This window comes from Bacillus sp. SIMBA_074 (assembly GCF_046534555.1).
Classification (GTDB): Bacteria; Bacillota; Bacilli; order Bacillales; family Bacillaceae_G; genus Bacillus_A; species Bacillus_A mycoides.
On record NZ_JAWRYM010000028.1, the window covers coordinates 1 to 57,671 of the forward strand.

The window sequence follows — 57,671 nt, forward strand, 5'->3', positions numbered from 1 at the left end:
CATTAGCTCAGTTGGTAGAGCATCTGACTTTTAATCAGAGGGTCGAAGGTTCGAATCCTTCATGGCTCACCATTTTCGCGGAAGTAGTTCAGTGGTAGAATACAACCTTGCCAAGGTTGGGGTCGCGGGTTCGAATCCCGTCTTCCGCTTAATTACTAAGGGGCCTTAGCTCAGCTGGGAGAGCGCCTGCCTTGCACGCAGGAGGTCAGCGGTTCGATCCCGCTAGGCTCCATATAAATAGGAAAAGCTTACATCAAATGATGTAAGCTTTTTTTGTGTTTAAATTCCACTCAAAAAGGAAACTTTTCCGTATATCGTTTAAAATGAAAAAAAGGGATTGAATAAGGGGGGATAATTATGAAAGTTGTCATTGCATCGGATTCATATAAAGAAAGCCTGAAAGCTATAGAGGTATGTGAAGCTATTGAAAGGGGCTTTGCAGCAGTTTTTCCTAAAGCAGAGTACGTTAAAGTACCAATTGGAGATGGAGGTGAAGGAACGGTCGAATCTCTTGTTGGTGCTACAATGGGGGGAATTATATCACTTAATGTGACAGGGCCGCTTGGGGAGAGTGTGCAAGCCTATTATGGTATGTCTAAGGATAAGGAGACAGCATTTATTGAAATGGCGGCAGCATCAGGATTACAACACGTTCCAATTGAAAAGAGAAACCCACTTATTACAACGACAAAAGGGACAGGTGAACTGATATTACATGCATTAGATCAAGGAGCTAAACACATTATTTTAGGGCTTGGAGGAAGTGCTACAAATGATGGTGGGGCAGGTATGTTGTCTGCTTTAGGCGTAGAGTTTATTAATAGGAAAGGTGAAGTAATTGAGCCCTCTGGAGGAACATTACATTTGATTACTGCTCTTAACCTTTCTCGTATGGATACACGTTTGAAGGATATAAAGCTAGAAGCAGCATGTGATGTCGACAATCCATTAGTTGGACCAAAGGGAGCGTCTTTTGTATTTGGGAGACAAAAGGGTGCGAATGTAGAGATGATGAAAGAGCTAGACGGGAATTTAAAACATTATGCTAATATACTTAAACAGTACGTATCTTTTGATGTGTCCCTAATACCTGGTGCAGGGGCAGCTGGAGGAATGGGAGCCGCTGTCGTTGCAGTACTAAAGGGACAGCTAAGAAAAGGGATTGAAATTGTATTAGATTATACAAATTTTGATAAGTGTATAGAGGGTGCCGATCTTATTGTAACTGGTGAGGGAAGGATAGATGAACAAACAGCTTATGGAAAAGCTCCTGTTGGTGTCGCGAAGCGGGCGAAATGCCGTCATATTCCTGTAATTGCTATTGGTGGATCTGTATCTCCGAACTATACAATTGTTTATGAAAAGGGAATTGATGCAGTATTTAGTATTACAGCAAGTCCAATGACATTAGAAGAGGCATATAAAAGGGCAGAAGAGAATATAGAAATGACAGCGAGAAATATTGCAGCAGTGTGGAAACTAGCATCAGAAAAACGCTTCTAAGTGTAGAAGTGTTTTTTAAATTCAGTTATTTGAGGATATTTTGTGTAATTCTAGGTATTGATGGAGAAAGGCACGGATAAAAATATTAGCTGATAGAAAAGTTAGTTGGTTCATTAAGTTAACTTTATACATAGAATAGTTTAAAAATCGGGAGTCCAACGTAAATATAAGTGAATAAAATGTATAACCATGCAGAAAAATGTCGAGTTGAGTCAGACTATATAAAAGATTTAAAATATTTAGTGAAGGCATAAAAGGGGGATACTATCTATGAAAAAAGAAATCTCAGTTATTGGAGTTCCAATGGATTTAGGACAGATGCGTCGCGGGGTTGATATGGGACCAAGCGCGATCCGTTATGCAGGGGTAGTTGAAAGAATTGAACAAATTGGATATGACGTAAAAGATATGGGAGATATATGTATAGAGAGAGAAAAAGAAGTAGATGAAAATACAAAGTTACGAAACCTTACTCAAGTTGCAACTGTATGTAATGAACTAGCGACTAAGGTTGATCATATTATAGAAGAGGGTCGTTTTCCACTTGTATTAGGCGGTGATCATAGTATTGCTATCGGTACGCTAGCTGGTGTGGCGAAACATTATAAAAATTTAGGTGTTATTTGGTATGATGCACACGGTGATTTAAATACAGAAGAAACATCACCATCTGGAAATATTCACGGTATGTCACTTGCTGCAAGTTTAGGTTATGGACATTCTTCACTTGTAGATTTATACGGGGCATACCCGAAAGTAAAAAAAGAGAACGTTGTAATTATAGGTGCACGTGCATTAGATGAAGGAGAAAAGGACTTTATTCGTGAAGAAGGCATTAAAGTATTCTCAATGCATGAAATTGATCGTATGGGTATGACGGCTGTTATGGAAGAAACAATTGCGTATTTATCTCATACTGACGGTGTTCATTTATCATTAGATTTAGATGGTCTTGATCCTCATGACGCACCAGGAGTTGGAACACCTGTAATTGGTGGTTTATCGTATCGTGAAAGCCACTTAGCGATGGAGATGTTAGCAGAAGCTGATATTGTTACATCTGCTGAATTTGTTGAAGTAAATACAATTTTAGATGAGAGAAACAGAACAGCAACAACAGCGGTTGCTTTAATGGGTTCTTTGTTCGGTGAAAAACTAAAATAAATGTAAGAAAAGCAACTGAGAAGTTGCTTTTTTTATTTGAAAATAGGCGTATAATAATGACTTATATTATACTGTAGGATAAGAAAGTTTGACATCTTACCAATTTAAGCTAAAGGGGGGCGTTTGTAATTGTCGTTTGGTTCATGTATGGTATAATTAACTAGTTGTTGGAAATACATACAGATAGAGCATAAAATAATATTTCAATATATGGATAGAATTGCTCGTAAGTAGGAGGAAGGGTTAGCATGCCTTTTGAAGATACGACCATTTTGAAATATCTTAGTACGGCATTAGATATTGCTGTTGTATGGTTTATTATATATAAGCTAATTCTTATAATTCGGGGCACGAAGGCTGTGCAACTTTTAAAAGGTATTACAGTTATTATTGTCGTCCGGATGATTAGTATTTTACTTGAATTGCATACGCTATATTGGCTAACGGAACAAGTATTAACGTGGGGATTTTTAGCCGTTATTATTATCTTCCAGCCAGAATTGAGAAGAGCACTTGAGCAGCTAGGACGCGGTAGCTTATTTTCGCGTGTGGGAAATCAGGGGGAAGATGAACCTGAAATTGTTGCAACAGCGATAGCTAAAGCAACGGAATATATGGGAAAACGTAGAATTGGTGCACTAATTACTTTGTCAAAAGAGACTGGGATGGATGATTATGTAGAAACGGGTATTCCGCTAAATGCAAATGTATCATCGGAATTACTCATTAATATTTTTATCCCTAATACCCCTCTTCATGATGGAGCAGTAATTATGCAGGGAAGTACAATTAAAGCAGCAGCATGTTACCTTCCGTTATCAGAAAGCCCATTTATTTCTAAGGAGTTAGGAACTAGGCATCGCGCTGCAATGGGAGTTAGTGAAGTCACTGATAGTATTACAGTAGTTGTGTCGGAAGAAACAGGCCAAATTTCTTTAACGAAAAACGGTAAGTTACATCGTGATTTGAAGACAGAACAGCTGAAGGACATGTTGTTAGCAGAATTTAGTGGGAACGAAAAAACGACTTCTTCGTCTTTATGGAATTGGAGGAGAAAGCGTCATGGATAAGTTAATGGAGAATCATTGGTTTTTAAAAGGAATCTCATTACTATTGGCGTGTATGCTTTTCATGTCAGCAACTTTAACTGAAAAAAATACGACATCGAGTATATTACCTTTCGTAAATGAAACGAAAGAAACATTAACTGATTATCCTATTACCCTGAAGTATGATGAAGAGAAATATATTGTAAGTGGTATTCCATCAGGTGGAGTTAAGGTGAAGTTGGAAGGTCCAAAATCAGCAGTTGCTACAGCAAAAGCAAAAAAACAATTTGATATATCAGTTGATTTGCGAGATAGTCAAAAAGGAACTTATGAAGTTTCTTTAAAAGCGAATGGGCTTCCAGATGATGTGAAAGGAACAGTCCAACCAGCAACAATCAAAGTTACTCTTCATGAAAAAGCGAGAAAATATGTTCATGTAGACTTAAAATTATCAAATGAGGATCAGATGCCAGCGGGTGCTACTCTCGAAAAATCAAACATTAAACCTGATACTGTTGAGGTAGTTGGGACGAAAGAAGAAATCGAAAGTATTTCATCTGCTAAGGCGTATATTGATTTAAAAGGTGTTAATAAAACTGTTACAAAAACAGCCGAAGTTACATTATACAATAAAGAAGGAAAACGTTTAAATGTAAGAACGAGTCCATCTAAAATTAGTGTAACATTGAATGTGGCGACGCAAGCTACGGCCAATAATACTGAAAAAACTGTTCCTGTGACGTATACGAAAAAGGGGAATTTGCCAGAAGGATTGACTGTTACAAATATTAGCGTTGAGCCGAGAGAAGTAACGATAGCAGGTCCAAAAGACATTTTGGATAATATACAATCTATAGAGGGGGTCGAGGTAGATCTTAGTCAATTGACGGATTCTACAACATTCGATGCCTCTGTTTTATTGCCAAAAGGTGTAACAAGTGCAAAACCAAATCAAGTGAAGGTTTCCGTAGGGGTACAAAAGGTAAAACAAACGAAAAGTAAAACTATTGACGGTATCCCGATTCAAAAAAATGGAATTCCGAATGATGTTACTGCTCAGCTACTTTCGCCACAAGATGGAAAGATAAGCGTTGATATTTCAGGAGAAGCAAGTATAGTAGATAAAATAACAGCTGCTCAAATAACAGCTTCGATTAATCTGCAAAATGTATCTCCGGGGACGAATGATGTTTCTATTCAAGTGAGCGGTCCTGGTAATATTTCGATAGAAGCAAAACAAAAAAGTGCTAAAGTCACAATTGTGAAGAAAGAAAAGCCGGATAAAGAAGTACAAGGTAATATTGAACAACCAGATTCAAAAAACAATCAAGAAAATCAAACTGAAAAACCAAAAAATCCTGAACCAGATCCAGAAAAGGATCAGGAAAAAGATAAAGACAAAGAAAAAGAAAAAGAAAAAGAGAAAGAAAAAGAAAATGGCCAAGAAACGAGCCAAGAACCAACAGTAGATAATCAAAAAGAGCACGAAAAAGGAGCGAATAATAATGGGTAAATATTTTGGTACAGACGGAGTACGTGGGGTTGCAAATAAGGAATTAACACCTGAATTAGCTTTTAAAATAGGACGTTTTGGCGGCTATGTATTAACAAAAGATACAGATCGTCCAAAAGTAATTATTGGCCGTGATACACGTGTATCTGGACATATGCTAGAAGGAGCTTTAGTAGCAGGCCTATTATCAACTGGAGCGGAAGTAATGCGCCTTGGTGTTATTTCTACACCAGGTGTGGCTTATTTAACAAAAGCTTTAGGGGCGCAAGCAGGTGTTATGATCTCTGCATCTCATAACCCAGTACAAGATAATGGAATTAAGTTCTTCGGTTCAGATGGATTTAAATTAACAGATGAGCAAGAAGCAGAAATTGAAGCGTTATTAGACAAAGAAGTTGATGAGCTACCACGTCCAACAGGTACTAACCTTGGACAAGTGAGTGATTACTTTGAAGGTGGACAAAAATATTTACAATACATTAAACAAACTGTAGAGGAAGATTTCTCTGGTTTACATATTGCTTTAGATTGTGCACATGGTGCTACATCTTCTTTAGCTCCATATTTATTTGCAGATTTAGAAGCTGATATTTCAACAATGGGAACTTCACCGAACGGTATGAATATTAACGCTGGAGTAGGTTCTACGCATCCAGAAGTGTTAGCTGAATTAGTAAAAGAAAAAGGTGCTGACATTGGTCTTGCTTTTGATGGTGATGGAGACCGTTTAATCGCAGTAGACGAAAAAGGAAGCATCGTTGATGGCGATCAAATTATGTTTATTTGCGCGAAGTATATGAAAGAAACTGGTCAATTGAAACATAATACAGTTGTTTCAACAGTTATGAGTAACTTAGGTTTCTACAAAGCGCTTGAAGCAAACGGTATTACAAGTGATAAAACAGCAGTTGGTGATCGCTACGTAATGGAAGAGATGAAACGTGGTGGATATAACCTGGGCGGAGAACAATCAGGTCATATTATCTTACTTGATTACATTACAACTGGTGATGGAATGTTAAGTGCACTTCAACTTGTAAATATCATGAAAATGACGAAAAAACCATTATCTGAGCTTGCAGGCGAGATGACAAAATTCCCACAATTACTAGTAAATGTTCGTGTAACAGATAAGAAACTAGCACTAGAAAATGAGAAAATTAAAGAAATTATTCGTGTTGTAGAGGAAGAAATGAACGGAGACGGTCGTATTCTTGTTCGTCCATCTGGAACAGAACCACTTATTCGTGTAATGGCAGAAGCACCGACACAAGAAATTTGTGATGGGTATGTACATCGTATTGTAGAAGTTGTGAAAGCTGAAGTTGGCGTTGAATAATTAGCCGATTTTATTTAAAAGGAGCACAAAAAGTGCTCCTTTTTCATATGTTTTATAGACAATGAAAAAAATTTCATTGACGATTTATATTGTTTGTTATACGATGGTCTTGTTCTTTTTCTCAAAGGAAATATTGTAAATTATAAAAGCGCCAGAACTACAAGTAGTGTAGTTGACGAGGTGGAGTTTATCGAGATTTCGGCGGATGACTCCCGGTTGTTCATCACAACCGCAATCTTTTACTTAAAACATTAAGGTGACTTAGTGGACAAAGGTGAAAGTGTGATGAGAGAAAAGGAACGGATGAATACTAGCTGTATAAGTATATACGGACTTTAACCCAATCGAGAGGAAGGTGAAAGCCGTTACAAGCTTACAGGGCTAGCAATATGTAATCCGTTTTTTAGTATAAATAAAAATGGTATCGGACTATGTCGTTACATGTTCGCAGAGCAGTGTAAGCATTTGTAACGGCGACTAAACATGTGTGGAATCGTAGGATTTATTGGAGAGCAAGATGCAAAGGAAATTTTATTAAAAGGTTTAGAAAAGCTAGAATATCGCGGATATGATTCAGCAGGTATTGCAGTACAAGCAGAGAACGGTGTTATTGTATACAAAGAAAAAGGCCGTATTGCAAAACTTCGCGAAGTCGTAGAAGAGAATGTGGCAGCAAGCGTGGGAATCGGTCACACACGCTGGGCTACACACGGTGTTCCAAGCAAACTAAACGCGCATCCGCATCAAAGTACATCAAAACGCTTTACACTAGTTCATAACGGTGTAATTGAAAACTATGAGTTAGTGAAAAAGGAATATTTACAAGATGTAACGTTCGTAAGTGAAACAGATACAGAAATTATCGTGCAACTTATGGAACAACAAGTAAGTACAGGACTAAGTGTAGAAGACGCGTTCCGTCAAACGTTATCTCTTTTACATGGTTCTTACGCAATCGGACTACTTGATGCTGAAAATCCAAACATGATTTATGTTGCTAAAAACAAAAGCCCGCTATTAGTAGGTGCTGGTGATAACTTTAATGTTATTGCAAGCGACGCTATGGCGATGTTACAAGTTACAGATCAATTTATCGAGTTAATGGATAAAGAAATGGTAATCGTAACAAAAGAAAGCATTACAATTAAAAACTTACAAGGTGAAACGATTGAACGTGCACCGTTTACAGCGGAATTAGACGCAAGTGATATTGAAAAAGGAACGTATCCTCATTTCATGCTAAAAGAAATCGACGAGCAACCACTTGTAATCCGTAATATTATTCAAAAGTACCAAGATGAAAATGGCGAAATTGAATTAGATCAAGATATCCGTAACGCAATTTTAGATAGCGATCGCATTTACATCATTGCATGTGGAACAAGTTATCATGCAGGTCTTGTTGGAAAGCAATTCATTGAGAAATTTGCGAAAGTACCAGTTGAAGTACATGTAGCAAGTGAATTCTCTTACAACATGCCATTATTAACAGAAAGACCATTCTTCATTTACATTTCACAAAGTGGTGAAACAGCTGATAGCCGTGCAGTACTTGTGCAAACAAATGAAATGGGTCATAAAGCATTAACAATTACAAACGTACCTGGTTCTACGCTTTCTCGTGAAGCTGATTATACACTTCCTTTATATGCAGGACCAGAAATCGCAGTTGCATCGACGAAAGCATACACAGCACAGCTTGCAGTACTTTCAATCTTAGCGGCTGACATTGCAAAAGCGAAAGGTGAGGTTCTTGATTTTGATTTAACACATGAATTAGGACTTGTAGCAAATGCAATGGTAGTACTTTGTGATCAAAAAGAAGAGATGGATGCATTAGCAAAACAATTTTTAGCAACAACGCGTAACTGCTTCTTCATCGGACGTAGCGTAGACTTCTTCGTAGGTTTAGAAGGTGCGTTAAAACTAAAAGAAATCTCTTACATCCAAGCAGAAGGATTTGCTGGAGGAGAATTAAAACACGGTACAATTGCCTTAATCGAAAACGGTACACCAGTTATCGCACTTGCTACACAAGAGCACGTAAACCTTGGAATTCGTGGTAACGTGAAAGAAGTAGTAGCACGCGGAGCTAACCCATGTATCATCTCAATGAAAGGCTTAGAAATGGAAGGTGACAGCTTCGTATTACCAGCTGTACACGAAGCACTAGCACCGCTAGTAGCAGTTATTCCATTCCAACTTATCTCATACTACGCAGCGCTTCACCGCGAATGTGACGTTGATAAGCCACGTAACTTAGCTAAATCTGTTACTGTTGAGTAGGAGATTGGTAGAGTAACTAGATTATTATAAATTTAAAATAAAGTCACGACGTTTATAAAAAAGTTGTGAAGCTTTGCCCCTTTGGATATGATTATCTAAAGGGGCATTTTTGTGTCGAAAAAAAAGAACATCTAAAATCGATAAGTGGATTAAAGAGGGGCAAGGAACTGGCAGTGGGAGAGATTATCAGCCTTGTCTTGAAATTCAAGATGATCCCTCATTAGATCGGTCAGTGGGATTTAAAAAGTATAAAAACCGGCAGACAACATGAGGTTTTATCGGATTTGGGACGGAACTACTTTTATTTAACTGAATTTTCTGTTGTTATTCCGGATATTCGTTGATGGAAAAAAACACTGATTAAAGTTTCACTTTATTGAACAAATTAGATTACTAGACATTACGAGGGGGTTTATTAATGAAGGTGAAAGAAAAAACATATTTAAGTATAGAAGAGATTATTTCATTACCAACCTTATCAAGTACAAACATAAGTGACGATGGCAAAAATGTAGCATTTGTAAAAAAGACAGCTAACTGGGAAGACAATACGTATAGAAATTATGTATGGATATATGAAAAGGATAAAGAGCAGAGTTACCCACTAACAGATGGGGATATAGATAGTACACATCCATTATGGTCTCCAGATTCTAAGACTATTGCATACCTTAGTCCAGGCGGTGACGGAGCTAATACAAATCAGATCTTTGTTAAGTCAATAGATGGTGGTAGTAAGGTTCAAATTACGGATGAGAAGGAAGGAGTTAATACATTCAAAAGGGAACCTGCTGGTAAAGGTTTTTATTATGTTGCGCAGTCAAAAGAATGCGAGGAGATAAAGAAACGTAAGGAACTATATGGAGATTTTCAACATATAGGTAAGGAACACCAGAATAATTGTTTATACTACATTGAAATAGAAAAAGTGATACAAAATGATAAAGGGGAACGAGAAATTAGCGGTGTTTATCAATTAACGGAGGGTAAGGATTTTTATATACATAACTTTGATATTTCAAATGATGGGACAAAGGTTGTATTTATGGCTACACCAAGCCTAAACGATCATATGAATGGTGATCTATACATATTAGATGTTGAAGCTGAGGAACTACAAAAGATGAATGTAGATAAGTTGTTGGGCGGGAGCGTTTGCTTTTCTCCTGAGGGCAGCAAAATATGTTACTCAGCAAGCATAAGGGAGAAAGATTACTATAGAAACCATATACAAGAAAGTACATTAGAGATATATGATATGAATACTGGAGAGGTAATTCAGCCTCTAACAAACTTTGATAGTACGGTTATGCCATTACAGTGGACAGATAAGGGGATTTTAATTAGATGGCAGGATAAAACTAACTATCGTATTGGATTGCTATGTGAGGATGGCACAGTGGAAATGTTAAGTGACAAAGTAGATGGCTTTATAATGGATGCTTCTATAACAAGGGATGGACGTCATATATCCTATAGTAAGGCTATAACAAATGAAACCTTTGAAATCTATTTAGACGATAAAAAAATAACGGATGAAAATAGCTTTTTTAAAGGGAAGCTGAAAAGTAACAGGGAAATAATCTCATGGCAAAGTAGTGATGGTCTTGAAATAGAGGGTGTTTTATCAACCCCAGTAGAGTTTAACGCAAATAAAAAATATCCCTTATTAGTAGTAATCCATGGTGGTCCGGCTTGGGCATCCTTTCCGATATTTTCAGACTGTTTTAATAAGAAATATCCTATTGAACAGTTTATCGAAAAAGGCTTTATAGTTTTAGAGCCAAACTACAGAGGAAGTTCTGGTTACGGTAATGAGTTCTTAAAAGCCAACTATAGAAAACAGGGAATTGCTGACTACGATGATGTTATATCTGGAGTGGATAAACTAGTTGAAGAAGGGATTGCAGATAAAGATAGAGTAGGAGTTATGGGATGGAGCAACGGGGGATATATATCAGCTTTCTGTTCTACATTTAGTAATAGATTTAAAGCTATTTCAGTTGGAGGTGGAATTACTAACTGGAGTACCCATTATGTGAATACAGATATCCCTTACTTTATTAGAATGTATTTAGGAAATAATCCATGGAATGATCCAGATATATATACAAAAACATCGCCAATGACATATATTAAATCAGCCTGTACTCCCACCTTAATCCAACATGGCGAAAAGGATGCAAGAATTCCAACTTTAAACGCATATGAGCTATATCAAGGATTAAGGGATATGGAAGTTGATACAGAATTAATTATATTTAAAGGAATGGCATATAGTCCTGACCAGCCAGGAATTAATGTGGCTATTATGAAGCAGAATTTGATGTGGTTTTCACACTATATTCTTGGGGAAAGTATGAAAAATTTTAGGGTTTTATAATGGATATTCTCACAGGATATATAAGGATGAAACAGTCGTCATAAGGAAGGCTGTTTTCATATTTAGCTTGTGATTGTAGCGCTTGCTTCTGATTCATCTGCAAGTATACGTATTATTAGGTTTTCAGATAGCCCAACGTTATAAGGTAAATTATAACGTTTATATAAATATAAATTACATCTATAGATAAATTTGTATTATATCCAATTGTGAATAGTTTAGGTAATCTATTGTATATCAAAAAACCGAAATCTGATTGTAGATTTCGGTTTCGTTTTATCCCGCTATTTGCGAGCAGTAAAGCTCCCACCTCAAAATTCGGCTGAAGCAAAGAAGTTAGGTGGGAGTCGGGCTGCCCGTAAAAGCCCGATTGGTGCGGGCCGATTAAAGTTTCACTTTATGTGAGAAAATGATCGTGTATCTTATTAGCTTATATTTAAAAGATGAACTATTCTTATGCAGTTTTACTTAATTTATATGCTTCACGGTTATTTTTTTTGAAAAGTTTTGGGAAAACATAACCATCTAATCCAATACGTCCAGCATTATGTCCTGCAACTAAAATGAACATAGTTAAAATAAGTAGGTTTGGGTTTACACTAACAGTTCCGCTTAATAAAAATGAAAGGTTCATTATGATGCCGAAAAATGCAGCTGTTTTTGTTAATCCACCTAAAATCAAACCTAGCCCTACTAAAATTTCTCCCCATTGAACTAAAAAGCTAAATAGGTCTGCGTTTGGAAGAACAAAATGTTGAAGAAAATCTGCCCACCAACCTTGTACTGCAGGGTGATCACCTGATGCCTGAGCGATAGCTCCTTTTAGAAAACCACTTGCATCAAAAGACTGTCCAAAAACTTTTCCTATTCCAGCAGTGAGCCATGCATATCCTATGTAAAGTCGTAAAAATAATAATATGAAAGTAGCGCGTTTATCAGTTCTTAAAAAATTGATAACCATTGAAATCCCTCCAATGTATTGTATTTACATGTTTATTATATATTCATTGTGAATAAATTCACAATGGAGGAAATGTGAACAAAAATAGGTTAGGAGTAATTGTTTTATTTTTTGTAACATTTCATCTATTTTGGTAGACTAATAATAGAGATATATCAAAAGGAGGCAAAGAGTAGATATGTGGATGAACTTGTAATGATTAGAAATTAGATAGATGAATTTTTCTCTCGTAAGTGAGGGTTTATTTAGCTATCTGTAAATCATTCAAGGACTGTATATTTAGCTTGTACATCCCCTTTGTAAGGGTAGATGCCTATGTGGGGAAATTTATATCTCTTATATAAAATATGCGTCCTTTAAACTTGGAGGAGTATATGATGAATCAATTGAAAAATAAAGTAGCTGTTGTTACAGGTGTTAGTCGTCTAGACGGTATAGGAGCAGCTATTTGCACGGAGTTAGCAGAGGCTGGATACGATATATTTTTTACGTATTGGACAGAATACGATAAAGAGATGCCTTGGGGCGTTGATAAAAATGAACAAATACAATTAAAAGAAAAGTTGATACAAAACGGTGTCAAAGTATCGAGCATGGAGTTAGATCTAACTCAGAATGATGCATCAAATCAGCTTATAAATAAAGTTACTGAACAATTAGGGTACCCTCATATATTAATTAATAATGCAGCATATTCTACAAATAATGATTTCTCTAATTTGACTGCTGAAGAACTAGATAAGCACTACATGGTAAATGTTCGTGCGACTACATTGTTAAGTAGTCAATTTGCCCAAGGTTTTGATAAGAAATCTGGTGGTAGAATTGTGAATATGACGTCGGGACAATTTAAAGGACCTATGGCAGGAGAATTAGCGTATGCAACAACGAAGGGAGCAATTGACGCTCTTACTAGTACGTTGTCAGCGGAAGTGGCCCATTTAGGGATAACAGTGAATGCAATTAATCCAGGTCCAACTAGTACAGGATGGATGACTGAGGAGATAAAGCAAGGATTAAGACCGATGTTTCCTTTCGGCAGAATTGGTGAGCCAAAGGATGCAGCAAGACTTATTAAGTTTTTAGTGAGCGAAGAAGCCGAATGGATTACAGGGCAAGTTATTCATTCAGAAGGTGGATTTAAGAGATAATTTTATAATTAAAAAGAAGGTATCTCATTTCAATGAGATACCTTCTTTTTAATCTTTCTTCAATCTTCGTGCTATACCATTCCCTAATGACTGTAATCCTTGAACGAGGATAATCAAAATAAAGACTGTTGCATACATTACTTCAGGTTCGTAGCGTAAATGTCCGAATCGATATGCTAAATCACCAAGGCCGCCAGCACCTACAAGTCCAGCCATTGCTGTTGCACCGATTAAGCCGATCGTTGCGATTGTTAATCCAAGTACGAGAGACGGGCGAGCTTCTTTAACCATAACGTGCCAAATGATTTTTAAAGTAGAGACTCCCATTGCTTGATATGCTTCAATGACACCGCGATCCACTTCTAATAAAGCAGTTTCCATTAAACGGGCAATGTAAGGGGCTGTGAAGACAACAAGTGGTACGATAACACCTTGCACGCCAATGGACGTTCCCATTAGAAACTTTGTAAAAGGTAAAATGAAGAATAATAGAATGATAAACGGAAGAGAACGAATGATATTAATAACTGTATTAAGAATAGGATAGATAATTTTATTTTCTCGCTGTCCACCAGGTCTCGTTAAAACAAGTGTGACACCGAGTGGTAATGCAATAAGAATAGAGATAAGTAGTGAAATAGATGTCATTTGAAATGTTTGAATTGTTGCTTCCCATATTACGTTACCCCACTCATCCAAAAAGGACTTGTTTCCCATAATCTGTTCTACCTCCTTCTACGATGATCCCTTGTTCTTGTAAAAATGATAAGGCACGGTGTACTTCACTTTTTTCACCTTGCATATGAACGATCAGTTTTCCATATGCCTCATGTTTTAACTGCGTAATATTGCCTGATAAAATATTCGGATATACGTGGAAACGTTTTGTAGCGATAGCTAACGCTGGTTCTCCTGAAGCGGTTCCTATAAATGAAAGTGTTACGATTTCCCCGGTGCTTTGTAGTTCTTTCTGTACATCTTCTGGAATTTTAGCTGCAAACGCGCTATTTACAAATTTCTTCGTTGTTACATGTTGTGGGTTTGTGAAAATATCTTTTACGGTTCCACTTTCGACTACCGCCCCATGTTCCATTACAGCAACTTGGTCACAAATACGCTGGATGACATTCATTTCGTGTGTAATTAGCAAAATCGTAATTCCGATGTCTTCGTTGATCTTTAATAATAAATCAAGAATAGAATCGGTCGTTTCCGGATCTAATGCGCTCGTTGCTTCATCACTTAATAAAACTTCAGGCTCATGAGATAGTGCGCGAGCGATCGCTACACGTTGTTTTTGACCACCAGATAATTCACTTGGATAGGCATCTTTTTTATTAAAGAGATCAACAATGCGTAAATACTTTTCTACCCTTTTTTCAATTTCATTTTTGGGAAGACCAGATAGACGTAAGGGTAGTGCGATATTTTCATAAACGGTAACGGTTTTAAGTAAATTGAATCCTTGAAAAATCATGCCGATCTTTTTTCTCGCCTTTGCGAGTTCTTTTGTCGATAAGGTTGTTAACTCTTGTTCATTTACAATGATATCTCCTGTCGTTGGTTTTTCTAATAAATTTACACAACGGATTAATGTACTTTTACCAGCGCCACTATATCCGATGATTCCAAATACTTCGCCCTTTTTTACTTTAAGGGAAGTTGATTTAAGAGCCTCAACATTCCCTTTTTTTGTTGTAAATACTTTGGAGACGTTTTTTAATTCAATCATTATAGTCAGCTCCTACCAAGACGGTAAAACAGAACCATCGAATTTTTTCTCAATGAAATCTTTTACTTCTTTAGATTGATAAGCTTTCTTTAATTTATTAACAACAGCATCATCTTTATTTTCAGTACGAACAACGACCCAATTCACATATGGTGAATCTTTTCCTTCGCGGAAAATAGAATCTTTTGCTGGACTTAATTTTGCACCTAATGCAAAGTTTGTATTAATTGCAGCTGCCTTCACTTCACCTAGCTGCGTTGGTAATTGAGATGCCTCTAATTCAACAATCTTTAAATTTTTCGGATTTTCAATTACATCTTTTGCAGTCGCTTTTTCTGTAGCTTTTGGATCAACCTTTAAAACACCTGCTTTTTCAAATAGCTTTAAAGCACGAAGCTCATTTGTTGGATCATTTGGGACAGCGATTGCATCGCCCTCTTTTAATTCTTTTACATCTTTTAAGCTTTTAGAATATACACCCATAGGGAATGTTACTGTGGAAAATACTTCAGTTAATTTCATGTTGCGTTCAGCTTTAAATACGTCTAAATAAGATTTAGTTTGATAGCTATTTACATCGAGGCTTTTTTCATCTAAAGATACGTTTGGCGCTACATAATCATTAAATACCTTTACATCAATTTCGAGACCATCTTTTGCTGCCACTTCTTTTACCTTTTCAAAAATTTGTTCATGCGGTCCACCCGTTACGCCGACAGTAATCTTTTTCTCATCTAATGCTTTTACCTCTTTATCAGAATTAGCACCACATGCACCTAACAATAATACCGCTCCACTTACAATACTTAATAACACCTTTTTCATCTATAATTCCCCCTTAATATACGTTCCAAAATAAAAAGCACCTCTCAAAAATAAGAGAGGTGCCGAATAGACGAAATAGGTTCCTCTCTTATCTTCCAAAACGAAAATCGTTCTGCAGGAATTAGCACCTTAGCTTATACGTTATAAGCTCGGTTGCCGGGCATCATCGGGCCAGTCCCTCCGCCACTCTTGATAAGAGTATGTGTATGTAGTTTTTTAATATGGTACTAATAGTAAATCTTACAAAAAGAATTGTCAATATTATTTTCTGAATATATTTTATTTTAAGGTAATCGAAACGTTCCCTTTTTTATGTCCCTTTTCCACATACATATGAGCTTCAGCAATTTCTTCTAATCGGTAAGTTCTATCAATAACGGGCTTTAGTTTTTCCGTTTCGACTAGTTTTTTTAATAGAATCATATCCTCTTTACTTACCTTGGCCATCATTCCATTAACAGATACATATTTTCCATTGGGTGTTAATGTATTTGTACAAAGGGATTTTTTATACTTCCCAACTGCATCAAATATAATATCGTAGCATTTGCCTTGCTTAGTAAAATCTTCTTTCGTATAATCAATTACTTTATCAGTTCCTAAAGATTGCACGAGTTCAAAATTTGAATTACTACAAACAGCCGTAACGGTCGCGCCGAAATATTTAGCAAGTTGTACAGCAGCTGTTCCTACTGATCCGGAGGCACCATATATGAGCACTTGTTGCCCTTTTTTTATACGGCCCTTTCTCAGGAAATGTAATGCTGAAGTTCCACCAAAAGGAATAACTGCCGCTTCTTCATACGTCACATTGGTAGGTTTTAATGTTATTAATCCACTTTCATGTACGCATGTGTACTCGGCATAACCACCGAGGTTTAGTTCTGTTAATGCAAAAATTGGATCACCTTTTTTAAATTGAGTTACATCTGTTCCTACTTCTTCGATTTCACCGGATAACTCTACGCCGAGTACAGGTTTTCTCGGTTTTCTGAAACCTAATATGATCCGCATAGGAATCCAAAATAAGAGGGGGCTATTAAAGCCGCGTATTCTACAATCTCCAGTCGTTACACTTGTTGCGTGAATTTTAATTAATACTTCGTTCTTTTTAGGTGTAGGTTTCTCTATATTTTGAAGCTGAAGAACGTTAGGTGGTCCATACTGTGTGCAAATGATCGCCTTCATAATGACCTCCTGAAATGAGTTGTTGTTATTTACATCATATTTAAAATCTTCATTAAACATGTCGCTATATAGCGAATATAGATTGAAAATTGTATAGATTTCATAGGGAAAGAGGTGATATTATTTTGGGAAAGGGGGCGACGTTATGAAAAAAAATATTTTTATTTCAAGTTTAGTGCTTGCAATCAGTCTAGGGGTAGGGTGTAGCAATGAGAAAACAACAAAGACTGATGAACCGAAAAAAGAAGCCATGCAAAAAGAAAAGGAATTAGAAGCGAAGGATGTTTTCAAGAAAACGAACGAAGCTTTTAAAAATGAAGAAAATGTAACGATGACATATGATGTAGGGTTAAAAGCTGAGGGAACAGAGATGGATATATTAAAGGCTAAGATGCAATTAGAGCCAAAGACAAAGAATTCTCGTTCTGAAATGAATATTTCTGGTACAGATGTTGTAGTGTATACTGTGGATGGTAAAGTTGCTGGTGAGGTGAAAAACTCTAATACAGGAGAAGTTATAACCGTACCAGAGGAGCAATTAAACGCTGGTGGAATGAAAGCGACTCAAGATATTATAGATAATTTAGAAGTACCAGCAGTAGTTTTAGATAAAATGAAGATGGAGAAAAGCGGAGATAAATATAAACTGAAATTTACATTAAAAGGGCAAGAAACAGAAAGTATGTTAACTAGCATGGATGAAACGCAGAAGAAAATGTTACAAGCACAAAATGCGAAGATAGAAGAAGTGGATGCAGAATATATCATTACAAAAGATTTTAAATATGAATCAGCGAAGATAGATATGATTATGAGTAGTAATGGTAAGGATAAGGCACACATTATTACGAATGCAAAATATACGTCGTACGAAAAGTTCGACCCAATACAATTGCCGGCAGCAAAGTAACAGTTTTGATCAGGGGGGACCTAAAATAAGGTGCCCTCTCTTTTTTATACTTTCTTCTTAGGAAAATAGGTACAATATGAAGAGGGAAAACTGTGGAAGAGGAGAGTGTCATTTGAAAAAAAGAAAGATAGCGGTGGTCATTGTAGCTTATACAGTGTTGCTTGCGACATCTATAAATACATATAAAGAGCAACTAGAACATCCTATTATGAGCGATGTAGGAAAGTTGCTTCCAACGAAAATTAAACGTGTTGAAAATGCTGAGGATGAACGTTCATTAAAACAGTTAGTGCAAGATGCAAATGTTTCTGGAGAGAAGATTTCTATTGCAGGTATGCAACATAGCCAAGGCGGACAGACGTATTATCCGAACGGTACGATGCTTGATATGAAAGGATATAATGAAATATTAGAATTCGATCCGGAGAAGAAGAGGATTAGGGTGCAAAGCGGTGTCACATGGAATGACATTCAAAAGAAAATCAATCCATATGGTCTTGCAGTTCAAGTGATGCAATCTCAAAATATTTTTACTGTTGGTGGTTCATTAAGTGTAAATGTACATGGGCGTGATATTCGTCATGAAGCATTGATTGATACAGTAGAGTCGTTCAGATTGTTAATGGCAGATGGTACGGTGCGTAATGTAAATAGAGAAGAAAATGCTGACTTGTTTCCATATGTAATTGGGGGATATGGATTATTTGGTGTGATTTTAGATGTGACGCTACAGTTAACAAACGATGAATTGTATGAAACGCATACGAAAGTACTAGATTATAAAGAATACTCTTCATACTTTAAGAATAAAGTGCGAAGGGATGAGAATATACGTATGCATTTAGCACGTATTTCTGTTGCCCCAAATTCATTTTTAAAAGAAATGTATGTAACAGATTATGTACTGGCAGAAGATCAACAGAAGCTGGGAGAGTACAGCAAATTAAAAGAAGAAAATATTATAGCTGCGCCGAAATTCTCACTTGGGTTATCACGTTATAGTGACTGGGGAAAGGGCGCATTTTGGGATATACAAAGAAGTTATTTTGAACGTACAGATGGTAAGTACGAAACTCGAAATAACGTAATGAGATCTGATAGTGCTTTTATGGAATACGATAATCCAAACTTGACCGAAGTTTTACAAGAGTACTTTGTACCGATAGATGGTTTTGCAGAGTATATAGATGATTTGCGAAGCGTTTTAAATGAAGAGGAATTAAACCTTCTTAACATCACAATCCGCTATGTAGAAAAGAATGAGAATGCGGTGCTATCTTATGCGAAAGATGATATGTTTGCGCTTGTGCTTCTAATTAATCAAGGGCGTTCTGAAGATGAAATAAAGAAAACAAAAGTGGTCATTCAAAAGATGATTGATGTTACGTTAAAGCATAATGGAAGTTATTATTTACCGTATTATTCTTATCCGGAAAAGGAGCAACTAAAGAAAGCGTATCCTCGCATAGAAGAATTCCTTCAGAAGAAGAAGGAAGTAGACCCAGAGGAAAGGTTTGTGAATTTATTTTATAAGGAGTATAGCAAATGACATATAGAAGATTTGTAGCCTCACAAAGCATTATTATGATGGCAGGTAGTATGGTATTTCCTTTTTATATACTATTGCTTCGAAATGTAGGAAATAGTTTCTCGCAATTTGGCTGGGCGTACGGCTTATTTGCCTTAACTTCAGCTCTAGTATATCCGTTAGTTGGAAGAATCTCTGATAGGGTAGGTGATAGAAAGTTATTAATTATATACGCATGGTCCATGGCTATATTAATGCTTTTTTTCCCTATTGCAACAGAAGTTTGGCATGTATACATTCTCCAAATTTTAATGGGTATTTTAGGTGCTGTGCAGCGTAATACGGAGAAGACATCGTTAGCACGAAAGGTAGCGCATAAGGAAGCTGGTTACGAAATTGGAAAATACCATGTATGGACATCAATTGGGGGCGGCGTAGCTATAATTGCAACTGGTTACCTAGTGGATTTCTTTACGATAGGGACTATTTTTTATATTGCTTCAGTTTTATATGTAGTTAGTGGATTTGTATTAAGCCGCGGTGATAAGTAATTAAAAGTATTTCCATTCCCATTTTTACCTGATTACCCTTTATTTGTTATACTTATGGAGAAGACAAAAGAAAAGGGGACATTGCCTTTGATGAAATTTATAGTTTTAGCTATTCTCACTTTGTTTTTGATTCCATGGACTAGAAGCGGTAATAAAATTCGCGCGGTGGATAAAGGAGGAAATGAGAAAGTTGTAAAGGGTAAGAAATCATCTATTTTAGTTATTCCTGTTTTATTTTGGATAGGTATTGCAATCTATGAATATTTCTGGCTAATTGATGATCGAGCAGATTCTATTCTTACTCATTATTCTGTTGCATTAGCGATTTTAATTGGGCTTGTTTTATTCTCACAAGAGCAGGTAGGGAAATTAGAAGGTACGCTAAAAGGACTTCTAATGTTCGTTTTACTCGCAAGTTACGGCTATTTTGGTTATTTGCACGATATAGTAATCTCGCAAAAGAAATATGATTCGGTCGTGAAGGTAGAGAAAGATATTTCAGAGCCATTTACTGAAAATGACCAACCGTTTACAGTTCCGCCTAAAACAGCGGAGAATAAAATGAAAAAGGTATTTGGTGATATTCCGAAAGTAGCTTATTTTGAGCTAGGGGAATTAACGCCACAAATGGTAAATGGTGAAGCCTTGTATGTAGCACCGATAGAAGTTTCGGGATTTTTTAAAGCACGTAAAGCGGAAACAATTCCAGGTTACGTAACAATGTCAGGTACGAATCCTGATGCGGAAGCGAAATTACATCTTGGATATAAAATGAAGTATGTACCAAGCATGTTTTTCGGTAATAAATTAGAACGTGTCGTTCGAAAAGCAGAGCCAGATTTAGTTTTTAAAGGGAAACCAAAATTTGAAGTTGATGATAAAGGAAAACCGTATTATACAATGACATACGGTGAGTTTATTTCAGGAAGATCAGGGTTTGAAGTAGAAGGCGTTGTCGTTGTTGATGCACAAACAGGTGATGTGAAACGATATGATAAAGGGAATGCACCTAAATTCATTGATGGTGTATTAAATCATGAAACAGCATCTACGTTAAATACGTACTTCGGAAAATATATTCACGGATTTTGGAATACGAAATTCTCACAAACTGACATGAAGATGCCGACTGAGTGGGGGACGAAGGAAGGCGTTACGCCAATCTTCGGGAAGGATGGTAAATTGTATTACTTTACAGACTTTACCTCTCCGAAAGAAGGAGTAGATTCTGCTCTCGGTTACTCATTAGTTGATGCACGTACAGGAAAGTTGTATTACTATAACGGAAAAGAAGTGAAGGGAATTATGGACGGTTCGGCTGCTACAGAAGTAGTGGATAATTCCTTTAAGAGAGAGAAATGGCATGGAACAATGCCGGTTATTTATAACGTATATGGTAAACCTTCTTGGATTGTACCGGTTATTGATGACGGCGGATTAGTACGTGCTCATACTGTCATATATGCTTCTAATGCAAAAGTGTTTGCAACAGGTTCAACGCAAAAAGAAGCACTTGAGAATTATAAAAATGCGCTGAGCGGAAGTGGTGATTCATTTAGACCGACTTCAAATGGGAAAGAAGCGCAAAAAGAAGGTACTGTACAACGTGTGTATAAAGAAAAATCAGGTGAAAATACGATTGTGTACGTACTATTAGAAAGCGAGCAAAAAGTATTCATGGTACCGGCGAAGAAATTCCCATATGCAATGTTTACAGAAGTAGGAGATTCAATTCAAATCACATATTTAGACACAGGAGAAATGATGGCATCTGTATCTAAATTTACAAATAGTAATTTGAAAAAGTAAAGCGATAGAGATTCTATCGCTTTTTTTACATTATTAAACAGGAAAATACGGTATACTTGACGTATATTTATGTTGTAACTATAATTGTTACGATTAAGTATTTATATGAAAGGGTGAATGGAAAAAGTGAATGGAGTTAATCACGAAGTATATAAACCTGTAAAGACAAACAGGTTATGGATGATTCTTGTATTAGGGACACTTACGGCAATTGGGCCATTATCTATTGATATGTATTTGCCTTCTTTACCAAAGTTAACGGATGATTTACAAACGGGTGCATCCCTCGCGCAGCTTACATTAACTGCTTGTCTGCTTGGGCTTTCAGTAGGGCAGTTATTTATTGGTTCAATTAGTGACATTTACGGAAGACGCAAACCTCTTATTATCGCTCTTATTATTTATGTTGCTTCTTCTTTACTTTGTGCTGTTGCACCATCGATTTGGAGTTTAGTGCTTTTACGTTTCTTACAAGGTGCTTCAGGATCTGCTGGTATCGTTATATCACGTGCAATGGTACGTGATATGTATTCAGGTTCTGAAATGACGAAATTTTTCTCACTGCTTATGTTAGTAAACGGAGCAGCGCCTATTTTGGCACCGATTATCGGGGGACAATTATTACAGTTCACATCATGGCGCGGCGTTTTTATCGTTCTTGGAGCAATTAGTGTATTCATGCTAATATCAGCTACTTTCGTATTACGTGAAACATTACCTCCTGAAGAAAGAGAGACAGGTGGATTATCAGGAACGCTTGCAACATACGGAAAGCTTCTGAAAGATCGTTTATTTATGGGGTATGCATTGTCGCAAGGATTAGTAACAGCTGCAATGTTTGCTTATATTTCTGGTTCACCGTTCGTGTTGCAGAACATATACGGAGCATCACCACAACAGTTTAGTTTGTTCTTTGCAATTAACGGTATCGGTATTATTATTGCTAGCCAAGTTACTGGCCGCTTAGCGGGGAAAGTTAATGAGAAAATTTTATTTGTTGCTGGTATTATTATTGCGGCTGTTGGCGGTCTATCATTACTACTTACAATCGTATTAGGAATAGGACTAATCGGTGTTTTATGCTCGCTATTTCTTGTTGTATCAAGTGTTGGGGTTGTATCAACAACTGGCTTCTCGTTAGCGATGAGAAATCAAAAACAAGCAGCAGGAACAGCATCAGCTTTACTAGGTTTATTACAGTTCATTTCAGGAGCGCTTGTTGCACCGCTAGTAGGTATTGGTGGAAGTAATACAGCACTTCCTATGGGTGTGGTTATAGCTCTTTGTGAAATTGGTGCTGTGTTATGCTATTTATTCATGGCAAAAAGAAGTGAAAAGCAGTTTGAACTGCAACAAAACCAAAATTTAGAGGCTTAACAAAAAGAGCTGATTCAAAGGAAATGTTTTGAATCAGCTCTTTTTTTCATTTCTTTGAAATAACTCACACATATTATTCATAATTGCATCATATAAGACAGCAAGTTTATCCCACACCCAGCGATTACTATCGACTTCTTTTTCCCCGCAGTCGATAATATCGGTATGATCGGTAATTTTATACGCTTTTTTAACGATAATAGGAGCAATCTTCGGTATGCGTGGGATTTCTTTTAAGATATCTGCAAGGTTTCCGATGTAGACATGACCGATGATTTCGATTGTTAATGATTTATCCGATATATTTAGCACAGTATGAAATTGATTTGTATGTTGTTGTTTTAAATATTGGGCTAACTTGAATGGAGCGTTCTGCCTTTTTAATACACGGCGAAGCTCTTCTGTATTTTCAATGTGAAGTGACTTTTCACGAATAAGGACGCGAATGTCTTCTCCCATAAAAGTTATTGTATTGTACATATATAATTCTCCTTTGAAACTCTAAGCACACTTGTTTTATTTATATGTAAGTCTAGCACGGTATGTTCTATATGTGTTCTTACAGTTTTGTAAGGTAGAGTAGTGAAATAATGGAGAAGTTACTTGCATAAAGTGACGATACTGTGACAAAAATGTTGGTATACATATTAAGAAATCATCTTAAGTACAAAATTTAGGATGTTCTCGGTATAATAAAACAAGTGGAGATAGAAGAAACTATAATTAGAAGTAGCTGTAGATAAAAGGAGAATAAGAGATGAAGAAGGTTTTGGGTATTGCTGTAATGGGAGGTATGCTCCTTCTAGCGGGATGTAATGGAAATAAAGACACGAAAGAACCGAAAGAAAAGGTAGAACAATCTACTGAACAGACAGAAGAGATGAAAGTGTATCGCGAGGTACATGAAAAGTATGATGTGAAGATGAACAAAGAAATTAATAAAGCATTAGAGTTATGGGAAGTGGCAAAAGAAAAGGGCGGCAAGGAAATAACGAATGCTACATATAAAGAAAACGTACAAAAGGTAACGACGGGTATGTTAGAAGATATAGATAATATACGTAAAGAAATTCGTGTGCCGAAGTCGAAAGAACAAGAACATGAAATGTATGTTGGTTTCTTAAATGAAGCAGAACAAGCGATGAAAAAATTACAGAAGTTAGCTAAAGAAGAAGATTCATCGTTGATTCGTGATATAGAAATTAATTTTTCAACAGCATCCACATACTATAAGCGTTTTCAAACAGAGGCAAAAAAATAACCTTGCGTACGCGCAAGGTTATTTTTTCTTCTTACCATCGCCATCTTCATCTTCGGATACTAATACCTTCTGTTCTTCGTGAAATTCAGAAATTGTCTGTCCGGTAATATTATCGAATGGAGTATAAAAAGAAGTGATACGTTTCTTTTTAATAAAGAGATTATCCCGCATTAACGGGCAGTAAGACCCCCACCTCAAAGTTCAGTGAAAGCAAAGAAGTTAGGTAGGGGATCAACTGCCCGTAAAACCCCCACTGATTAAAGTTTCACTTTATAGAAGCCGATGATGACAAGTACAAGTATTACGATTGTTAATGGTAATCCTATAGTAGCAAGAAGTAAGGGGTCCATCTTATAACGCCTTTAATACAATTTCTTTTTATTATAAGCGAAAGATTGTAATTTCAATAACTAATATAACAGAAAACTGATTTTTCTAAATATATCCAATTTGATTGACTTTTCATTTTTTCAGAATTATAATTCAAAATATACAATTTGAACCAAATAATAATATAGCAATTTACTTATCCAGAGAGGTAGAGGGACTGGCCCTATGACACCTCAGCAGCGGGTTCTGTAACAGGAACACCGTGCTAATTCCAGCAAGCAAGTCTTGAAAGATAAGTGATGGGCCTTCGTTTATTAAGCCTTGATCTTATTTTTTAAGATCAAGGCTTTTTGTGTTTTAAGAAGTAGAGAAGGAGTAATGGCAACAAATATGTCAATAAAACAAAGTAAATTCATTTGTTTAGGGGGTTATTGAAGTGTATGTTATTAAAAAACTATCGGTTATGGTATTCACGCTATGGGTCATTACGACAGTAACATTTTTAATTATGCATATTATTCCAGGTGATCCGTTTTCATCAGATGCGAAAATCTTTCCTGAAGAAGTAATACAAAACATGAGAGCGAAGTATCACCTTGATGAACCGTTATGGAATCAGTATGTTGCTTATTTGGATGGGGTAGTTCATTTTGATTTTGGCGAATCTGTTCAATCGACAGGTCAAGGTGTATCGGAAATTATAACAACTGGTTTTGGACCATCGGCAATTATTGGTTTACAAGCACTTGTTATTTCATTGTTAGTCGGAATTGCCGCAGGTACATTTGCCGCGCTATATCATGGGAAAGTGATTGATTATAGTGTGAGCTTGCTTGCGATTCTCGGTATTTCTATTCCTAGTTTTATTTTAGCACCACTATTTATACAAGTATTCGCCATACAATTTGAATTACTACCAGTGGCGTCTTGGGGAACATTTGAGCATACTGTATTACCCTCCTTCGCATTAGCGTTAGGACCAATCGCAGTTATTACAAGATTTGTTCGCTCTAATATGATTGAAGTGTTGCAGAGTGATTATATTAAGCTAGCGAGAGCGAAAGGTATACCAATTAAGAAAATCATTATAAGACATGCTCTTCGAAATGCGATTGTTCCGGTACTTACATTTGTTGGCCCATTAATGGCTGGACTTTTAACAGGGACTTTCGTTATTGAAAAAATCTTTTCAATTCCTGGTTTAGGAAAATATTTTGTAGACAGTATTTTCAACCGAGATTATCCGGTGATTATGGGAACAACCATTTTCTATAGTGCGCTATTAATTGTATGTATTTTTATTACAGATATCATTCATCGTATTGTTGATCCGCGCATTCGTTCTATTACGTAAGGAGGGTGATGTTTAAATGGGGGCTTATGAAATTAATGACCAGTTATTAACGAATGAAGAGAAAAAAGAATTAACGATAAATAAAGATCAGCAAACGATTAGCCGGAAAAAGGAAGTGTTTCGCAAGTTTATATCAAACCCTATAGCAGTTTTAGGGGCAGTGACGTTATTACTAATTATTGTTTTCTCGCTTATTGGCGAAAGTTTAACGCCATTTACTGCGAGTGAACAAGTAAAAGAAGCAACTAATTTACCGCCTAGTAGTGAGCATTGGTTCGGAACAGACGATTTAGGGAGAGATATTTGGGCGCGTACTTGGGCTGGTGGGAAAATTTCATTAACAGTTGGATTGGTAGCAGCAGCTCTTGATATAGGGCTTGGTGTACTTATCGGTGGCTTTAGTGGATATGTGAGAGGACGTAATCGTCTTGGAACGTTAATTGATGAGTGGATTATAAGAGGGATTGAAGTGTTATACGGTATCCCATATTTACTGATTGTTATTTTACTATTAATCATTATGAAACCAGGACTTTTTACAATTATTATAGCTCTTGCGTTAACGGGATGGATTGGCATGGCACGTCTCATTCGGGCGCAAGTACTTTCATTGAAACAAAGAGAATTTGTTATTGCAGCAGAGCGATTAGGTACACCTCATATGAAAATTATATACGGACATTTAATTCCAAACTTAACAGGGATTATTATCGTAAATTTATCATTTACAATTCCAGCAGCTATTTTCTCAGAATCATTTTTAAGTTTTATCGGACTTGGAGTACAATCACCAGCAGCGAGCTGGGGCACGATGACAAACGATGCACTCGGGACGTTACTAAGCGGAGAGTGGTGGCAACTTTTCTTCCCGGCAATCATGATTGCACTCATTATGTTCGCATTTAATGCGATTGGTGATGGTTTGCAAGATGCGATTGATCCAAAAATCGTAAAACGTAATCGAAAGGAGAAAAAACATGGCACAAATCTTATCTTTAGAAAACGTAACGTTGGCCGTTGAAAAAGAGAATAGTAAGCAAGCAATTGTGAAGCATGTTTCCTTTTCTATTAACGAAGGTGAAATAGTTGCACTTGTCGGAGAAAGTGGTTCAGGGAAAAGTGTTACAGCACAATCAATTATCGGCTTAAATCAAGAATCGATTCATATTGATGATGGAAATATATCTTTCCAATCAAAGGAATTAACGGATTTACAAGAATCAGAATGGAATCAAATTCGCGGGAAAGATATTTCCTTTATCTTTCAAGACCCGCTTTCATCTTTAAATCCGACGATGAAGGTTGGAAGACAAATTACAGAAGTAATTGTGCAGCATGAAAAGAAATCGAAAAAAGAGGCAAAAGAAATTGCAATTAACTTACTAAATGATTTAGGGATACATGAAGCAGAGAAACGCTTTGAACAATACCCGTATCAGTTGAGCGGAGGTATGAGGCAGCGTATTTGTTTAGCAATTGCATTTGCTTGTCACCCGAAGCTCGTTATTGCAGATGAACCTACAACAGCATTAGATGTAACGATTCAAAAGCAAATTATGGAGTTGTTAAAAGAAAGAAAGGAAAAACAAAATACGAGTATTTTATTAATTACACATGATTTGGCACTTGTACGTGAAGTAGCTGACCGAGTAGTAGTTATGTACGGGGGACGTGTTGTTGAAAAAGGAACGATTCAAGAAGTAATTGGCTCACCTAAGCACCCTTACACAAAAAGTTTATTGCAAGCAATTCCGAATATGGATGATTCAGAAAAGGTACTTAGAGCAATTGAGGGAACAACACCTTCAATTGAAACGTTAAATAGTTTTGGATGCCCGTTTGTGAATCGTTGTCCTGTAGCGATAAAAGAATGTATTCATCGCTTCCCAGAGAGAACAACATATTCTGAGGAGCATAGTTCACATTGCTGGCAGCATATTCTGGAGCATAATAAAGCGAAATCAAAAGAGAGGGTGAATGCCTCATGACAACAGATTTAATTACTGTAAAGCAAGTAACGAAAACGTATGGAAGTAAAAATAAAGAAATCGCAGCGTTAAAAGGTATATCACTTTCTATCCCAAAAGGAACAACGCTTGGCATTATTGGAGAAAGTGGTTCTGGAAAGACAACACTTGGTAAGCTCATAGCTGGGATCGAGCGTCCAACGTCTGGTGAAATTGATTATAACAGTCAAGTTGTTCACAAGCTGAAGTCAGCTCATAAGCGGGATTTCTTGCAGAAAGTACAGTTCATTTTTCAAGATTCCACAGCTGCATTAAATCCGCGCTGGAAAGTACGCGATATTGTAACAGAAGGCTATATTTCATTCGGTTTAGGCGATAAAGGATTGAAAGATAAAGTCGCAGGTGATGCACTAGAGCGTGTTGGATTAGATAGACGATATATTGATCGCTATCCACACGAATTTAGCGGAGGACAACGTCAACGTATTGCCATTGCAAGAGCGCTATTATGTGAGCCAGAAGTATTAATCCTTGATGAACCAATTTCAGCATTAGATGTTTCACTGCAAATCCAAATTGTACATTTACTGCAAAAAATTCAAAAGGAACAAGGCTATACATATTTATTTATCGCACATGATTTACCGATGGTTCACTATTTATGTGAAAAAGTGGCTGTCTTATACAAAGGAGAACTTGTTGAATTTGGATATACGGACGAAGTATTCCGTAATCCACAACATTCTTATACAAAAACATTATTAGCATCAACACCAAAAATTTCAGGTTAAAGGAGAATGTAGGATGAAGAAGTTTTTACTGTTTGTCATTATGACTGTTTTAGCGATCACTTCTGTTGCTTGCGGTAAGAAAGAGACGCAAAAGGCGAGTGCTGGTAAGGGAGAAGGGGATCGATTAGTAACGAATATTAGCAGTGATCCGTATACGCTTGATTCTGCCATTGCGACAGATAGCACGTCAGGTTACATAATTGGACAGTTGTTTTCAAGTTTATATACGCAAGATAGTGATGGGAAATATCAAAATGAATTGGCAGAGAAAGAAGAAGTAAATGCGGATGGAACTGAATATACAATTCATTTAAAGAAAGATATTAAATGGTCAGATGGCTCTTCAATTACAGCAAATGATTTTGAGTTCGCATGGAAGCGATTATTAAACCCGAAAACAGGTTCTATGAATGCGACAGAAATGTATTTTATTAAAGGAGCAGAGGCATATAATACTGGAAAAGGTGAAGAAGGACAAGTTGGTATTCAAGTCGTTGATCCTCAAACATTAAAGGTAACACTTGAGCACCCAGTTGCTTCTATTAAACAAAAATTAGCAAGTTCATTATTTATTCCATTATCTAAAAAATCAATTGATGATAATAATAAATTAAAAGCAGATCCAAAAGAGTTAATTACGAACGGACCATTCACGTTAAAAGAATGGAAGCATAACCAAGCTATTACAGTACAAAAAAATAAAGAATACTATGATAAAAAGGTAACATTAAAAGAAATTGAGTTTCGTATTATTCCAGATTCTAAAACAGCGTACCAATTGTACAAGTCAAAAGAATTAGATTTGCTAAGTAGCTTACCACAAGAGATGATTGAAAAAGAAAAAGGAAACAAAGAATATAAGCGTGTTGCAGGATTCTCATCTTATATTTATTCGTTTAACGTAGAAAAAGAGCCGTTTACAAATGCAAAAGTACGTAAAGCATTTTCATTAGCGGTTGATCGTAAGTTTATCGTTGAAAAACTGTATAAAAATAATGCACAAGAAGCATATGCTTTTGTTCCAGAAGGGGCAAAAACACAAGGTGGTCGTGATTTCCGTAAAGAAAAAGGCGATTACGTAAAATTCGATTCAGCAGAAGCGAAAAAATTATTAGAAGAGGGCATGAAAGAGCAAGGTTGGTCTACATTACCTGAAGTAACATTAAAATTCACTACAGATACACAACATAAAAAAGTAGCAGAAGCAATGCAAGAAATGTTTAAGAAAAATCTTGGTGTAGATATTAAATTAGAAAATAAAGAGTGGAAGAGTTACATCGACACATATAAGCAAAGTGATTTCCAATTAGCTTATATGGGATGGGGCGGCTCTCTATTGGATCCGATTACTAAGCTAGATTTATATGCAGGTGATGGTCCAAACAACTATGCAAAATGGCATAATAAAGAATTTGATGCTTTAGTAAAAGAGGCAAAAGTTGAACAAAACGAAGATAAGCGTTTTGACTTATTGCATAAAGCAGAAGATATTATGTTTGATGATACACCATTAATCCCAATTATTTTCCCAAGCTCTTCATATTTACAAAAATCATCAGTATCTGGCGTCCAATTCATTATCGGTTCTAGTCCAGAACTAAGATACGTAAAAATTAAAAAATAAAGAAGTAGGCAACCGCCTACTTCTTTATTTTATTTCTCTTTTATATTCTTTTTTCGTTCCATCAGAGAAGACAACTTCTAAATCGAATTTTTGGTAGTCTTTATCAAGTTTGAATACATTTACTACTTGATCAATTACTTCTTGATCTGGTGTGTTTTTATCGAATTTTAATTCTTGTAGAAGAGGGCTTAATTTTGTAATAGCTTCGTCGCCTGTGAACTTTACATCTGTTTTATGATCTTCAATTTTTGCTTCCATTTTCTTATCCGCTGCTACATTTTTATAATCAGCTTCGTAGTCTTTCTTCGTATCTTGATAGTCTGCCTTTAAATCAAATTCATTAAAGTTTAGTTTTAAATCTGCAGGGGCCTCATTTTTTGCTTCTTCAGTCGTTTTCTTATTAGAAGTTGTATCTTCTTTTGCAGGAGCTTTACATCCTGTTAATGCAGGTACTAGCATAAGAGCTAATAAAATTGATAGTAAAATTCTCATTATAAATTCCTCCTTATGTAAATTTGTTCTATACAAGTTTTTCCCAATTTCATGTAATTATGTATGTGTTGAAAATAAATTATTTACTTATAGCTTTAAGAATTAATCCGCAATTTAAATCAAAAATGATTTGTATGTATATGGTAAATTGAAGTTGTAAGGAGGTACTGAAATGCATGAAGAATATAAAGAGATGATAAAAAAAGCAATCGAATATATAGAGAATCATTTACATGAAGAGCTTACAACAGAAAGAGTGGCATTTCACGGGGCAGTATCGATGTACCATTTTCATCGTATTTTTCAAAGTTATATTGGGATGAGTGTAACGGATTATGTTCGTAAGAGAAGATTAACTCATGCTGCACAGGCTTTAGTATCGACTGAAAGAGCAGTCATTGATATTGCAGTGCAATATGGTTTTTCCTCACAAGAGGCATTTACTAGAGCTTTTAAAAGAATGTTTCAATTACCACCAAAAAATATCGGAAGTATTTCCAGTCATTTTATATAGAAAGAGAGGGCGTTTCAATGGAAAAAGGTATACCGAAAGGATGGGTATTAAGTGGAAGTCATCCTCCTGAATATGAGATGGGTTTAGATTACGAAGTTGTTCATCAAGGAAAGGTATCTGCATATATAAAAGCAAAAGAGAACGTTACACACGGAGGGTTTTCAACACTAATGCAAATGTTCCGAGCAGATAAATATGTAGGTAAGAGATTACGTTTAACAGCATTTATTAAGAGTGAGAATGTAAGAGACTGGGCGGGATTATGGATGCGAGTAGATGGAAAAGATACAGAGCCACTTGCTATGGATAACATGCAAAATCGTCCAATCAAAAATACAAATAACTGGCAATCGTACTCGGTTGTATTAGATATAAAAGAAGAGGCTCTTGGTATTGCATTTGGTGTTTTATTATCAGGAGAGGGCTGTGTATGGCTAGATAGTATTCGATTTGATGAAGTGGATGGAAAAATTCCTTCAACAGATTTGGCAGAAAATTTTTATGAAACACTCTTAGAAGAACCGATGAATTTGCAATTTGAAGAAGTAGAAAAATAAAAGATAAGGAGAAAATATATGCTCAAATATGTAAAACTAATAAGTATTAGTCTATTAGTATCGTTGTGTATTATGGGAATCAACTATTTAATTAGTTATCTTTGGTCAGGACATATACCCTTGTTGACGTGGAAAACATATTTGATATTTATGTTTATATTTATTATGAGTTTTGGTTCAATACAAAAAGAGAGCTATGAAGAGCGTTGATAATCGTCCTTTTAGTCTTCTTAGTATTAATACATATGTATTTATCACTGCATTGGAAAAACAGGTTTGCCGTTCGGGATTATTTCCCGCAACATAAGCAGCAAACGGTTATTATACAATAATATTCAGGGAAGTTGATTTAGAGAAAAATATTATTTCATTATTACTTATTATACTAGTTACACAATTGGTAGCGGGAATCACTCTAGTTATAAAAGGGATAGTAAAGAGGAAAAGTTCTGTAGTTAAAGAAGTATAAAGTAAAAAAGGTATCCTTCGTGGGATACCTTTTTTACTAGTGTTTATTATTTTGCAACTTCTGTCCACTTGTAGTTAAATTCACCGCCGAAGTCAGTTGTTACAAGTCCTTTAATAAATCCGCGTTGTAGGTAAGAACGACCTTGTTGGTATAAAGGAGCAACAGCACCATCTTGTAATAAGATTTTTTCAGCTTGCTTCATTGCCTCCCAGCGACCTTTTTCATCACCAGCTAAATCAGTTTTTACTTTACGAATAAGCTCGTCGTACTCTTTGTTAGAGTATTTATCGAAGTTATAAGCACTATCTGTTGTGAATAGATCTAAGAATGTAATAGGGTCTGCGAAGTCAGGGCCCCAGCCATCGATTCCGATTTCGTAATCACCACTTAATAGTAGTTTTAACTGCTGTTTACGTGGTTGAGGTTTTAAAGTCACTGTTAATCCATCTAGATTCTTTTCTAGTTCACCTTTTAAATATTCGCCAGTTTTCTTAGCTAAAGCATTATCGCTTGTTAATAGTTCAATTGTTACTTTGTCAGTACCAAGTTCTTGTTTTGCTTTTTTCCAGTTTTCTTTTGCAGATTTCACATCATCTTTGACTAGATTTCCATTCTCTTTACGGAAGTCATTACCGTCTGGACTTTTTGCGAATTTCGCAGGAACCATTCCTTCTGCTGGGATTGCACCGTTATTTAAAATTGTTTCTACGTACGCTTTTTTATTCATTGCTTCGTTAATAGCGAGGCGTGCATGTTGATTTTTTAATACTGCATTTTTCTGATTTAGTCGTAAGAATTGGATACCGACTTCAGCGCGTTCCTTGAAGTTGGAATCGTTCTTATACTTATCAACAAACTCCGCAGTTAAAGCAACACGATCAATTTGTCCTGAATCATATAAGTTAACTTCTGTAGATTTATCTTTAACGACATTGAAGTTGATTTCTTCTAGTTTTACAGTTTTAGCATCCCAATAGTTAGGGTTCTTCTTCAATTGGAAGCTTTGTTCATGTTTCCAGTTATCTAATGTGAAAGCCCCGTTGTAAATTAAGTGATTCGTTTCTAAACCGTATTTATCACCTTGAGATTTTAAATACTCTTCATTGATTGGTAAGAATGTTGCAAATGTCGTTAAGCTTAAGAAGTAGGGAACAGGGCGATCTAGTTGTACTTCTAAAGTTTTGTCATCAAGAGCTTTGATGCCTAATTGATCAACTGGTAATTGTTTTTGGTTTATTTGTTTTGCATTCTGTATATCGAAGAATAAGAATGCATATTCAGCTGCTGTTTCAGGGTTTACGGCACGTTGCCAAGCAAAGACAAAGTCTTTTGCTGTAACAGGAGTACCGTTTGACCATTTTGAATCACGAAGATGGAAAGTATACTTTGTTTTATCCGGACTAATGTCAACCGATTCAGCAACACCAGGGATCGGTTTATTATCTTCTCCTATTGCATATAAACCTTCAAAAACATTTCGCATTACGTTCATGGATTCCCCGTCCGTTGCTTTTGCAACATCCATTGTTGGAATTTCTGAAGCAAATGATAAGTTAATCGCTTGTTTATCAGGTGCTTTATCGTTCGCTTTTGCTCCGCCTGCATTATCTTTATTTCCCCCACAAGCAGTTAGTAGTAGACTTGCCCCTAAAACAGATGCAACACAGGTACAACTTTTTTCTTCATTGTTCTTTCCTCCCTAAATGTGTTGTTCGTAACGTCATAATGTCCATGTCTTGAAGTTTAGCTGTAGAAGGAGAGAAAACTTATTATAAATATGTGTATATAGGTAATCAGGTGTTCTATATGTATATACATGTTGAACTATAATCTATCGTTATATGTTTCAACTTAGTAGACATTACATTTTGATGGTAAAATATTTTGTTTCTTTGATTATTTAGAATATTAACACTGGAAAGAACTATATGTCAATAATAAAAAGTAGAGTGTTAATTTTTTGGAATAATATATTGAAAAAGCAGATTTCCTCATATTAGGGAATCTGCTTTTAATATATTTTGCTAAAAAAACAATGGGTGTGGGTGGGAACACAATGATCTAAGTTGCATTTTATCCCGCATTAACGGGCAGTAAGGTCCTCACCTCAAAATTCAGTGAAAGCAAAGAAGTTAGGGGGGATCAACTGCCCTTAAAAGCCCCACTGATTAAAGTTTCACTTTATTTTTCAATTTTTGCCCACTTGAAGTTTAATTGACCAGCAAAGTCTACTTGCACAATGCCTTTTACAAAGGATCGCTCTAAATAAGATTCTCCTTTTTGGTAAAGAGGAGCGATAACAGAGTCCTTAAATAATATTTTTTCTGATGCTAGTAACGCTTCCCAGCGAGCTTTTTCATCACCAGCCAAGGTAGTTTTAACTTTTTCAATTGTGTCATCAAACTCTTTATTCGAGTAATGATCTAAATTGTAAGGGTTATTCGTCGTAAATAGTTCAAGGAATGTAATTGGATCAGCAAAGTCAGGGCTCCAACCGTCAATTCCAATCTCGTAGTCACCTTTTAATAAGAGTGAAACTTGTTGTTTACGTGGTTGCGGTTTTATATTTACCGTTAAGCCATCTAAATTCTTTTCTAGTTGTCCTTTTAGGAACTCACCAGTTTTCTTCTCAAGGTCACCATCACTTGTTAATAATTCTAATGTTATCTTTTCAGAACCAAGTTCTTTTTTTGCTTTCTTCCATAATTCTTGTGCAGATGTTGTATCAACTTTTGTTAAATCGCCGTTTGCAGTACGGAAGTCTTTTCCATCAGGCCCTTTTGCGAAGTTTTTCGGCACGAGACTAAAGGTTGGTGTAGAGCCATCATTTAATAACGTATTTACAAAAGATTTTCGATCAATTGTTTGATCGATTGCTTGGCGTACAGAAACGTTTTGTAGCACTTTGTTTTGCTGATTCATACGTAAAAACTGTACCCCTACGTTCGGACGTTCTTTAAAGTTAGCATCCTTTTTATATTTATCAACGAAGTCAGATGTTAGTTTTATACGGTCTAATTGTTTGGATTCGAATAAATTTACTTCTGTTGATTTCTCTTTCACAACGTTGAAATTGATTTCTTCGAGTTTGACATTATCTTTATCCCAATAGGTAGGGTTTTTCTTAAATTTAAAGCTTTGTTCATGCTTCCAATCGCTTAGTGTAAAAGCTCCGTTGTACAAGATTTTGTTATCTTCTAAAGCGTACTTATCACCTTGTGCTTTAAAGAATTCCTCGTTGATTGGTAGAAATGTTGGGAACGCCGTTAAGCTAATAAAATACGGAACAGGGCGCTCTAATTCTACTTCAAACGTATGGTCATCAACTGCTTTTATACCAAGTTGATCGGATGGGAGTTCTTTGCTATTAATTTTTTTAGCGTTTTTAATATCCAGGAATAAAAAAGCATATTCAGAAGCTGTTGCTGGATCGACAGCTCTTTGCCAAGCGAAGACAAAATCTTTCGCTGTTACAGGTGTGCCGTTCGACCATTTTGAATCTCGTAAATGGAATGTGTATTTCGTTTTATCAGCACTTACTTCATGAGATTTCGCAACGCCAGGAACAGGTTTATTACCTTCACCAAGATTGTATAAACCTTCAAATACGTTTCTCATTACTTGACCAGAATCAGTATCTGTAGCACGAGCCGTATCCATTGTTCGAATCTCAGTAGGTGAAGATAAGTTTAAAACTTGCTTACTAGGTGCCTCATCTTTTGCATTTGCTCCGCTCGCTTCGTTTTTATAACTACCGCAACCAGATAATAAAATACTTACTCCTACAACTGATGCAATACCGGGTACAAACTTCTTTTTCATTTGATTTTCCTCCTAAATAGTTAATAAGATTGGATGATGATGAGGGAAATGAAAAACAAAAAATCCCTCTTTTCGTATTGAGAAAGAGGGATTTTTACGTACAAGTTATGCACCCGTATATAAACGAAGTCCCTCATTCTATCTTTCAAGCACAAAGCTTGCAGGAAGTGGCACAGTATTCAAAATGAACCTGCTGCCGAGGTTTCAAAGGGCCAGTCCCTCCACCTCTCTTGATACAATGAGTAAACAAATAAATTTTATTAATTTTTGTGTTTCTTTGATAATTCGAAATCTTACACCTTAGATAATAAAGTGTCAATCAAATGGAATATAGTTTAAATTTTCAGTTTTATTAAAAATAAAAAAACCACTGCATATGGCAGTGGTTTTCCTACTAGAAGTTAAAGTTATCTGGATCTGGACCAACGCGATGATTTTCATTTAAAGCTTGAATTGCTTTCATATCATCCGAGCTTAATTCAAAGTCAAAGATGTTTGCATTTTCAATAATGCGGTGTTCTTTAATAGACTTAGGGATTGTTACAATTTCATTTTGTAGATCCCAACGTAAAATAACTTGTGCAGTCGATTTATTATATTTCGTAGCGATTTCTTGTAATGTTGGGTGATTAAGTAGCTGCCCCTGCATTAATGGTGACCAAGCTTCAAGCTGGGTGTTATGTTCTTTACAGAAGGCATGTAATTCTTCTTGTGCTAAACGTGGGTGGTATTCCACTTGGTTAACCATTGGTTTAATTTCTGCAATTTCAAATACATCTTGCAAATGGTGAATATGGAAATTACTCACACCGATAGCACGAACACGACCATCTTTATAAAGCTGCTCTAAAGCTTTCCATGATTCAGTGTATTTTCCTTTTACAGGCCAATGTACTAAATATAGATCTAAATATTCTAGACCTAATTTTTCTAATGTAGTTTCAAATGCTTGTAGTGTTGACTCGTAACCTTGATCACTATTCCACACTTTTGAAGTGATGAATAACTCTTCACGAGGAATACCAGATTCTTGAATTGCCTGTCCAACGCCTTCTTCGTTTTTATATATCGCAGCAGTATCGATACTACGGTATCCATTTTTTATAGCTGCTTTTACAGAATCAATTACTTCTGTACCATCTTCAACTTTAAAAACACCCAAGCCGAACCAAGGCATTTTCACGCCGTTATGTAATGTTGTATAGTCGTTTAAACTTGTTAAAGTCATATTAATTCCCCCTAGCTTTTTTATTGGTCGCTTCAACTGCTTGTTGAATGACTTCTGAAAAATTATTTTCATATAGAACTTTTAAGCCTTCAGCCGTTGAACCTCCTGGTGTTGTTACTTGTTCGCGGAGCATAGCTGGATCCTGATTTTGCTGGAGCATAGCGGCAGAGCCAGCAATCATTTGAATAACAAGGTGTTTTGCTGTTTCCTCATCAATACCATAGCTTTTCGTTGCTGCAATTAAACCTTCAGCAAAGTGATAGAGAAAAGCAGGTGCACTACCAGTAACTGCGGTAAGTTGGTGAACTTCCTCTTCGGTACAAGGTTGCGAGGTACCGATGCCTTTTAAAAGAAGTTGTAACGTTTCTTGATGTGTTTCATCTACAGAATGTCCCGTCGTATATAAGGAGATAGACTTTCCAATTCCAGCAGCTGTATTTGGCATAATCCAAGCAACAGGTGTCCCTTGGGGAAGTCTTTCTTCTAGATAAGATGGTCCGATTCCGGCAGCAACTGTCACGACAAATTGATTAGTTAGAAGAGGGGATAGATCCGCTAATAGCTGTTCATGTGCGACAGGCGGCATTGCTAAAACGATTGTATCTACAGATTTAATATGCTGTTTCCAATCTGTTGTAATCGATAGATCATATTGAGTTTGTAATTGCGTTAGTTTTTCTATGTTACTTCGGTTGGAAACAATAATTTCTTCGATGTATTCTTTACTTGTTGTAAGTAGTCCAGCAAATATAGCTTCTGCCATACGACCGGCACCAATAAATAAAATTCGATGTTTATTAGGCATATCCTTTATTCCTTTCTGATGAGAATATGTTATAAAAAACGATACCATTTTTAAGAGAATTTTGTAAAAAGAAACGGCTTATCGTAAGTGGAATAGATGAGTGGGGAGTTTTACAGGAGAAAATTTATAGTAAGTATAAGAGTTATTTCTTATACTGTTGATAGGGAGTTTATTACATATCTGGGGAGAGATAAATATGGTTAGAAGTCCACTTTTTTTACTCATTTCTAGTATTATTTGCATATTAGTTGGGTTCTATATCCGATCAAGTTATATTGAAATTTTCGCATCGGTTATGGGGATTATTAATGTTTGGTTACTTGCAAGGGAAAAGGTATCAAACTTTTTATTTGGGATGATTACAGTTGCGGTATTTCTGTATATTTTCACTACACAAGGCTTATACGCAATGGCAGTATTAGCAGCCTTCCAATTTATATTTAATGTGTACGGTTGGTATTACTGGATTGCGCGTAGTGGGGAGGAGAAGGTAAAACCGACAGTTCGCTTAGATTTGAAAGGATGGATTATTTATATACTTTTTATTTTAGTTGCTTGGATTGGTTGGGGATATTATCAAGTCCGTTATTTAGAATCGACAAGTCCATATTTAGATGCTTTAAACGCTGTATTAGGATTAGTAGCTCAATTTATGCTGAGCCGAAAAATCTTAGAAAATTGGCATTTATGGATTTTGTATAACATAGTTAGCATTGTGATTTATATTTCAACGGGCTTATACGTCATGTTAGTATTAGCTATTATTAATCTATTTTTATGTATCGATGGCTTGCTAGAATGGAAGAAAAACCATAAAGAGCGAGAACGTGTAAATAATTATATTTAGAAAATAATTGTAATCAAAAAACCCCCTGAAGCATATACGTTTCAGGGGGTTTAAATATAGTTTAAATTTATGCTTTTGTCATACCAAGCAATACAGCGCCGCCGATAATTAAAACACTACCTAGAGCAATAAAGATCAATTGACGTTTTGTTTTCTTTTCACCTAAGAAGACAATCGCACCGAATGTTGAGATAACGATTCCAGTTTGAGATAATGGGAAGCTTGTCGCTACTCCGACACGTGGTAATGAAAGAAGTAAGAATAAGTTTCCTGTTCCCCAAAGTAAACCAGATACAGCATTACGAATTGCATATTTGTTAAATGGTTTATGTTTAGACGTCAGTACAACCGCACCAACGAACATACCAACTGCCTGTGGTAAAATAGCAGACCAACCATCGATATTATACCAACGAATAATAATTACATATACAAGATAGCCGAAAGTAGAAACAATTAAAGTAAGAAGTCCCTTTTTCAATTGTCCTGGTGGCTGTGCATTTTCTTTATCATCTAGTGATGTGAATACTACACCAACTACGATTAATAGGATTGCAATCGTTCCCAGAACAATCGTTGTAGTAGTAGTCCACTCACGAAAAGCGATAACTCCAAAGATAGAAGTTGCAACAAGTTGCATACCAGTAGAAATAGTTACAGTAGTTGAAACACCTAGTTTTTCAACTGTTTTTAATTGGTTTACTTGTCCTAAAGCCCAGAATAAACCTGAAATAAAGCCAACAATCAAGACTGTCATTGTTAAAGTTGGTTGAGTAAATACATACATAGTTGTTGCGAAGAATAGAGCACCGATTGTCATACCTACCGTTTGGCTATATGCACCACCGCCCATTTTTACGCTTACTAATAAGATGTTTCCCCATGCGATTGCAGGAAGAAGCGCTAATAAAATGTCCATTACAAGACTCCCTTCGGTTTTCTATACCAATATAATTACATATCGTTCTAACGATCGGTAATGCTCCACTAATAGAGTAGAAGATTACCGATCGCTAAAACAGGATGAAGAATTTACGATATAAATGCGTTTTCATTTCTTCATTTTTTGAAACACTTTCATATAATAACAGGAAATTACCTATTTTAGAAAGTGGATTCAAATAAAATGTATATTTAAATAAGAGAAAAAATTCAGTTATTAATCAAATCATTTTATTTTCCGGGAAATAAAAAGCAACTTTTGTCGAAAGTTGCTTTAAGAAGTAGTAATTCTTCTATTAATGAGTTGAATGCATAGTAAGAATAGAAGGGACATACTAATCGTTATGATTACAAGCGTCCAAGCTAGTTGCATATTACTCGCATCAATAGCCATATAAATCGCCGTTGGAATCGTCTGAGTTTTGCCAGGTATATTTCCTGCAAACATTAAAGTTGCACCAAATTCACCGAGTGCGCGAACAAAGCTCAAAATCATACCGCTAAGTAGTGCGGGGAATGCAAGCGGGAGTGTAACATGTAGAAAAACTTGATATTCACTTGCACCAAGATCGCGCGCGCCTTCTTCAATTTGTACATTTGCGATAGAAAATCCTGTTTTTGCTGATTGGTACATGAGCGGAAATGCAACGACTGTAGAAGCAATGATAGCAGCAGTAGATGTAAACATAATGGACTGCTGAAATAATGATTCAATCCACTTTCCAATGGGACTGTTATTTCCAAAAATGATAATTAGAAAAAAGCCGATAACAGTTGGTGGAAGCACCATTGGTAATAAGAAAATAGTTTCTAGTAGTACTTTATATCGCCACGAGGAGCGCGCTAATGCTCGTCCAATAATCGTTCCTAAGATCGTAACGATTATTGTGGCGCACGCAGCTACTCGCAAGGATAGAAAGACAGGTGACAAAATTGCATCAAAGCTCATAGCGATTATGGCAGGATTGTAAATCCATATTTCTTAAAGATAGATTGTGCATCTTTTGATTGTAAATACTCATAGAATGAAGTCGCCTCTTTCTTATGCTTAGATTCCTTTATAACACCTAAAGGATAGTGGATTGGCTCATGAGAATTAGCTGCTACCGCTTCTACAATTTTTACCTTGTCTGAAACGAGAGCGTCTGTTTTATATACAATACCAGCATCAACATTACCTGTTTCTACATATGTTAACACTTGGCGAACATCTTTTGTAAATACGATTTTATTTTGAACGTTATTCCAAAGATTTTCATATGTGAGAGAAGCTTTTGCATATTTTCCTGCAGGTACAGATTCGGGTGTACCAAGTGCGATTCTCTTGATTTTCTCATCCTTTAAATCTTGAAATTTTGTGAGAGCACTATCTTTTGGAACGACTAGAACTAGTTCATTTCCAAGAAGGTTTTTCCCTTCTTTTTCATTAATAAATCCTTTTTTAACAAGAGTTTGGAATTTATCCTCTGCTGCAGAGAAGAATAAATCAGCAGGTGCACCTTGCTCAATTTGTTGTTGAAGTGCACCAGAAGCACCGAAGTTAAAAGAAAGTTGAATAGTTGGTTCTTTCTCTTTATATTGCTTTTCAATTTCTTTTAATGCATCTTGTAAACTTGCAGCCGCTGATATAGTCAGCTCCACTGATTCTCCCTCTTTAGCAGCTGACTTTTCTTCACTTGAACAAGCTACACTGAATATAAGAAGAAAAGAAAGTATAAGTACCCCAATGGATCGTAAAGTAAATTTGTTCATAAAAAATCTCCCTTCGTTTACTAAATTAATTATAACTAAATATAACTAATTATAACTAGTTATAATTGAATATAATTTGAACGATATAGTTGTTTTTAAAAACTAGGAGAAATATTCTTTTCTTTGTTACAATGAAGGAAGAAAGTGAGGAATCGTCTATGGATCATCATTCCTACACAACGGAAGAAGTAGCAAAGCAATTAAAAGTATCAAAATTAACTGTATACGACCTAATTAAAAAAGGAGAACTCCCTTCTTATAGGGTTGGTAGACAAATGCGCATTGATGCAGCTGATTTAGAACAATATATAAAGCAAATGAAAACAGGGAAGGTACAATTTACTCCTGTAAAGAAGGACGAAATTAGTAGTTCGAATACACGCATCATTAGTGGTCAAGAGCTAACGTTAGATATGTTGGCAAAGCATATAGAAAATCGATTGCCAAATTCTAATATATTGAGAGCGTATCAAGGTAGTTTAACGAGTTTAGTGAAGATGTACCAAGGAGAAGGAAGCGTCGTTAGTTTACACTTATTTGATGGTGAAACGGGTACATATAATGTTCCTTACGTAAAACGTATTTTAGTTGGACAACCATATATTATGATGAATTTATTAGCAAGAAATGTTGGGTTTTATGTGCAAAAAGGGAACCCACAAAATATAAAAACATGGGCTGATTTAGCTCAGTCATCTATACGATTTGTAAATCGAGAAAAAGGTTCTGGTATTAGGGTGTTAGTGGATGAGCAATTGCGAATTCAAAAATTAAGTAAAGAAGATATTAACGGGTATGAATGGGAAGAATCGAATCACCTTGGCGTTGCCTCGCAAGTCGCGAATGGAAAAGCTGATGTTGGGGTAGGATCAGAAAAGTTTTCCCAAATTGTGAACGTAGACTTTATTCCAATAATGAAAGAACAGTATGATTTAGTACTTCTGAAGAATAAAGAAAATGAGGAACTTATTGAGGTTATAAAAGAGGTTTTGCAATCTGAAGAGTTTCACAATGAATTAAAAGCAATTGGTGGATATGATATAAGCAAAACCGGCCAAATTATATATGAAACAAACTAAAAGGCTGCTTGTCTATAAGACGAGCAGCCTTTTCTATATATAAAGGGGTTGGGGGAAACAAAGTGTTAAATAAGACTTTGAGCAAGTGCATAAATGAATGCAGTAAGAAGAGTCGCTCCACTTGCAAGTCCGATAAAGTCTGATTTTTTGAAGGTAATGTTGTTCATCATAATCTCTCCTTATTTGTTTAATGTAGTTGCAACTGCTTTAGCATCGACAAGTGCGGATAGCACCATGCCCATTGTATTGAAAAATTTGTTTGATTTCATTTTGTTCATCATGCGTATCCGCTCCTTTTCGAATTGTTGTTGCCCTGCTTTCTGTCTTAATTATATGAAATATGGCCGCCTGCAACTATCGAATTAGCTTACGGGAGGATTACACTTTTGTAAGAAAAAAAGACATTCATGTAAGAATGTCTTTTAAAGCATATTGATATGATGGTGCTCTTTAATTGTTTTTAAAAAGCTGCGCATCGAATTGGTCATGTAACTATCTTTACGGCGTATGAAAACAGTTGAAATACTACCATATTTCTCCGGAATTGGATGACAGTGTACTTTACCTGCTGTAGAAAGGTGTTGCACCGCAGACTGGGGGACGAGTGTAATCCCAAGACCGAGCGCTACGCTATTTAATATAGTTTCTAATATGTTAAACTCCATAATTCTTTTTGGTAGCAAACCTTCATCTTTAAGCCATCGTTCAAGCTTGGAACGGTATCCACATCCTTGATTAAAAACGAGTAGGGGCGTCGTAGTAAATTCTTCTATATGAAAAGCTTTATTTTGTGTAACAAGCATTAATTTCTCAGTACTAACATCGTATTGTTCAATTAGTGGATGTTTAATAGGACCTGATATAAAGGCGCCATCTAATTGATGATCAAGTACTTCTCTAATAAGTTCTTCCGTTAGACCGGCTTGTAATGATAAATCGACATTTGGATAGCTTTTATAGTAAGAAGACAAGATGGTAGGTAATGTACTGACTGTTTCGACTGTACCAATTTTTAATATGCCAGATGGTGTTTCGCTATCTAAAAACACTTGTTTTAGCTCTTCAACATCTTGCAAAATTTTATGAACGTAAACGAGCATTTTTCTTCCTTCAGCTGTTAAAGTCATGCCTCGCTTATGACGGTAAAAGAGAGGTGTTTTCAGCTCGTTTTCTAATTGTTTAATACGTGCGGTTACATTTGATTGTACATAATTTAATTCCTTTGCTGCGCCGCTTACACTACCGCGGTCGGCAACGCTCTGGAAGATTTGTAAGTCTCGTAATTCCATTTTATGCTCCTCCTTGATGTTAACTATCATTATAAATGATAGTTAACATCATTTTGAATCATTTTACGTGATATATTTTTTCTTTTACAATTCTCTTTGTGCAAATAGAAAGAAGCGGGGGATTGTGGTGAGAAAAGGTCAAATGATAATAGGTGCTTTGGCATGTTTAATTGCAAGTATGTCATGGGGAGCGATGTTTCCGGTTGCTGATCATGCTCTAGAATACATAGATCCATTTTATTTTTCGTTTATTCGTTATGGGGCGGTAGCAATTGTATTGATTGTATTATTGCTAATGAAAGAAGGAAAGAAGGCATTTCGCTTAGAAGGAAGAGGGAAGTTACTCGTCTTTTTTGGAACAATGGCTTTTACCGTATATAATGTATTAATTTTTCTAGGACAAATGTTAATGGGAAAATCAGGTGTAATGGTAGCTTCTATTATGGAGGCGCTTATGCCAATGATTTCAATTTGTATTTTATGGGGATATAAAAATATAAAGCCGAAGAAATATATGATAACGAGTATGATTATTGCGTTTGTAGGGGCTGTATTTGTTATTACGAAAGGTGATATGAGTTTCTTTTTAACATTGAAAGATAATATGTTTTCACTAGTATTTATATTTGTTGGTGTTGTAGGATGGGTTATTTATACGATGGGTGGTCAAACGTGTAGCGATTGGTCAACATTACGTTATTCAACATTAACTTGTATATTTGGGACAGCAGTTACAGGAATTATAACTATAATCATTACGTCACTTGGATATGTATCTGTTCCAAGTATGGAAACGATTTCTATTGTGAAATATGATTTATTATTTATGATGACATTACCAGGTATTGTAGCGCTACTTGCTTGGAACTACGGTGTGAAAATCTTATCATCCATTAATGGTATTTTATTTATTAACTTTGTGCCAATTACTACTTTAGTTATTATGATGATGCAAGGGTATAAAATAACAACATTTGATATTGTAGGAACATTATTTGTTATTGCAGCGCTTATTCGTAATAATGTTTGTCAGAGAAAAGAAGAAAATATAAATAAACAAATTTTGCAAGAAAAGCAATTGCGTCAAGCTGTTTAATAGGCAACTGGAGGATTTTATATGTTAGAAAGTTTATTGTTTTTCTTTGCTGCTGGAGTTGCCTGCGAGCTTGCAGCAATTAATCGAAACGGTCGTAAAAATATAAAACAACAAGCTGAACTGATACAGCTTTTAAAAGACTTGAAGGAAAGAAAAAATTAAAAAGACGACCGGGCATAGACGGTCGTCTTTTCTATTATTATTTATATAAAGGGGAAAGGGGACACAAAGTTATATAAGCGTAGCAGCGTAAATGAAAGCAGTAAGAAGAATCGAGCCGCTAGCTAGTCCTAAAAAATCTAATTTATTAAAAGTCATGTTATTCATTATAAATTCTCCTTACGTGTTTAATATAGAAGCAACAGCTTTTGCATCGATAAGAGCGGAGAATACCATGCACATTGTATTTAAGAAATTTTTCGTTTTCATTTTGTTCATCATATAGATCCGCTCCTTTTCAAATGGTTGTTGTTACTTTCTGACTTAATTGTATAAGATAGTGGAGGGAGCCACTATCGAATTAGCTTACAAGAAAATTACACTTTTGTAAGAATTGAAATTTAACAATAAATACTTATTTTTATTACCAACTCCTAAAACTTAGTGTTATAATCGTTGTAAGAAAATAATTATACTTCGGATATTCAGAAAGGAACGAAACAAATGTATAAACCAATTACATTTTCGTTGAAATATATATTTAAAATGGCTGGGAAGGTAGAAGTACAAGGGAGAGAGAAATTACCGGAAGATGGCCCTTACGTTGTTGCATGTACACATACAAGTTTTATGGATGTTTTAATGTTAGCGGCAGGAATGTACCCAACCCAAATTCATTACATGGCAAAAAAAGAATTGTTTGAAGGGAAATTTAAAAATTGGTTTTTTAAAAATGTAAATGCATTCCCTGTAGACCGTGCGAATCCAGGGCCAAGCACATTGAAAATTCCATCACGTTTATTAAAAGAAGGAAAAGTAGTAGGGATTTTCCCGAGTGGGACGAGGTCATCAGAAGACGTTTCACTAAAAGCTGGGGCTGTTACGATTGCAATGCGTTCTAACGTTCCGTTAATACCGGCAGCTTATGTTGGTCCATCAAGTGTAAAAGAATTGATAAAAGGAAAAAAAGCGCGATTAGTTTTTGGAGACCCAATTCAAATCGATGCTGAAGAACAAATAGATCGAAAAACGGCTATGAAAATGATGACAGATGAATTAAATGCAAAGTTTGAAGAACTAAAGGAAGTTTTGCAGCCAAATCAAAAATAAGAAAAGACGATCGTGCATAGACGGTCGTCTTTTCTATTATTATTTATATAAAGGGGAAAGGGGACACGAAGTTATAGTGTAGCAGCGTAAATGAAGGCAGTAAGAAGAACCGTGCCGCTAGCTAGTCCTAAAAAATCTAATTTATTAAAAGTGATGTTGTTCATAATGCATTCTCCTTACTTGTTTAATGTAGAAGCAACAGCTTTTGCATCGATAAGAGCGGAAAATACCAAGCTCATTGTATTTAAGAAATTGTTCGTTTTCATTTTGTTCATCATATAGATCCGCTCCTTTTCAAATGGTTGTTGCCCTGTTTCTGACTTAATTATATGAAATGTTGCGGAGAGTCACTATCGAATTAGCTTACAGGAAAATTACACTTTTGTAAGAAAAACGAATGAAAGTGTCATGATGAGAAGATTTGACATATGTTCATGTGATTCATTAAGTTAAAAGTAGAGGTGAGTGTATGGCTAATATTAAAGATATTGCAAAGATGGCTGGGGTTTCAGTTACGACTGTTTCGAGGGTATTAAATGATCATCCATATGTAAGTGAAGAAAAAAGGAAAGTTGTTTTAGAAATAGTTGAGAAATTGAATTACTCGCAAAATGCAAATGCTGTTCATTTATCAAAAGGGAAGACGAATATTGTTGGCGTGATTTTACCTTATATTAATCATCCGTCTTTTGATGCGATGGTGGGTGGAATGATGGAAGTTGCGTTAGCTCACAACTATCGAGTGCTTCTTTGTCAAACGAACTACAATAAAAAAGAAGAAATGAAAAGTTTACATATGTTGAAAACAAAGCAACTAGACGGTCTTATCATTTGTTCTCGTGCCAATGAGTGGGAAACTATAGAGCCTTATGCAGCGTATGGGGCGGTTATTGCTTGTGAGGATAATGATATTGAAAGCATATCGAGTGTATATACAGATCATTTTAATGCCTTTCAATTAGGGATGAGTTACCTTATTGAAAAAGGTTATAAGAAGATTGGATATTGTACGGGAAGAAAGTTAGGGCCAAGTAGTAAGAAACGTTTTGATGCTTATAAACAACAGCTACAATTAATAGATGAAGAAGTGATGGAAGATCGGATTTTCACAGAATGCTTTACGTTAGAAGATGGTGTAAGAGTTGCACATCAATTCAAGGAGATGGAGAATCCTCCTGAAGCATTAATAGTGGCAGGAGATGAAGTTGCTATTGGGATCATGACAGAAGTTGAAAAATTAGGTATTGAAGTTCCTGAGGATTTAGCGATTATTGGTTTTGATAATCAACCGATTTCTCAAGTTTTACAACTGACAACCATTGACCAAAATTTAAAGGGAATAGGTAAGACTGCTTTTGAAATGTTTTATAGGCAAGTAAGTGATGAGAGTTCTAAACAAGAAAAGATGGAAATTCCGTATAAACTTGTGGAACGCTCCACGGTTTAGTGTTAATCCGTTATGTGTATAATCACATAACGGATTATTTTTTGAAATGTCTTTGACAGGAAACGCGTTTCATACCTTATAAAAGAGTTACACCGGTCTGTAATAATCCATGGATTCTTTTCAAGTGTTAAAACAATGAATAGAATTTGGAGGGATATGCATGAATGAACTTTTATTAAGTATGAAAAAATATGTAGAGGATGACGAAAAGATTTTAGCGTTTGTCGTAGGGATATTTGAAAAGGATGACTTTACTTTATGTTATCAACATGGGATTTTTGTTGCCACTACTAGACGTCTTCTATTTTACGGGAAAATTCCGTGCTATCCTGCGATATTTGAAGAGTATTCGTATTTGCATATAGATGACATAGATTTCCGTCCATATTTCGAATGTACTTGTAATCGTGAAACCATTAGAGCTAAGTATATTCAGAGTGGGAATGTGGAGCGCTTTGTCCGTACAGTTAGAGCGAATATGAATAATTAATCACCCCTTTGTTTAAACATAATATCTTGGTCTTTGTGAGGGGAAATGCGGAATAAAAACAACTTCTAAACCTCTAGGAGATAGTGATACAATGTCAAATGGGGGGAGGTATGAACTATGGTTAATCAACGTATAAAGGAAATAACACTAATTACAATTGGTTCATTATTATTCGCAATTGGTATTAATTACTTTGCAATTCCAAACCGTTTATCAGAGGGTGGAATTATTGGTTTAACAGTTGTTACGTACTATTTATTTGATTGGTCACCAGGAATTGTGAATTTTGGTTTGAATGCAATTTTATTAGCTGTAGGTTATAAATTTTTTGATAAGAAAACGATGGTTTACACAATTATAGGTATTGTGGAAACATCTTTGTTTTTATATGTTACAGAACATATCGAATATCAAGTAAATAGTGATACGTTACTAGCAGCTTTATTTGCTGGTGTATTTGTAGGTATCGGATTAGGCTGTATGTTCAAAGCTGGAGGTACATCAGGAGGATCGGCAATTTTAGCTCGACTAGCAAATCAATATTTAGGTTGGAGCGTTGGTAAAGGCGTACTTATTATTGATATCGTTGTAATTGCGGGTTCTGTATTTATAATAGGACAAGAAAAGGCAATGTATACACTTGTAGCTGTATTTGTCGGAGCGAAAGTAATTGATTTCATCGTGGAAGGTATGGATACAAAAACAGCTGTTACAATCATTTCAAATCAACCGGATTTAATACGTGAAACTATTACGAAAAACATGACACGGGGTGTCACTGTATTAGAAGGACGCGGCGGATATACTGGTAAAAATAAAGAAGTTTTATATATCGTTATTAATAAACAAGAGCTTGTTAAGTTAAAGCAAGTTATTAGTAGAGTTGATGAAGATGCCTTCGTTGTCATTCACGATGTGCGTGATGTACTTGGTGGTGGATTTAAAGCAAGCTAAAAGGTGAACGAGAAAATTCGTTCATCTTTTTTTCATTCTTACAAAAATGTAAGGGTAATGTAATGGGATTGAATGGTAGATTAAATTCCTGCTCTTTAGAATGGATGTATAAGTATCCTGCAGAGGAGGAAGATCAGTATTATGAAGAAAAAAATAATTACTACTGTAATAGCTATGGTAGTGATAGTAGTAGTATTACTACCTACGAAACTTGGACCAGTTATTGATAAATATAATCCGCTTTATACGACGAAAGAATACTATACAATTGTGGATGCGATTGGTCAGCATGTCGGTGATGAATGGTATGAATATGAATTTATTGCATTTGATGAACGTGGAAGAGAACAAAAAATAAAGAAGACTGTTAAGCATATGTTAAAGAGAGATGAAGCATTAAAGGTGTACGCAAAAGGACGCTACGGCGAGGCAATTGAAGAAATTGAAGCTGTAAATATTCCTATTAATGCGAAGAGTAAACTTTTAACGATGAGATAGCGAATTATACCCCCGCCTATTTTTTGTCGAAAATAAAAATACTAGGTAGGGGTATTTTAGGTTCATGAAAAAGCCTTAGTCCATATGGACTAAGGCTTTTCTTATTATATAAAGGGGAAGGGGGTACATTGTAGTAGCATGAGTGAAAGGTATAAGAAGAGTCGGCTACTAGCAATGTAATTTGGTTATGTGAGTATTCTTCTTATTTGGCTTACTTTCTAACTTTATTGTACGAAATATAGGTAAGGGAAACTATCGAATTACATTACACATAGCTTACAAACATGTAAGCCTTCTGTAATGTAATTCGATGGTTAAAATATAGTAAATTTCATATAGTGTAACTAGAAAGTCTTACTGTATCACTTTCTGTTTGTAATGTTAATGAAGAATGAAAAACCAACTAATTTTTAATAGCCCTCATCTCTATTTAGATGAGGCTCTTTTTCAAACCTTACAACATTGTAAGGTTTACGTAAGTTAATTCGATAGTAATTTTGTCATATTTTTTGCATAATAGATACAAATAGATAAAAAATAATTAGGGATATATTAAGAAGGGAGAAAACGGGGATGCATAAAGAAGAAGTAGTGAAGTTTCCAATTAAAGATTTCTGTAGCTACTTTACTGTTGCCATAGTATGTATTGGATTATTTGATATAATAACAAATTTAATTGTTAACTAATATAGATGATAAAACAAGAAGGGAGACCCTTTCTTGTTTTTTTTATGGGGGCATAAAGATGAAATGGATTGATAGCCATATACATGTTGATCAATATCAGGATGAAGAGAAAAGTAGATTACTTACAGATGTGGAAAACAGTAAAGAGATACAAGGGCTTATTGCAGTATCTATGAATTATCAATCATGTCTAGAAACTTTATCTTTAGCAAACCGATATACTTTTGTACATCCAGCAATAGGTTTTCATCCGGAGCAGCCCATTTATAAAGAGGAATGTGAGCAAATTTATAAATTAATTGAAGATCATGTAGAGGAAATCGTTGCGATTGGTGAAGTGGGCTTGCCATATTATTTAAGGAAAGAAGATGAAAATATTGCTATTGATCCATACATAGCGGTGTTAAAAAAGTTTGTGGAACTAGCTAGTAAATACGATTTACCAATTATATTGCATGCGGTTTATGAAGATACTGACACTGTATGTGGTTTACTTGAAGAATATAAAGTTTCGCGTGCACACTTTCATTGGTTTAAAGGAAGTGAAGAGACAATGAAACGGATGATGAGGAACGGTTATTATATTTCTATCACACCGGATGTTTTACATAAGGAGAAAATTAGAAAAATAGTTTCGTATTATCCGCTTGAATATATGATGGTAGAAACAGATGGGCCGTGGGAATTTCAGAAGGATACGATGACACATCCTTATATGATAAAAGATGTATTACAAGAAATTAGTATAATAAAAAAAATATCAGTAGAGAAAGTTACTGAGCAAATATATGCGAATACGGTGCGATTTTATAAAGTTAGTGAGTCATAAAAAAACACCAAGCATCTCGCTTGGTGTTTTTTTTATGACTCTAATTTTTTCGCACGTCTTAATAATAAAAGAAAGACAATTATAATGAACCCAATTATAAGGAAGAACCCATATTGTTTTATATAATCAATTATGTCATTCGCACTTGTTGGTTTTTCAACGTGAATGCCTTCTTTATTAGTAGTAATATGAATATCTTTCATTTTTACTTCATTCATGTCTTTTTGTAAATCAATCCACTCTATGTTTGGAATACTTTCTAGTTCTTTTAATACTTCTTCTAATGGTTCAACGCCCAAGTAAGGATGATAAAATGCACCGATAATTCCATCAGATAGTTTAGTGATAGATAAAGCACGTTCTTTCATTTTTGCTATAGCTTGTGGCTTCCCTTCTTCAATAAAGCCAACAGTTTCAGGAATTAATTTCATCCCATGTAAAAATGACGGTGTACTTATATAAGCCGGTGAGTGCATTGATTTCCAAGTTGTATCGTTTAGTTGTATTTGTCCTACATAAGTTGAAAAATATTGTGATAGTATTTCATATCCTTTTTGAGACATTGTATAGTGCGGAGCTTCAAAGGCAATTGGATATAATTTCGCTTCTACAAGCTCTGTAATCCCTTTTTCAATATGATCTTTAATATATTTTTCTTCGAAGGATTTTCCGTTTTCTACGTATTTATTATAGTCTTCTGTAGAATGAAAATCTTCTTTTGTCTTTGGTTTTTCATGGTTCGGTTGGCGAATTGGTTGATCTGTTTTTACATCCCAAAATTCAAAACCTTCGCCAGTTTCACTATCATAAAACTGATGTGTGTAACCATGCATAACGATAGAGCCACCATTATCTTGCATAAAGTGTAAAACATCGATTAATTCAGAGTTATCCTTTAAATGTACTGTTTTTCCTGTGTCTGGATCTTTGTAAACAGGGATAACGGTAATCATATAAGGGAGCTTTTTCTCTTTTAGTAATTCAGCGATTTCTTTTAATTGCTTTACATCTACAGCTGGATGAACGTCTTCAAGACGTAAATAAGCTGAAGTTTTATTTGTTTCAGGTTTTTGTCTGAAATAAGAAAATAACATTTCACCGACGTAATGAGACATCCAATCGAAAAGGTTTGGAGTTGCAACATAATAGGATGTTCCTTGCTGAATGATTAACGGATGAGTTCCATCAGCACTCAAGGCGTAAGCAAGAGTTGTTCCTTTTGTTTCAATTTTCTTCATTAAGCGTTCTTCATGTAATTCGTTTTTTAACTGGTTAGTCGGATATTCTATAGTGTGAATTCGTATATCGGTTTCTTTCGAGGTAATGAAAGAAAAACGATTAGATAATTGTTCAACATTTTGTCCTAAAACTAATATGGGACCTGAGAAGTTTTCTAGAAATTGTTTTGCTGCAATAGAAAAATCTTCTTTTTTCTCTCCGATATAAACAATATGTGTATAAGAAGATGATTCAGTACTTTCCTTTACTTCCTTTAAGCTTTTTACTGTTATATCTTTTGTAAAGTGCCCTAACTGAGTATTAAGGATTTGTACATTGTTTGTAATTTTGTTGTCTTCTGTACTATACAAAACGAGTACTTTTGATTTTGATGATGTTTGTGCAGAGGTATGTATAGGAATGAGTAGTAAAATGCTGAAAAAGATTAGTAGAGTTCTTTTCATTTATTTATGCTCCTATTCTATATATAGAATTCAATTTACAATTATATACAAGAAATAAGTTATAGTCCATGTAAGTTACATTTTTGCACGTATTTACCATATGTTTTTTCGCAAAATCGGTCTAAAGCATGATGATAATATGTATAGTAATTTGCTATGATTGAAAGGTAAGAGAATGATAGAGTGTTGGTAATTGTAAAAGAAAGGCTGAAAGGGGACAAATTTCAGCGGAGAAAGAGGTAGAGGTAGTGAAGAAATTCTTTGTAGGATTTTTAGTTGTTCTTGGAGTGTATTTATATTTCCAAGGAAAGTCTGAAGGAATGGGTAAGCTAATGAATGAGACAAGCTATGTTGATTCAGAAGAAGCAAAACAGATGAAACAAATCATTATAGAGGAAGCAAAGAAAGTAAACCTTCCGGAATGGATACCTCTTACAATTGCCGAACACGAAAGTAGGTTAAATCCAAGAAGTGTTGGAGATAACGGAACTTCATTCGGATTGTTTCAATTACACCGCGGTGGTGGGCTTGCGCCAGATCATTTAACTGATGAAGAGCTGAAAGATCCACGTACAAATGCGCAAATTGCAATGCCGCATTTAATGAAAGGTTATAAGCGCGGGGTGCAAAAAGGTTTGACTGATTTTGCATTACTGAAATATATAGCGAATACATCTGGATGGCCAGGGAATTTAGGACCAGAGTGGACGGATAACAATATGAAGTATAACATCGGATTAGAGGATGTATACTATCGAAATAAAGGTGTAATCAAAGAGTAGGTTTTCTATACCTACTCTGTTTTTTTATGAATAATTTCATCCTTTTCTTTCGTGAAATACTGCGCTAGTTGTATTTTCACATCTTCTAGTTTTGTAGAAACTTGAGGTATTTTATATCCTACATACAACGGTGAAACGACAAACCTAGGAACAACTTTACAAATGATTTTCCTGTTTAAGTGATAGAAGAATAAGTTATAACTACTACATCCTTTATGGAAATCTGTCAGTATGTAACGTACAGTTTGCTGAATATAATTGGCCATTTCATCTACACATGCAATATCTTCAATGATGATATTAAATTCAGTAAAGCCGATAATAGGACGCTCTGAAATGTTGAGTTCAATGCGTTCATTTTTTTGAACAATTACCCCTTGGAAATTTGCTTCCTCAATATTTTCAAGATAGTCTACATGTTTCATTCCGATAATTTGCATATGTGCATGGTGCAAACTTCCGCCTGAAAATGGACCATGATTTTTGTATAAAATCACAGAAGTGAATTCTTCATTTTCCTGTAAGTTTAACCAATGGAGAATAGAGAAGCGAATTAGTTTTCTCGTATGTTCTTCTGTATATGTTGCGATATGGTCTTCGCAATTATCTGTTTCGATTAGCACGGTTTGAAAGGTATCCTTTAATGTAGGGAATTTATTTTTCAACCAAATAATAGAGCCCTCAGTTGCTAAAATATCCGTTAAATTTTCTCTGTCACAAAAAGGACATGCAGTGTTTCTGTTCCGAATACTTTCTGGTTTTTGTTTACCGATATCGTTTAAAAAATATAGTTGTTGTGTATCCATTTGTATATATGCCCCTTTAAAATATATGTAAAAATCCCGCTTAATACATTCGGGAAAAGGAGAAGGAAATCCTTTAAAGGGAATAGGGAAAAATAAAAGACAAGATATCCTCATTGCAATAGGGTACCTTGTCTTTTATTTTTTCTTTAATAGTGTGTATGGATAATATAGAGCATTTTCATTTTGTTTCTTTTTTCTATTTTTTATTGTGTATAAGGCAATTGTTGTACTTGCGATTACAATAATGGCTTTCTTCATATTCATATACCCCTTTTTATTGTTGGTTTAATTCTTGGCTAACTGCTTTCGCATCAACTAAAGCATGTAAGATCATTTTTACCATGTTCATCATAGTTCTTTCCTCCCTTTTATAGTTCGTTTAGTGCTTTTACAACTGCTTGTCCGTTCACTAATACCTCAAAGATTGCTTTTACGATTTCTTTCATCATGATTGTTTCCTCCTTGTTTTTGTCTCTCTTGTTTACATCTTTATTGTATAGGGAGGTATCTTTTCGTACTATCGCTTTCCATTACGTGAACATAACAGTTTTGTAAGATTTGATGTCACTTATTGAAATGTTTAGTCTATCTTCATTATTTTCAGAAAAATGACTATTCAAACATAAATCGGGGAAGTATAATAAAGAAGTAAGTATTAAATTCCGTACGAAAGGAGTGAATGAGATGAAATGTTCTTTAGCTACGCGCGCAAAATTTTTAGATTATATCTATATTTGTCGTGCGATTTTTCATGATGTAGTTGTTAACGGGATACGTATGCCCTTTTTTAACAATTGCATAGTAGCTATTGAACGATAGAAGTCTCTTCACCCATTTTTGATAAACGTGTGAAAAGGGAGCTATTTGGCTTCCTTTTTCTATGACAAAAACCATGGGGAATGTTTCTTTCCCATGGTTTTTTATATTGAAAGGAGTACGGAAAATGACAATTTGTAGTGTAAATAATGTAAAGAAATCTTTTGGTGGAAACATCATATTTGAAAATATATCGCTTGAAATAAAGAATGGAGAACGTATTGGATTAGTTGGTCGTAACGGTAGTGGGAAGACAACTATCTTTCAGCTTTTAACAGGAATTGAGGGTTTGGATGCAGGAGCTATTCATGTGAAGAAAGGTACGCGCATTGGTCATGTAGCACAAATTCCAAAATTTAATAATGAAATGAATGTATATGATGTATTAAGCTCCGCTTTTAAAAAGGAAAAAGAGTTGGAGATAGAAATGCATGCTTTAGAAAAAAATATGGCGGAAGAACAGGAATCATCTGCTTTACAAAAATTGATGGAGAGATACGGAGTAATTCAAGAAAGGTACGCGTTTCTCGGTGGTTATGAAATAGAAGCGAATATTATGAAGGTAGCAAATGGTCTACAGGTGACGGAACTATTTCCAAGGTCATTTATGGAGTTAAGTGGTGGAGAACAAACAAAAGTAAGCCTTGCGTATATGCTATTGCAGAAACCAGATTTACTTTTGTTAGATGAACCAACAAATCATTTGGACTTATTTGCAGTCGAGTGGTTAGAACAATTTCTAAAAGAGTATACAGGAACAGTTATGGTCATTTCGCACGATCGCTATTTCCTTGATGAAGTTGTAACGAAAATTTTTGATTTAGAAGATGGAGAAATTCACGTATATCATACGAACTATTCACAGTTTGTTGAGGAAAAGGAAGAAAGGCTGCTTCAAGAATTTCAAGCGTATCAAGAACAGCAAAAGAAAATAAAGAAAATGAAAGAAGCAATTAAGCGTCTACGTGAATGGGCAAATCAAGCGAATCCGCCGAATGAAGGATTGCATAAGAGAGCCAGAAATATGGAACGTGCATTAGAGCGCATAGAGAAACTAAAGAGACCCATTTTGGATAGAAAACAGATGGGACTTCAGTTTGAAGGGCAAGAGAGAAGCGGGAAAGATGTTGTTGTAATGAAAGAAGTGAGTAAAGGATTTGCTGAACGATCTTTATTCGAGAAAGTAAATTTGCATATTCGTTTTCAGGAGCGCGCAGCTATCGTTGGACGTAATGGTACAGGAAAGACTACATTATTAAAACTATTACTAAAAGAAATGCAGCAAGATGCTGGAGAAATTCGGATTGGTAGTAGTGTGAAAATCGGTTATTTATCGCAACATGCGTACGGGAATATGAAGAACAATGTATTGGAGGCTTTCAGAGATTGCGTGGCTGTAACAGAGGGAGAAGCAAGACATATATTAGCTCGTTTCTTATTTTATGGTCCAGCTGTTTTTAAGAAAGTAACACAACTTAGCGGTGGAGAAAAAATGAGATTAAGGCTCGCGCAACTTATGTATCAAGATGTTAACTTTCTTATTTTAGATGAACCGACGAATCATCTTGATATTGAATCAAGGGAAGTTTTAGAGGAGGCTCTTGAACAATATAATGGGACGATTTTAGCTGTTTCACATGATCGTTATTTCTTAAATAAATTGTTTGAAAAGACATATTGGATTGATGAGCACAAATTATTTGAGTTTGCAGGGAACTATGCATGGGCTCGTCAAAAGTGGGAAGAAAGAATTGAGAAACAAGTAGTAAAACAGAAGCAGCAACAGCAAGGGAATAAAGCGTTAGAAGTAATGCCTATAAAAAAGAAGAAGTCTAGGGATTTAGAGGCAGTTGAAAACGAGTTAATGCATATAGAAGAAGATATATATGCACTCGAATGTAAAATGGAAAATGTAGTTGATGT

Annotated in this window: 54 protein-coding genes, 2 tRNA genes, 5 pseudogenes and 3 riboswitches (1 of these 64 running past the window's edge); of the genes and pseudogenes, 39 read left to right on the forward strand and 22 right to left on the reverse strand. The window is 35.5% G+C overall.

Annotated features, from left to right (window positions below; genetic code table 11):
* Positions 1-77: 77 nt before the first annotated feature.
* The 11 genes and pseudogenes from SB773_RS23055 (at position 78) to SB773_RS23105 (ending at position 11,237) form a co-directional block, all read left to right on the forward strand.
* Positions 78-149: transfer RNA gene (locus tag SB773_RS23055), tRNA-Gly, on the forward strand.
* 10 nt (positions 150-159) lie between these two features.
* A tRNA-Ala gene (locus tag SB773_RS23060) sits at positions 160-232 on the forward strand.
* 125 nt (positions 233-357) lie between these two features.
* The gene (locus SB773_RS23065; RefSeq protein WP_002124706.1) at positions 358-1,503 is read left to right on the forward strand and encodes a glycerate kinase; all 1,146 of its coding nucleotides are present in this window, start codon (positions 358-360) and stop codon (positions 1,501-1,503) included.
* Between the two features lie 270 nt (positions 1,504-1,773).
* Positions 1,774-2,667: an arginase gene (gene rocF, locus SB773_RS23070; protein WP_002029355.1), complete on the forward strand. Its 894-nt coding sequence runs from the start codon at positions 1,774-1,776 to the stop codon at positions 2,665-2,667.
* Positions 2,668-2,915: 248 nt separating this feature from the next.
* Positions 2,916-3,737 (forward strand): diadenylate cyclase CdaA, encoded by an 822-nt coding sequence (gene cdaA / locus SB773_RS23075; RefSeq protein WP_002124707.1) that lies wholly within the window; start codon positions 2,916-2,918, stop codon positions 3,735-3,737.
* On the forward strand, positions 3,730-5,229 hold the full coding sequence (locus SB773_RS23080; protein ID WP_410592391.1) for a CdaR family protein: 1,500 nt from the start codon (positions 3,730-3,732) through the stop codon (positions 5,227-5,229). The genes cdaA and SB773_RS23080 overlap by 8 nt, the downstream gene beginning before the upstream one ends.
* On the forward strand, positions 5,222-6,568 hold the full coding sequence (gene glmM / locus SB773_RS23085) for a phosphoglucosamine mutase (protein ID WP_410592393.1): 1,347 nt from the start codon (positions 5,222-5,224) through the stop codon (positions 6,566-6,568). Before SB773_RS23080 ends, glmM begins: the two co-directional genes overlap by 8 nt.
* A gap of 285 nt (positions 6,569-6,853) precedes the next feature.
* A pseudogene (locus SB773_RS23090) lies at positions 6,854-7,039 on the forward strand (hypothetical protein).
* Positions 7,040-7,051: 12 nt separating this feature from the next.
* Positions 7,052-8,854, forward strand: coding sequence for a glutamine--fructose-6-phosphate transaminase (isomerizing) (gene glmS / locus SB773_RS23095; protein WP_002009853.1), 1,803 nt, complete (start codon positions 7,052-7,054; stop codon positions 8,852-8,854).
* Between the two features lie 109 nt (positions 8,855-8,963).
* Positions 8,964-9,195, forward strand: a pseudogene (locus SB773_RS23100) (TnsA endonuclease N-terminal domain-containing protein); the annotation flags it as partial.
* 77 nt (positions 9,196-9,272) lie between these two features.
* Complete coding sequence (locus SB773_RS23105) at positions 9,273-11,237, forward strand: S9 family peptidase (RefSeq protein ID WP_410592395.1); 1,965 nt, start codon at positions 9,273-9,275, stop codon at positions 11,235-11,237.
* 454 nt (positions 11,238-11,691) lie between these two features.
* Here SB773_RS23105 and SB773_RS23110 read toward each other — a convergent pair whose 3' ends face one another.
* A complete protein-coding gene (locus SB773_RS23110) occupies positions 11,692-12,198 on the reverse strand; it encodes a DoxX family membrane protein (RefSeq protein ID WP_410592397.1) in 507 nt (168 codons plus the stop codon).
* Between the two features lie 374 nt (positions 12,199-12,572).
* Here SB773_RS23110 and SB773_RS23115 point away from each other — a divergent pair, with 374 nt between their 5' ends.
* A complete protein-coding gene (locus tag SB773_RS23115; RefSeq protein ID WP_002124715.1) occupies positions 12,573-13,349 on the forward strand; it encodes an SDR family oxidoreductase in 777 nt (258 codons plus the stop codon).
* A 48-nt stretch (positions 13,350-13,397) separates the two neighbouring features.
* On the opposite strand, the gene SB773_RS23120 is transcribed toward SB773_RS23115, so the two are convergent.
* The 4 genes from SB773_RS23120 to SB773_RS23135 form a co-directional block, all read right to left on the reverse strand.
* Entirely contained in the window at positions 13,398-14,066 is a 669-nt protein-coding gene (locus SB773_RS23120; protein ID WP_002140120.1) for a methionine ABC transporter permease, read from the reverse strand.
* Positions 14,041-15,081: a methionine ABC transporter ATP-binding protein gene (locus SB773_RS23125; RefSeq protein ID WP_060749762.1), complete on the reverse strand. Its 1,041-nt coding sequence runs from the start codon at positions 15,079-15,081 to the stop codon at positions 14,041-14,043. Before SB773_RS23125 ends, SB773_RS23120 begins: the two co-directional genes overlap by 26 nt.
* A gap of 12 nt (positions 15,082-15,093) precedes the next feature.
* Positions 15,094-15,906, reverse strand: coding sequence for a MetQ/NlpA family ABC transporter substrate-binding protein (locus SB773_RS23130; protein ID WP_131247774.1), 813 nt, complete (start codon positions 15,904-15,906; stop codon positions 15,094-15,096).
* Positions 15,907-15,991: 85 nt separating this feature from the next.
* Positions 15,992-16,105, reverse strand: a riboswitch (SAM riboswitch).
* A gap of 80 nt (positions 16,106-16,185) precedes the next feature.
* Entirely contained in the window at positions 16,186-17,094 is a 909-nt protein-coding gene (locus tag SB773_RS23135) for an NAD(P)-dependent alcohol dehydrogenase (protein WP_060749763.1), read from the reverse strand.
* 145 nt (positions 17,095-17,239) lie between these two features.
* On the opposite strand from SB773_RS23135, the gene SB773_RS23140 reads away from it, so the two are divergent.
* The 5 genes from SB773_RS23140 (at position 17,240) to SB773_RS23160 (ending at position 23,269) form a co-directional block, all read left to right on the forward strand.
* Positions 17,240-18,004, forward strand: coding sequence for a hypothetical protein (locus SB773_RS23140; RefSeq protein WP_410592403.1), 765 nt, complete (start codon positions 17,240-17,242; stop codon positions 18,002-18,004).
* Between the two features lie 112 nt (positions 18,005-18,116).
* Entirely contained in the window at positions 18,117-19,553 is a 1,437-nt protein-coding gene (locus SB773_RS23145) for an FAD-binding protein (protein WP_410592405.1), read from the forward strand.
* Positions 19,550-20,083: an MFS transporter gene (locus SB773_RS23150; protein WP_002091456.1), complete on the forward strand. Its 534-nt coding sequence runs from the start codon at positions 19,550-19,552 to the stop codon at positions 20,081-20,083. Before SB773_RS23145 ends, SB773_RS23150 begins: the two co-directional genes overlap by 4 nt.
* A 90-nt stretch (positions 20,084-20,173) precedes the next feature.
* On the forward strand, positions 20,174-21,892 hold the full coding sequence (locus tag SB773_RS23155) for a DUF3981 domain-containing protein (protein ID WP_410592461.1): 1,719 nt from the start codon (positions 20,174-20,176) through the stop codon (positions 21,890-21,892).
* Positions 21,893-22,009: 117 nt separating this feature from the next.
* Positions 22,010-23,269 carry a multidrug effflux MFS transporter gene (locus SB773_RS23160; protein ID WP_410592407.1) on the forward strand — a complete coding sequence of 420 codons (1,260 nt, stop codon included), beginning with the start codon at positions 22,010-22,012 and terminating at the stop codon, positions 23,267-23,269.
* Positions 23,270-23,302: 33 nt separating this feature from the next.
* Here the strand turns inward: SB773_RS23160 and SB773_RS23165 are convergent, their stop codons facing one another.
* The gene (locus SB773_RS23165; protein WP_060749767.1) at positions 23,303-23,749 is read right to left on the reverse strand and encodes a hypothetical protein; all 447 of its coding nucleotides are present in this window, start codon (positions 23,747-23,749) and stop codon (positions 23,303-23,305) included.
* A 277-nt stretch (positions 23,750-24,026) separates the two neighbouring features.
* On the opposite strand from SB773_RS23165, the gene SB773_RS23170 reads away from it, so the two are divergent.
* A complete protein-coding gene (locus tag SB773_RS23170; RefSeq protein WP_410592410.1) occupies positions 24,027-24,530 on the forward strand; it encodes a hypothetical protein in 504 nt (167 codons plus the stop codon).
* 18 nt (positions 24,531-24,548) lie between these two features.
* On the opposite strand, the gene SB773_RS23175 is transcribed toward SB773_RS23170, so the two are convergent.
* Positions 24,549-24,701, reverse strand: a complete 153-nt coding sequence (locus SB773_RS23175; RefSeq protein ID WP_410592412.1) for a DUF3951 domain-containing protein — start codon at positions 24,699-24,701, stop codon at positions 24,549-24,551.
* Positions 24,702-25,053: 352 nt separating this feature from the next.
* Positions 25,054-25,159: riboswitch (SAM riboswitch) on the forward strand.
* 137 nt (positions 25,160-25,296) lie between these two features.
* Between SB773_RS23175 and SB773_RS23180 the strand changes: the two genes are divergently transcribed.
* From SB773_RS23180 to SB773_RS23200, 5 genes are read left to right on the forward strand one after another with little or no spacing between them, the layout of a single operon-like run.
* Positions 25,297-26,214: an ABC transporter permease gene (locus SB773_RS23180; RefSeq protein WP_002140132.1), complete on the forward strand. Its 918-nt coding sequence runs from the start codon at positions 25,297-25,299 to the stop codon at positions 26,212-26,214.
* Positions 26,215-26,230: 16 nt separating this feature from the next.
* Positions 26,231-27,235 carry an ABC transporter permease gene (locus tag SB773_RS23185; protein ID WP_002139910.1) on the forward strand — a complete coding sequence of 335 codons (1,005 nt, stop codon included), beginning with the start codon at positions 26,231-26,233 and terminating at the stop codon, positions 27,233-27,235.
* Positions 27,192-28,202: an ABC transporter ATP-binding protein gene (locus tag SB773_RS23190; protein WP_002091444.1), complete on the forward strand. Its 1,011-nt coding sequence runs from the start codon at positions 27,192-27,194 to the stop codon at positions 28,200-28,202. Before SB773_RS23185 ends, SB773_RS23190 begins: the two co-directional genes overlap by 44 nt.
* On the forward strand, positions 28,199-28,972 hold the full coding sequence (locus SB773_RS23195) for an ABC transporter ATP-binding protein (RefSeq protein ID WP_107888037.1): 774 nt from the start codon (positions 28,199-28,201) through the stop codon (positions 28,970-28,972). Before SB773_RS23190 ends, SB773_RS23195 begins: the two co-directional genes overlap by 4 nt.
* A gap of 13 nt (positions 28,973-28,985) precedes the next feature.
* Positions 28,986-30,596 carry a peptide ABC transporter substrate-binding protein gene (locus tag SB773_RS23200; RefSeq protein ID WP_410592416.1) on the forward strand — a complete coding sequence of 537 codons (1,611 nt, stop codon included), beginning with the start codon at positions 28,986-28,988 and terminating at the stop codon, positions 30,594-30,596.
* A 24-nt stretch (positions 30,597-30,620) separates the two neighbouring features.
* On the opposite strand, the gene SB773_RS23205 is transcribed toward SB773_RS23200, so the two are convergent.
* Positions 30,621-31,088 (reverse strand): YusW family protein, encoded by a 468-nt coding sequence (locus SB773_RS23205; RefSeq protein ID WP_001221531.1) that lies wholly within the window; start codon positions 31,086-31,088, stop codon positions 30,621-30,623.
* Between the two features lie 172 nt (positions 31,089-31,260).
* Between SB773_RS23205 and SB773_RS23210 the strand changes: the two are divergent.
* From SB773_RS23210 to SB773_RS23220, 3 genes and pseudogenes are all read left to right on the forward strand, one after another.
* Positions 31,261-32,159, forward strand: a pseudogene (locus tag SB773_RS23210) (helix-turn-helix domain-containing protein).
* Between the two features lie 18 nt (positions 32,160-32,177).
* Complete coding sequence (locus SB773_RS23215) at positions 32,178-32,369, forward strand: hypothetical protein (protein WP_410592419.1); 192 nt, start codon at positions 32,178-32,180, stop codon at positions 32,367-32,369.
* Positions 32,356-32,628, forward strand: a pseudogene (locus SB773_RS23220) (hypothetical protein). The gene SB773_RS23215 and the pseudogene SB773_RS23220 overlap by 14 nt, the downstream one beginning before the upstream one ends.
* Positions 32,629-32,674: 46 nt before the next feature.
* Here SB773_RS23220 and SB773_RS23225 read toward each other — a convergent pair.
* From SB773_RS23225 to proC, 4 genes and pseudogenes are all read right to left on the reverse strand, one after another.
* Positions 32,675-34,314: pseudogene (locus tag SB773_RS23225) on the reverse strand (peptide ABC transporter substrate-binding protein).
* 495 nt (positions 34,315-34,809) lie between these two features.
* A complete protein-coding gene (locus tag SB773_RS23230) occupies positions 34,810-36,450 on the reverse strand; it encodes a peptide ABC transporter substrate-binding protein (protein ID WP_410592421.1) in 1,641 nt (546 codons plus the stop codon).
* 135 nt (positions 36,451-36,585) lie between these two features.
* Positions 36,586-36,690: riboswitch (SAM riboswitch) on the reverse strand.
* A gap of 154 nt (positions 36,691-36,844) precedes the next feature.
* Positions 36,845-37,678 carry an aldo/keto reductase gene (locus tag SB773_RS23235; RefSeq protein WP_410592423.1) on the reverse strand — a complete coding sequence of 278 codons (834 nt, stop codon included), beginning with the start codon at positions 37,676-37,678 and terminating at the stop codon, positions 36,845-36,847.
* Between the two features lies 1 nt (position 37,679).
* Entirely contained in the window at positions 37,680-38,483 is an 804-nt protein-coding gene (proC, locus tag SB773_RS23240; RefSeq protein ID WP_410592425.1) for a pyrroline-5-carboxylate reductase, read from the reverse strand.
* 196 nt (positions 38,484-38,679) lie between these two features.
* On the opposite strand from proC, the gene pnuC reads away from it, so the two are divergent.
* Positions 38,680-39,330, forward strand: a complete 651-nt coding sequence (gene pnuC / locus SB773_RS23245) for a nicotinamide riboside transporter PnuC (RefSeq protein WP_002091429.1) — start codon at positions 38,680-38,682, stop codon at positions 39,328-39,330.
* 67 nt (positions 39,331-39,397) lie between these two features.
* Here the strand turns inward: pnuC and SB773_RS23250 are convergent, their stop codons facing one another.
* The 3 genes from SB773_RS23250 to modA all read right to left on the reverse strand — a co-directional run bounded on the left by SB773_RS23250 (position 39,398) and on the right by modA (position 42,024).
* Positions 39,398-40,249 (reverse strand): GRP family sugar transporter, encoded by an 852-nt coding sequence (locus tag SB773_RS23250; protein ID WP_002009926.1) that lies wholly within the window; start codon positions 40,247-40,249, stop codon positions 39,398-39,400.
* Positions 40,250-40,546: 297 nt separating this feature from the next.
* Positions 40,547-41,221, reverse strand: a complete 675-nt coding sequence (gene modB, locus SB773_RS23255) for a molybdate ABC transporter permease subunit (protein ID WP_410592428.1) — start codon at positions 41,219-41,221, stop codon at positions 40,547-40,549.
* Positions 41,222-41,226: 5 nt separating this feature from the next.
* Positions 41,227-42,024 carry a molybdate ABC transporter substrate-binding protein gene (gene modA / locus SB773_RS23260; RefSeq protein WP_410592430.1) on the reverse strand — a complete coding sequence of 266 codons (798 nt, stop codon included), beginning with the start codon at positions 42,022-42,024 and terminating at the stop codon, positions 41,227-41,229.
* Positions 42,025-42,155: 131 nt separating this feature from the next.
* On the opposite strand from modA, the gene SB773_RS23265 reads away from it, so the two are divergent.
* Positions 42,156-43,103 (forward strand): substrate-binding domain-containing protein, encoded by a 948-nt coding sequence (locus tag SB773_RS23265; RefSeq protein ID WP_002009921.1) that lies wholly within the window; start codon positions 42,156-42,158, stop codon positions 43,101-43,103.
* A gap of 65 nt (positions 43,104-43,168) precedes the next feature.
* Here SB773_RS23265 and SB773_RS23270 read toward each other — a convergent pair whose 3' ends face one another.
* Both SB773_RS23270 and SB773_RS23275 read right to left on the reverse strand, forming a co-directional pair.
* Entirely contained in the window at positions 43,169-43,270 is a 102-nt protein-coding gene (locus SB773_RS23270) for a DUF3948 family protein (protein WP_113735263.1), read from the reverse strand.
* Positions 43,271-43,525: 255 nt separating this feature from the next.
* On the reverse strand, positions 43,526-44,392 hold the full coding sequence (locus SB773_RS23275; RefSeq protein WP_002063480.1) for a LysR family transcriptional regulator: 867 nt from the start codon (positions 44,390-44,392) through the stop codon (positions 43,526-43,528).
* Between the two features lie 127 nt (positions 44,393-44,519).
* Here SB773_RS23275 and SB773_RS23280 point away from each other — a divergent pair, with 127 nt between their 5' ends.
* Together SB773_RS23280 and SB773_RS23285 are read left to right on the forward strand one after the other, a co-directional pair.
* Positions 44,520-45,488 (forward strand): DMT family transporter, encoded by a 969-nt coding sequence (locus SB773_RS23280; protein WP_002091418.1) that lies wholly within the window; start codon positions 44,520-44,522, stop codon positions 45,486-45,488.
* A gap of 21 nt (positions 45,489-45,509) precedes the next feature.
* Entirely contained in the window at positions 45,510-45,650 is a 141-nt protein-coding gene (locus SB773_RS23285) for a YrzO family protein (RefSeq protein WP_002063481.1), read from the forward strand.
* Positions 45,651-45,719: 69 nt separating this feature from the next.
* Here SB773_RS23285 and SB773_RS23290 read toward each other — a convergent pair whose 3' ends face one another.
* Positions 45,720-45,815: a DUF3948 family protein gene (locus tag SB773_RS23290; RefSeq protein ID WP_002124767.1), complete on the reverse strand. Its 96-nt coding sequence runs from the start codon at positions 45,813-45,815 to the stop codon at positions 45,720-45,722.
* A 336-nt stretch (positions 45,816-46,151) separates the two neighbouring features.
* On the opposite strand from SB773_RS23290, the gene SB773_RS23295 reads away from it, so the two are divergent.
* The gene (locus SB773_RS23295) at positions 46,152-46,757 is read left to right on the forward strand and encodes a lysophospholipid acyltransferase family protein (protein WP_410592435.1); all 606 of its coding nucleotides are present in this window, start codon (positions 46,152-46,154) and stop codon (positions 46,755-46,757) included.
* A gap of 71 nt (positions 46,758-46,828) precedes the next feature.
* On the opposite strand, the gene SB773_RS23300 is transcribed toward SB773_RS23295, so the two are convergent.
* Complete coding sequence (locus SB773_RS23300) at positions 46,829-46,921, reverse strand: DUF3948 family protein (RefSeq protein WP_012260201.1); 93 nt, start codon at positions 46,919-46,921, stop codon at positions 46,829-46,831.
* Between the two features lie 305 nt (positions 46,922-47,226).
* On the opposite strand from SB773_RS23300, the gene SB773_RS23305 reads away from it, so the two are divergent.
* From SB773_RS23305 to SB773_RS23325, 5 genes are all read left to right on the forward strand, one after another.
* Positions 47,227-48,204, forward strand: a complete 978-nt coding sequence (locus SB773_RS23305; RefSeq protein ID WP_002009913.1) for a LacI family DNA-binding transcriptional regulator — start codon at positions 47,227-47,229, stop codon at positions 48,202-48,204.
* Positions 48,205-48,364: 160 nt separating this feature from the next.
* Entirely contained in the window at positions 48,365-48,694 is a 330-nt protein-coding gene (locus SB773_RS23310; protein ID WP_060750752.1) for a PH domain-containing protein, read from the forward strand.
* Between the two features lie 117 nt (positions 48,695-48,811).
* Positions 48,812-49,648 (forward strand): YitT family protein, encoded by an 837-nt coding sequence (locus tag SB773_RS23315; RefSeq protein WP_002009911.1) that lies wholly within the window; start codon positions 48,812-48,814, stop codon positions 49,646-49,648.
* A 141-nt stretch (positions 49,649-49,789) separates the two neighbouring features.
* Positions 49,790-50,146, forward strand: a complete 357-nt coding sequence (locus SB773_RS23320; protein WP_002029403.1) for a YxeA family protein — start codon at positions 49,790-49,792, stop codon at positions 50,144-50,146.
* Between the two features lie 745 nt (positions 50,147-50,891).
* On the forward strand, positions 50,892-51,662 hold the full coding sequence (locus tag SB773_RS23325) for a TatD family hydrolase (protein WP_410592439.1): 771 nt from the start codon (positions 50,892-50,894) through the stop codon (positions 51,660-51,662).
* Positions 51,663-51,694: 32 nt separating this feature from the next.
* Here SB773_RS23325 and SB773_RS23330 read toward each other — a convergent pair whose 3' ends face one another.
* The gene (locus SB773_RS23330) at positions 51,695-53,344 is read right to left on the reverse strand and encodes a DUF2334 domain-containing protein (protein WP_410592441.1); all 1,650 of its coding nucleotides are present in this window, start codon (positions 53,342-53,344) and stop codon (positions 51,695-51,697) included.
* A 248-nt stretch (positions 53,345-53,592) separates the two neighbouring features.
* Here SB773_RS23330 and SB773_RS23335 point away from each other — a divergent pair, with 248 nt between their 5' ends.
* The gene (locus SB773_RS23335) at positions 53,593-54,126 is read left to right on the forward strand and encodes a transglycosylase SLT domain-containing protein (protein WP_000713256.1); all 534 of its coding nucleotides are present in this window, start codon (positions 53,593-53,595) and stop codon (positions 54,124-54,126) included.
* Positions 54,127-54,137: 11 nt separating this feature from the next.
* Here SB773_RS23335 and SB773_RS23340 read toward each other — a convergent pair whose 3' ends face one another.
* Together SB773_RS23340 and SB773_RS23345 are read right to left on the reverse strand one after the other, a co-directional pair.
* Complete coding sequence (locus SB773_RS23340) at positions 54,138-54,932, reverse strand: DUF4931 domain-containing protein (protein WP_486304296.1); 795 nt, start codon at positions 54,930-54,932, stop codon at positions 54,138-54,140.
* 135 nt (positions 54,933-55,067) lie between these two features.
* Positions 55,068-55,196: a spore coat protein B gene (locus SB773_RS23345; RefSeq protein ID WP_410592446.1), complete on the reverse strand. Its 129-nt coding sequence runs from the start codon at positions 55,194-55,196 to the stop codon at positions 55,068-55,070.
* Positions 55,197-55,616: 420 nt separating this feature from the next.
* Here SB773_RS23345 and SB773_RS23350 point away from each other — a divergent pair, with 420 nt between their 5' ends.
* Both SB773_RS23350 and abc-f read left to right on the forward strand, forming a co-directional pair.
* Positions 55,617-55,751 (forward strand): RAxF-45 family protein, encoded by a 135-nt coding sequence (locus SB773_RS23350; RefSeq protein ID WP_002139888.1) that lies wholly within the window; start codon positions 55,617-55,619, stop codon positions 55,749-55,751.
* Between the two features lie 124 nt (positions 55,752-55,875).
* Positions 55,876-57,671, forward strand: partial view of a ribosomal protection-like ABC-F family protein gene (gene abc-f / locus SB773_RS23355; protein WP_131247735.1) — the 5' portion only. The gene runs 91 nt beyond the window's last position; the window shows 1,796 of its 1,887 coding nt (coding positions 1-1,796); it begins with the start codon at positions 55,876-55,878; the stop codon falls past the right edge of the window.

Excerpts from the sequence above, each read along its gene's own strand:
- SB773_RS23135 (WP_060749763.1), bottom strand. The coding sequence starts at position 17,094 with ATGAAGGCGATCATTTGCACACAGTATGGACCACCTAACGTTCTTCAG.
- SB773_RS23120 (WP_002140120.1), bottom strand. The coding sequence starts at position 14,066 with ATGGGAAACAAGTCCTTTTTGGATGAGTGGGGTAACGTAATATGGGAA.
- proC (WP_410592425.1), bottom strand. The coding sequence starts at position 38,483 with ATGCCTAATAAACATCGAATTTTATTTATTGGTGCCGGTCGTATGGCA.
- SB773_RS23315 (WP_002009911.1), top strand. The coding sequence starts at position 48,812 with ATGGTTAATCAACGTATAAAGGAAATAACACTAATTACAATTGGTTCA.
- SB773_RS23155 (WP_410592461.1), top strand. The coding sequence starts at position 20,174 with ATGAAATTTATAGTTTTAGCTATTCTCACTTTGTTTTTGATTCCATGG.
- SB773_RS23265 (WP_002009921.1), top strand. The coding sequence starts at position 42,156 with ATGAAGGAAGAAAGTGAGGAATCGTCTATGGATCATCATTCCTACACA.
- SB773_RS23330 (WP_410592441.1), bottom strand. The coding sequence starts at position 53,344 with ATGAAAAGAACTCTACTAATCTTTTTCAGCATTTTACTACTCATTCCT.
- SB773_RS23200 (WP_410592416.1), top strand. The coding sequence starts at position 28,986 with ATGAAGAAGTTTTTACTGTTTGTCATTATGACTGTTTTAGCGATCACT.
- modB (WP_410592428.1), bottom strand. The coding sequence starts at position 41,221 with ATGAGCTTTGATGCAATTTTGTCACCTGTCTTTCTATCCTTGCGAGTA.
- SB773_RS23300 (WP_012260201.1), bottom strand. The coding sequence starts at position 46,921 with ATGAACAACATCACTTTTAATAAATTAGATTTTTTAGGACTAGCTAGC.
- SB773_RS23285 (WP_002063481.1), top strand. The coding sequence starts at position 45,510 with ATGTTAGAAAGTTTATTGTTTTTCTTTGCTGCTGGAGTTGCCTGCGAG.
- SB773_RS23350 (WP_002139888.1), top strand. The coding sequence starts at position 55,617 with ATGAAATGTTCTTTAGCTACGCGCGCAAAATTTTTAGATTATATCTAT.
- SB773_RS23140 (WP_410592403.1), top strand. The coding sequence starts at position 17,240 with ATGAAAAAAAATATTTTTATTTCAAGTTTAGTGCTTGCAATCAGTCTA.
- SB773_RS23235 (WP_410592423.1), bottom strand. The coding sequence starts at position 37,678 with ATGACTTTAACAAGTTTAAACGACTATACAACATTACATAACGGCGTG.
- SB773_RS23110 (WP_410592397.1), bottom strand. The coding sequence starts at position 12,198 with ATGGTTATCAATTTTTTAAGAACTGATAAACGCGCTACTTTCATATTA.
- SB773_RS23320 (WP_002029403.1), top strand. The coding sequence starts at position 49,790 with ATGAAGAAAAAAATAATTACTACTGTAATAGCTATGGTAGTGATAGTA.
- glmM (WP_410592393.1), top strand. The coding sequence starts at position 5,222 with ATGGGTAAATATTTTGGTACAGACGGAGTACGTGGGGTTGCAAATAAG.
- glmS (WP_002009853.1), top strand. The coding sequence starts at position 7,052 with ATGTGTGGAATCGTAGGATTTATTGGAGAGCAAGATGCAAAGGAAATT.
- pnuC (WP_002091429.1), top strand. The coding sequence starts at position 38,680 with ATGGTTAGAAGTCCACTTTTTTTACTCATTTCTAGTATTATTTGCATA.
- SB773_RS23205 (WP_001221531.1), bottom strand. The coding sequence starts at position 31,088 with ATGAGAATTTTACTATCAATTTTATTAGCTCTTATGCTAGTACCTGCA.
- SB773_RS23305 (WP_002009913.1), top strand. The coding sequence starts at position 47,227 with ATGGCTAATATTAAAGATATTGCAAAGATGGCTGGGGTTTCAGTTACG.
- SB773_RS23185 (WP_002139910.1), top strand. The coding sequence starts at position 26,231 with ATGGGGGCTTATGAAATTAATGACCAGTTATTAACGAATGAAGAGAAA.
- SB773_RS23115 (WP_002124715.1), top strand. The coding sequence starts at position 12,573 with ATGATGAATCAATTGAAAAATAAAGTAGCTGTTGTTACAGGTGTTAGT.
- SB773_RS23105 (WP_410592395.1), top strand. The coding sequence starts at position 9,273 with ATGAAGGTGAAAGAAAAAACATATTTAAGTATAGAAGAGATTATTTCA.
- SB773_RS23150 (WP_002091456.1), top strand. The coding sequence starts at position 19,550 with ATGACATATAGAAGATTTGTAGCCTCACAAAGCATTATTATGATGGCA.
- SB773_RS23175 (WP_410592412.1), bottom strand. The coding sequence starts at position 24,701 with ATGCGGGATAATCTCTTTATTAAAAAGAAACGTATCACTTCTTTTTAT.
- cdaA (WP_002124707.1), top strand. The coding sequence starts at position 2,916 with ATGCCTTTTGAAGATACGACCATTTTGAAATATCTTAGTACGGCATTA.
- SB773_RS23065 (WP_002124706.1), top strand. The coding sequence starts at position 358 with ATGAAAGTTGTCATTGCATCGGATTCATATAAAGAAAGCCTGAAAGCT.
- SB773_RS23290 (WP_002124767.1), bottom strand. The coding sequence starts at position 45,815 with ATGAATAACATGACTTTTAATAAATTAGATTTTTTAGGACTAGCTAGC.
- SB773_RS23190 (WP_002091444.1), top strand. The coding sequence starts at position 27,192 with ATGGCACAAATCTTATCTTTAGAAAACGTAACGTTGGCCGTTGAAAAA.
- SB773_RS23160 (WP_410592407.1), top strand. The coding sequence starts at position 22,010 with ATGGAAAAAGTGAATGGAGTTAATCACGAAGTATATAAACCTGTAAAG.
- modA (WP_410592430.1), bottom strand. The coding sequence starts at position 42,024 with ATGAACAAATTTACTTTACGATCCATTGGGGTACTTATACTTTCTTTT.
- SB773_RS23270 (WP_113735263.1), bottom strand. The coding sequence starts at position 43,270 with ATGAACAACATTACCTTCAAAAAATCAGACTTTATCGGACTTGCAAGT.
- SB773_RS23340 (WP_486304296.1), bottom strand. The coding sequence starts at position 54,932 with ATGGATACACAACAACTATATTTTTTAAACGATATCGGTAAACAAAAA.
- SB773_RS23310 (WP_060750752.1), top strand. The coding sequence starts at position 48,365 with ATGAATGAACTTTTATTAAGTATGAAAAAATATGTAGAGGATGACGAA.
- SB773_RS23250 (WP_002009926.1), bottom strand. The coding sequence starts at position 40,249 with ATGGACATTTTATTAGCGCTTCTTCCTGCAATCGCATGGGGAAACATC.
- SB773_RS23195 (WP_107888037.1), top strand. The coding sequence starts at position 28,199 with ATGACAACAGATTTAATTACTGTAAAGCAAGTAACGAAAACGTATGGA.
- SB773_RS23130 (WP_131247774.1), bottom strand. The coding sequence starts at position 15,906 with ATGAAAAAGGTGTTATTAAGTATTGTAAGTGGAGCGGTATTATTGTTA.
- SB773_RS23170 (WP_410592410.1), top strand. The coding sequence starts at position 24,027 with ATGAAGAAGGTTTTGGGTATTGCTGTAATGGGAGGTATGCTCCTTCTA.
- SB773_RS23275 (WP_002063480.1), bottom strand. The coding sequence starts at position 44,392 with ATGGAATTACGAGACTTACAAATCTTCCAGAGCGTTGCCGACCGCGGT.
- SB773_RS23230 (WP_410592421.1), bottom strand. The coding sequence starts at position 36,450 with ATGAAAAAGAAGTTTGTACCCGGTATTGCATCAGTTGTAGGAGTAAGT.
- SB773_RS23080 (WP_410592391.1), top strand. The coding sequence starts at position 3,730 with ATGGATAAGTTAATGGAGAATCATTGGTTTTTAAAAGGAATCTCATTA.
- rocF (WP_002029355.1), top strand. The coding sequence starts at position 1,774 with ATGAAAAAAGAAATCTCAGTTATTGGAGTTCCAATGGATTTAGGACAG.
- SB773_RS23345 (WP_410592446.1), bottom strand. The coding sequence starts at position 55,196 with ATGAATATGAAGAAAGCCATTATTGTAATCGCAAGTACAACAATTGCC.
- SB773_RS23325 (WP_410592439.1), top strand. The coding sequence starts at position 50,892 with ATGAAATGGATTGATAGCCATATACATGTTGATCAATATCAGGATGAA.
- SB773_RS23295 (WP_410592435.1), top strand. The coding sequence starts at position 46,152 with ATGTATAAACCAATTACATTTTCGTTGAAATATATATTTAAAATGGCT.
- SB773_RS23165 (WP_060749767.1), bottom strand. The coding sequence starts at position 23,749 with ATGTACAATACAATAACTTTTATGGGAGAAGACATTCGCGTCCTTATT.
- SB773_RS23215 (WP_410592419.1), top strand. The coding sequence starts at position 32,178 with ATGCTCAAATATGTAAAACTAATAAGTATTAGTCTATTAGTATCGTTG.
- SB773_RS23125 (WP_060749762.1), bottom strand. The coding sequence starts at position 15,081 with ATGATTGAATTAAAAAACGTCTCCAAAGTATTTACAACAAAAAAAGGG.